This window comes from Streptomyces sp. NPDC020489, from assembly GCF_044386545.1.
Taxonomy (GTDB): Bacteria; Actinomycetota; Actinomycetes; order Streptomycetales; family Streptomycetaceae; genus Streptomyces.
This window is the reverse complement of the sequence record NZ_JBIRUZ010000005.1, coordinates 568442-622699: the sequence shown is the minus strand read 5'-3', so window position 1 is coordinate 622699 and position 54258 is coordinate 568442. Positions and strand designations below refer to the sequence as shown.

The following is a 54258-nucleotide window of genomic DNA, read 5'->3' as shown; positions in this document are numbered from 1 at the left end:
GCGTGCCGTACGCCGAGTCGGTCGGCGCGATCCGGGACCTGCTGGACGAGGGGAAGATCCGGCTGGCGGGCATCTCCAACGCGAACCCGGAGCAGATCAGGCAGGCGCGGGACATCCTCGGCGGCCGGCTGGCCTCCGTGCAGAACCAGTTCTCCCCGGCCTTCCGTTCCAGCGAGCCGGAGCTGCGGCTGTGCGACGAGCTCGGCATCGCGTTCCTGCCCTGGAGCCCGCTCGGCGGCATCTCCCGGGCCCGCGAACTGGGCTCCGCCTACGCGCCGTTCGCCCGGATCGCCGAAGGCCACGGGGTGAGCCCGCAGCGGGTGTGTCTGGCCTGGATGCTCGCCAAGTCGCCGGTGGTCGTGCCGATCCCGGGCGCCAGCCGCCCGGAGACGATCCTGGACTCGGTGGCCGCGGCCGAACTGACCCTCACGGCCGCGGAGATCGCCGAACTGGATGCGGTGTAGTCCGGCTCGACGGCGGAGACCGCGTCTGCCCCACACCATGTGACCCGGCACCCCGGAAGGAACCGCCGTTCATGGCCTCGCCGTTGGAGAGACCGCTCGACCACCGTTACCGGGGCGAGCATCCCGTCCGCACGCTCGGCTACCTCTTCCGCGCCGACCGCAACCGCCTCGCCGGTGCGGTCGGCGTCTTCGCGGTCAAGCACAGCCCCGTGTGGCTCCTGCCGCTGATCACCGCGACCATCATCGACACCGTCGTCCAGCACCGGCCGATCTCCGAACTCTGGCTCAGCACCGGGATCATCCTGTTCATCCTGCTGGTCAACTACCCCCTGCACCTGCTCTACGTACGCCTGTTGTACGGCAGCGTGCGCCGCATGGGCACCTCCCTGCGCTCCGCGCTGTGCACCCGGATGCAGCAGCTGTCCATCGGCTACCACTCCCGTGTCAGCGCCGGCGTGCTCCAGGCGAAGGTGGTCCGGGACGTGGAGACCGTGGAGCAGATGGTGCAGCAGACCGCCGAGACCGGGCTCGGCGCGGGCACCGTGCTCATCGGCGGACTCGTCATCATCGGCATCCGCACACCGGAGTTCCTGCCGGTCTTCCTGGTCGTCGTGCCCGCCGCCGCGCTCGTCGTCGCCCGCCTGCGGGCCCGGCTGCGCACCCACAACGAGCACTTCCGGCACGAGGTGGAGACGCTGTCGTCCCGCGTGACCGAGATGACCCGCCTCATCCCGGTCACCCGCGCCCACGGCCTGGAGGGCAAGGCGCTGCGCCGCATGGACGGCACCCTGCACCGGCTGCTCACCTCCGGCATGCGCCTGGACCTCGTCAACGGCCGCTTCGGTTCGCTGGCCTGGGTGGTGCTCAACGTCGTCGGCGTGCTCGTCCTCGCGGGCGCCGCGCTGGTGTCGTACTACGACGTCTGGGGCGTCACCGCGGGCGACGTCGTGATGCTCAGTGCCTTCCTGACCACGCTCACCAACTCCACGACCACCCTGGCGGGCCTCGCTCCCGTCATCACCAAGGGGCTGGAGTCGGTCCGTTCGGTCGGCGAGGTCCTCCAGGAGCCCGAACTGGAGGACAACGAGGGCAAGTCCGAGGTCGCCGAGGTGCGCGGCGCCGTCGCCTTCGAGCAGGTGGGGCACGCGTACGGGGCCGGTGAGCGGCCCGCCGTGCACGACTTCACGCTGTCGGTGCGACCGGGGGAGACCATCGCCCTGGTCGGCGCGTCCGGCGCGGGCAAGTCCACCGTCCTCAACCTCGTGATCGGCTTCATCCGGCCGACCTCGGGCCGACTGCTCCTCGACGGCACCGACATGAACACCCTGGACCTGCGCACCTACCGGCGGTTCGTGTCGGTCGTGCCGCAGGAGTCGATCCTCTTCGACGGCACGATCCGCGAGAACGTCGCCTACGGCATGGAGGACGAGGCCGACGAGGAGGCGGTGCGCGCGGCGCTGCGGGACGCCAACGCGCTGGAGTTCGTGGACCGGCTCCCGCAGCGCCTGGACACCCTGGTGGGCGAGCGCGGGGCCCGGCTGTCCGGCGGGCAGCGCCAGCGTCTCGCCATCGCCCGCGCCCTGATCAGGAACCCCAGGGTGCTGGTGCTGGACGAGGCGACCTCGGCCCTGGACACCCGTTCCGAGGCGCTGGTCCAGCAGGCGCTGGCCCGGCTGCTGGCGGGGCGTACCACGTTCGTGGTGGCGCACCGGCTGTCCACCGTGCGGGGCGCCGACCGGATCGTGGTGCTGGGCGACGGCCGCATCCAGGAGATCGGCACCCACGAGGAACTCCTGCGCCGGGGCGGGGCGTACACCGCCCTGCACGCGGGCCAGGTCGCCTGAGGGCTGCCGTCCCTCAGGCGGCGCTGCTGCGCGGAACCCGGCGCGAACAGGCCACGTCGTGCTGCGTCCCGCAGCTCGTCCACCAGGGCTCACAGCACGCGGCGTCCAGCTCGGCGCGCACGACGGCGTCGGTGGCGCCGGGCCCGGTGCCGCGCAGTCGCGGTCCGGCCGCCGGCTCGCGGGGCTCGGTCTCGCGGACGAGGGCGATCAGCGGGACCAGGCTCGCTACGGCGAAGAGACACGCCGCCCACCAGGGGCCGTGGCTCACCTCGACGACCGTGGTCAGGGCGAGACCGGCGCTGGTGGTGACGTAGAGCGCGCAGAGCAGGCGCTGGGGGCAGTTCATGGGCGTACACCGTTCGTGCGTTCATGCGTCCGTGCTGAGGGGCTGCCCCCTGTTCAACTGTTCACGCCCGCCGGGGAAGCGGTTCGGTTCCATAGTTGCCGGAACGTCACTCCTGCGGGTCTGGCCCCAAGCGGATTCGAGCGTCAGTCGGGTCCGCGCCGAAAGGATTCCGTCAATCGTGAGCCGGAGAGCGGCAGACGTGATTGGTCTCGCATCGCCCGGGCATACGCAGCGAAAATCGAGAGAGGGGCTCTTCGTGCTCGTTCCGGATCCGAAGGTCGTCAGAGAGCTGTTGACGCGGTACGCATCGCTGCGGATCGCCGACGCGGAGCGGGGCAACCCGGTGACGACAAGGGAGTTGGAGGACGTCAGCTACACGCTGTGCGTCATGATGGGCACCACCTGTGTCCACGAGGCCGTCGCGAAGGCGGACGCTCTGCTCGTCGGTGTCGGCCGGGCGGCGGACCTGTCGGAGGAACCTGCCGGGCGCGGCGGTCTGCTGGCGGTGTGAGGTTCGTCGGCACCGGCCCGCGGGCTCAGACGCGGGCCGCCCGGGCGTCCGGGCTCCCGTGGAAGGCCGCGCGGTAGGCCTGCGGACCGGTGCCGACGACCTTGCGGAACCGCTCGCGGAACGCGGTCGGTGAACCGAACCCCGCCTGTCGCGCGATGCGCTCGATCGGGTGGTCGCTGCTCTCCAGCAGGTACTGGGCGCGCCGCACCCGCGCCCGCAGCAGCCACTGGAGCGGTGTGGTGCCGGTCTGCTCGCGGAAGCGCCGGCTGAAGGTCCGCTCGCTCATGCCCGACCGGGCCGCCATCGCGCCGAGGGTGATCTCCCGGGAGAGGTTGTCCTCCATCCACTCGAGGACTGGTTCGAGTGTCGAGCCGCGCGGCACCGGTGGGTGGTCGTGGACGATGAACTGGGCCTGGCCGCCCTCGCGTTCCAGGGGCATGACGGACATCCGGGCGGCGTCCGCGGCGACCGCGGACCCGAAGTCGCGGCGGATCATGTGCAGACACATGTCGAGGCCGGCGGCGGCGCCCGCCGAGGTGAGGATCCGGCCGTTGTCGACGTAGAGGACGTCCGGTTCGACCCGTACCTCCGGGAAGCGGCGTGCCAGCTCCTTCGCGGCCACCCAGTGGGTGGTGGCGCGCAGCCCGTCCAGCAGCCCGGCCTCGGCCAGGACGAAGGCACCCGCGCACACCGAGGCGATCCGGGTACCCGCCGCTGCCGCCCGCCGCAGCGCCTCCAGCACGGGCGCGGGTGTCGGCCCGGCCTCCGGCGAACAGCCCGGCACGATCACCGTGTCGGCGTCCGCGAGCGCCTCGAGGCCGTGCTCCACGCGCAGCGAGAAGCCGCAGTCGGCCCGGACCTCGGGCGCCGCGGCGCACAGCCGGATCCGGTAGGGGCGGCGTCCGTCGGGCAGCCGCGTCCAGTCGAAGACCTGCATCGGTGCCGCCATGTCGAACGGCACCACCTGGTCGAGCGCCATGATCGCCACGGTGTGCATGACCGCCACGATAGGCGGGTTCCCGCCAGTGCCACCAGCTGGGTCCGAGGCAAGAACCCACTGGTCGTGGGCGTTGGCGGGAATCCGTTGGAAGCTGTCGTTTCAGCCTCTGTGCCCGCCGGTGCGAAGATCCCTAGCGTGGCGTCCGAACCCCTTCGAACGATCCTGGACGCCCCCTCATGACCAAGTTCCTGCTGTCCCTGCACGTCCTGGCCGCCATCGTCGCCGTCGGCCCCGTGACGGTCGCGGCCAGCATGTTCCCGCCCGCCGTGCGTCGAGCGGACCCCTCCTCCCCGGCGGCTTCGGGGACCGTCGCCCTGCTCCACCGCATCTGCCGGATCTACGCCCGCCTCGGCCTGGCGGTGCCGGTCCTCGGCGTCGCCACCGCCGCCGCGATGGGCGTCCTGGGCGACGGCTGGCTCGTCGTCTCCATGACCCTGACCGCCGTGGCCGCGGGTTTTCTGGTCGCGTTCGTCCTGCCGCGTCAGGAGGAACTCCTCGACGCGCTGGACGGCGGGCAGCCGGTCGAGCGCGGGCAGACCGTCCAACTCGCCATGTTCGCCGGTGTTTTCAACCTGCTGTGGGCCACGGTCACCGTTCTCATGATCGTCCGCCCCGGCTCCACGACCGGAGCCTGAGTCAAGCCGAACGGTGGAATTCACCCCGCAGGGTGCAGTGGCGCCTAGACTCGGCAGCTGCGCCCATACCTGTGGGCCGTCACACGAAAGGCACGTTGACGGGTGTTCCAGGATTCCCCCATCTATGACCGACTCATCGCGGAGCGCGGCGACGTACCCACTCAGGTTCGCAGGGAGGCCGAGCGAGTCAGCAGGGAACTGGAGTTCGTCATGCAGCCCCTCCACTCCATGGGCCGCACCCACCTGGGCGACCTGCCACCCGCCCCGCCCGCCCCGCAGTGGCAGCGGGCGGCCCTGCCCGGCCCCGGACAGCTGTGACCCTCAAGGCACCGCGGTGTCCCTGCCGTTGACCCGCCCGGCGGGGCCCGGCTCGGGACGGGCCAGCCATGCGGCGACGGTGCGGGCGATCGGCTGACCCGTCTCCACCTCGACGAAGCCGAACTGCCCCGACTGGTTGCACTCCAGGAACCACCACGTCCCGTCGGCGTCCTCGGCGAAGTCGAAGGCGCCATAGGCCAGTTCCGCGTCCCGGAGATAGGCGCGCACCGCGTCGGCGACGCGCGGCGGCACGTCGGCGGGCACCCACGGGGTGGCGGGAGAGGCGAACCGCACATCCACGTCGTCGTCCTCCGTGGCGGCCTTGCGCGCGGCCAGCATCCGCTCACCCACCACGGTCAGCCGTATGTCCGCCCGCTTGGCGACCCGCCGCTGGAGCAGGGTGGGGCCGAAGGCGACGGCGGAGAAGTCCGTGTCCGGCGCGACCCTGCTGGTGGGCACCGCTCGCGGCGGGTCCTGCGGATGCGCCCCGGAGACCGGTTTGACCACCAGGTCCGGATAGCGCTCGGAGAACTCACGGGCGGCCTGCGGGAAGGTCGTGATCAGCGTGGCCGGCACGGGCAGCCCGCAGCGCTGGGCGAGCCGCAGCTGCCAGGGCTTGTGCCGGGCCCGTGCCGCCGCGTCGGGATGGTTCATCCAGCGTGCCCCCGAGCCGCGGAGCACGCCGTACAGCGCCTGTGACGACTCCTCGGTCAGCCAGGCGGAGGGTGCGGCGGCCCGGGCGCCGGGGGCGCCGGGCCGCCGCACCCAGACCGACCGCAGCCCGCTGATGCTCACCAGCCGGCCTCCCGACGACAGATGGCCGCGGAACGAGCCGTGCACGTACTCGGCCGACAGCGACACCCCCTCCGTGAGGTCGGCCGGGTCGAGCCGGACCACCGGAGTTCCCGTCGCGTTGAGATGGACCACCACCATGTCGGCGGTGACGTCCTCTTCACAGGTCAGGATCAACACGGTCATGTGCGTCCGCCCGTGTTCAGTCGTCGAAGTGCGTCTTCGACCCCGCCGTGGAGGTCGTGGTCCCCAGTTCCCTCAGCAGCGCCTGGTCGTGGGCGGCGATCCGCCCGTCGGAGAGCACGTTCAACTGCCGCCCGGAGTCGTAGACATACGGTGCGGTGCCCTCCGACTGTGCTGCCGGACGTGCGTAGTTGAGCGCGAACGGTTGCATCGTCTCTCCCTCGTGGGTCCTGCGCCGATCCAGCGATGGTCACCTTGCGCCGTCGCCCGGTCCACCGACTTCCGTCGGCTTCCTGAGACTTATACGAATCGAACGGGTGATTGGTTTCCTTACGCTGCGTAGTCATCTGCGGTTCACGGTCCGCACAACGGAGGAGACGTGGGTGAACTCACACAGGTTCACTGCGGGAGCTCTTGCGCATGGTCCGCAACGCCAGGAGCAGGACGCCGATGTCGTCGAGGTAGACGGGATCGGGCACCAGGTCGGTCGGCAGGAAGAAGTACGCGAGGGCACCCCAGAAGACCCAGCGCGGTCCGGTCGGGAGTCCGGCCAGCCGCAGTCCGCGCCGGGCTCTGACCAGGCGTACGAACACCGCGACGGCGACGGCCAGGACGGCCGCCGCGACGAGTGCGGCCACGGCGATCCACTGGGTGCTGATGTTCACCGGCCCTCCTTGCCTGCGGGTGCCGCGAAGTGGGCACAGAGTCGGATTCCCCTTCGGGGCCCCGATATGGCTCACGGCGGCCGAACCGGTGTGCTCGATCACCAGCGAGGAGGACGGGGCGAGGGCGCCGAGCGGCGTCATACCCCTGGCCCACCCGAGTGGCACGGCCCCGCGAGGCCGCCTACTAATGGTCACCGTAACGTCGCGTGTCGCGCGTCGGGGGCGCATCAGCGGCGACCGCACCCCATCCTTTGGAGCCCCGCATGACCACTAGTCCGTCAACCCCGCAGTCGAACGAACCCGCCATACCCGCCACGGAGAACACCGGCTCCCTGAGCCAGTGGCCCGTCGTCGCGAACGCGAGCGGTCCGGCGTACGGCGATCCGGTGGACGGCCTCGTGCGTGCCGCCGTGGCCGACCGGCCGCTGGAAGAGGTGGCCCAGCTCATCACACTTCTCGAACAGTCCCCGCTGTACGCGCGGGCCACGGTCGACGCGCTCCGCGCGGTCGGCGCCAACCGTTCCGTGGACGACGTCACCCGGCTGGTCGTCCTGCTCACCCGCCCGCCCAGAGACGCGGCGAGCGCCGACGAGGCGATCCGCGCCGCCGTCGAGACCCGCCCCGTCGAGGACGTGACCCGGCTGATGGCCCTGCTGCAACAGGCGCCGCTGGAGCCCCGCTGCGGGCAGGAGGCGCTCAGGGCGGCCGCCACCGGCCGGCCCGTCGAGGAACTCGTGGAGTTGATCGGCCGTCTGGCGGATGAGCGCCACGACTCCCACCCGCCCCAGGCGGCGGAGCCGTCCACACCCGCGGACGCCCCCAACCCGGGGCTGCCGCCGATCCCGACGGAACTGCCCGGCCTGGTGCGTGCCCGCTCGGCCGGACCGCCGGCCTGGCCCGCGAGGCTCACCGCTTTGGCCCTGCTCGTATGCGCCGTCGCCCACTTCCCGGTGTACCAGGAAGGTGTGTCCCTGCCCCGCTTCGGCCTCGTCCTCGGCCTGTCCGGCCTGTGTCTGCTGCTGGGAGCGCTGGTGGCGGCGCGTCCCGTGGCGCTGGTGCTGTTCTCGGCGGTCGTGCTGCCCGCGGCCCTGGCCGGGGCACAGCTGTACGGGAGCCGCTCCGCCGTGGGTGAGCTGTCGGCCGCCCTGGACCTGTCGCTCGCACCGTCCTGGGCGGCCGGACTCGCCGCCGGCTTCGCCGCCCTCGCGGCACTGACCGCGCTGGTCGTCCGTCTGGCCGCACCCGCACCGAGGCGGAACGTCCCGAACCGGCTGCTGGCCGAGTAGCGGGGGCGGGCGCCTCGTGGGGCGGTGCGGCGGACTGCCATCCGCCGCAGCGCACCGAGGCGGAGCGTCCTGAACGGCTGCTGGCCGCGTAGCCGGGGCGGGCGCCTCGTAGGGCGGTGGGCGGACTGCCTTCCGTCGCGGCGCTCGACCGACGTGCAAGCCGTCGACCGGGTCCTGGGAGCCTGAGCGCTCCGAGGGCCCGGCCGACGTTCAGCCCGTGCCGTCCTGGTCCCGTGCGGGCCGGCGGGGCTTGAGGCGTTCGAGGGTGCGGGTCAGCTGCTGGAGCGGCGAGCCCGGCGGTTCGGCGGGCGCTCGGGGTGGCGGCTCGACGCCGGCCTCGCGGTAGGCGGCCAGCGCCTCGTTGGCGCGCTCGGCAGCCTCCCGGTACAGGTCCCGGGACTTGGTCATCGCCTCCAGCGCCTCGGCGTACATGGCGACCAGCTCGCGCTGGCGCACGAGTTCCTCCTCGGCGGTCAACAGGCGCCACTGCTTGCGCAGGGCGGCGATCGCGTCCTCGGCGCCCTCCGGCAGCGGCCTTGGCAGCCCCGCGAACCGGGTCACCGCGTCGACCAGCTCCGTGGGCCGGGTGCCGTCCAGGAAGACGCTGCGGACGGAGAACTCGTCGCCGGTGTGCCCGGGCGGCAGCGGGGGCAGTACGACCGCGCCGCCGCGCGGGACCTCGACGTCGAACTCCTTCAGCGCCCAGTTGACGGCCCGGAACTGGTGCGGGGCGGCCCGGTGCTCCACCACGCGGTGCCGCAGGCCCGGCGGGAGATGTCCGGTCAGGGAGCGGCGGCCGCGCTCGTCGGGGGTCATGGCCTCGTGGACGACGAGATGGACGGCCCAGGAGTCGCGTACGCAGTCCCGGAGCAGCCGCCGCAGGTCCTTGTCGTCCTCGGGCAGCCGGTTGACCTCCCGGAAGCGCAGGTCGGCGACGGTGTCGTGGTCCCAGCCCGCGTCCGGGTCGAGGGGCCAGAACATGCCGACGGGGCTGGCCCAGTCCTCCTGCCAGGGCTGCTCCGCCTCGGCGACCAGGACCCAGCGCGCGCCGGGTCGCGGGGTCTCGCCGGGGCGGGGGGCCTCCTCGGGCCGGAGCGTCAACCGGGCCCGCACGGTCACCTCGCCGTCGACCCGCCAGCGGGCCTCGAAGGCCTGCTCCTCCTTCAGTTCCAGGAAGTCGTCGACGACCGCGCCGTCCTTGAGCTGCTGGAGGTTCACGCGCAGGACGTCCGCGGCGGCGGGTCCGGCATGGCGGCCGCGGGCCGGCCACACGGTGACGGGCAGGGTGGCGGGGGAGGAGGTCTGCATGAGTCCATCTGTGGGCGGGGGAGCGTGCGCCTCCCAGTATCGTCACGGCACTTTTGACGGGCTCGGGCGGGGGTGGGCCCGAACCTCGCGCCGGAGCGCGCCCGGGTGATCCGCGCACCCGGGGTGTGCACGATCCACTCCGCCAGGCCACCGTTCACCCGTGTCCGGCGTGGGCCCCGTCCACCACAATGACTCGGACGAACGGGGCCCGCCCGCCATCCGCATTGGGGCGGGCCCCGTTCGCCCGGCCCGACGGCCAGGGCCCCACCCCCGCCTTCACGGCACGCACCGCACACCTCGCGTGTGTGTCGCCCTCGCGTAATATATCGGCAGCCGATATATATTGGTCGCATGGCATCGAGGAACATGACACAGGCGGCGTTCTTCGTCCTGACCGCCTTGGCCGACGAGCCCCGACACGGCTACGGCATCCTGCGGGAGGTCGAGGACCTCTCCGACGGCGCGGTGCACCTGCGCGTCGGCACGCTCTACGGCGTGCTCGACCGGCTCACCGCGGACGGCCTGATCGTGCTGGACCGCGAGGAGGTCCAGCAGGGCCGGCTGCGGCGCTACTACCGCCTCACCGACGAGGGCATGCGGGCCCTCGACGCCGAGGCGGAGCGGATGGCCGCGGGCGCCAGCGCCGCCAGGCAGCGCATCGCCGAGGGGCGCAAGGCCACCGGCGCCCCGCCCGTCACCGGACCGGGACTCGCGGGAGGCCTCGCATGACGACCCTGCTCGAAGCGCGCTATCGCACGGTGCTGCGGCTGCTCCCCGCCTACTACCGCAGGGACCGGGAGGAGGAGATGGTCGAGGTCTATCTGTGGGACGTCGACCGCGACACCCAGGACCAGAGCAGGCCCACCCTCGGCGAGGTGGCCAGCATCGCCGTCCTCGCCGTGCGGACCAGGCTGGCGACCACCGGCGCACCCCGGCGCTATGTCCTGCTCGGCTCGGCGGTCCGGCACTTCGCGCTGTACGCCGTACTGCTCCAGGCGGCCGCCGTCGTCTCCGACGAGATCCTGCGGGTGACCTGGTCGGCCACCCGCGGCGCGCGTGAATGGGACCTGTTCCTGGCGGGCTTCACCGGTCCCGACCCGCTGTCGGCCGTCGTGGCGATCGCCGGCTGGGTCCTGCCGCTGCTGTGGACGGTCGCGTTCTTCGCCCTGATCCATGACCGTCGGCGCCTCGCCCGGACCGCCGTTGTGCTGGCCGCCCTTCCCACGCTGTGGCCGCTCGTCGGCCCGCTGGTGAGCGAATGGTCGGTGTCGGACCCGTGGTTCGCCACCGCCATCGCGCTGTTCGCCTGGCTGCCCGCCCTCGCCGTGTGCGCCGCGTACCACCGCGACGCCCCGCGAGCCACCCTGCCCGGCGACGCCCCCGGCCTCGCCTTCCTGGCCTGCTGCGTCGTCACGGGCGCCTCCCTGGCCGTCGTGCCCGCCATGGCCGACATCGCCTGGGCGCCCGCGACCTGCTTCGTCCTCGCGGTCCTGGGCTGGCTGCTGCTGCGTACCCGCCGCGCGGTACCGGGCGCCGGGAGCAGTGCCCTGGCCCTGGCCGTACTGGGCCTGTTGATCCTCGCGGTGCGGGTGGCGGCACTCTTCCCGTGGCTCGGCCTCCCCCTGCCCGCCGTGTTCCTCGCCGGAGCACTCGCCCAGGTCGCCGCGCTCACGCTCCTGGTCGTGGTGCTGGCGGTGGTGGCCAGGCGCGACCTCGCCCCCCGCTGACCGGGGCGCGCCGCCCGCTCAGTGGTGGGACGTGCGTGACCGGGTCAGTGCGGATACGCCCGCGGGGGCCGCTGGCGGGGCAGTTCGTCGCGGAACTCCGCGATCACGGAACTGATCTGGCGCATCAGCGCGGTGTTCTCGAGGCGGTCGAGGTACAGGTTGTGGCGGGCAAGGGTGGGGGCGTCGACGCAGAAGTAGAGAGCCATGAGCGGGTTGACGAACAGTTCGCTGTTCCGGGTGCGTTCGGTGAACCGGACGTCGCCGAAGTCGCCGCGTACGGCGGCGGCGACGGAGCCGTTGACGATGCTCGGGTGTCCGGGCGTGGACTCCTGCGCGTGTGCCACCGCGTCGAGGTACAGCGCGCCCTCCCGGCTCTCGCGCGGCAGGGAGAACGCGCCGAGATAGCCGCCGTCGCGGTCCAGCGCGGCCAGGTTCTCCAGGACCAGGGCGTGGTTGACGCCGTGATAGGCGTCCACCCCGAAGCCGAGGCAGGCCACGAGCCGTTCGGGTATCGCGTCGAGCCCCGCCACCGCCGCCAGGCTCGCCATGTCCTCCTCCGGTGTGCCCAGCCCGTGTTCGTCGCCGCGCAGGAGGATGTCGGTGCCGCCGTCCACCAGCACGATCGCGTCCACCGGCCCGAGGTGGTCGAGCAGGGTGCGGTAGGCCTCCCGCAGCGGCTGGACGCCGGAGCGCGGGAAGGCGTACACCGTCGAGGGCAGGCCCTGGCGGTCCAGCCACCGGGAGAGGGTCAGTTCGGGGAAGTAGTCCCCGCGGGCCGCGGTGTCGGGGCGGACGGCCGCGACGTCCCGGTCGAGCCACACCTCCGTGGCGAGGCCGTACAGGTCCGCGAACGACAGGTTGGCCAGGTGCACCTCCTTCCCGGCCGACCGCAGCGCGAGGGCCAGGGGAAGGCCCGCGTAGATGTCGAAACCGCCGCCCGCGCCGGCGACGAGCACCCGTCGCGCGTCGCGCAGACGGGTGAAGAGGGCAGGCTCATGGAGGGAGAACACCGCAGGACGCTAACAGGGCGCCCGTCCGTCCGGCGATCTTTTCGCCCACGGGCTTGAGGGAGCGCTCCCATGCGGGCAGGATGCTGCGGTGACCTCGCCAGCCGTGATCCGCCCGTACCGTCCCGAGGACCGAGCCGCCCTCGAGGACATCTGCATCCGCACCGCGCACAACGGCCAGGACAGCCGCCCCGTCTACGCGGACCCCGCCATCCTTCCGATCATCTTCGCGACGCCCTACGTCGAGCTGGAGCCGGAGCTCGCGTTCGTGCTGGACGACGGGCGCGGACAGGCGGTCGGCTACATCCTCGGCACCGCCGACACGCCTCGCTTCGTCGACGCCTTCCGCGCCAAGTGGCTCCCGTCGGTCGCCGACCGCTACCCGGAGCCCAGCGGCCCGCCGGCCACCCCCGACGAGGCGATGATCCCGCTGCTGCACCACCCCGAGCGCATGCTCGTCCCCGAACTCGCCGCCTACCCGGCCCACTTGCACATCGACCTCCTCCCCGAGTGGCAAGGTCGGGGCCATGGTCGCGAGTTGATGCGGACCTTCCTGCGCGCCCTCGCCGAGCGCGGGGTCCCGGCCGTGCACCTGGTCATGGCGGTGGCCAACACCCCCGCCCGGGCCTTCTACGACCGCCTCGGATTCCAGGAGATTCCCGTACCCGACCCCGGCCCTGTCGCATGCCTCGGGCGGACGACAGGAGCGCTCGACGAGCTGTAGGACCCGTGGTGGCGCACCCCTCGCGCTGAAACGCGAAGACCGCCTTGCTGAAGTTCGACGACCGTCGTAGTTTGATGTCTGTCGTACTTTTCTGCGCGAGGGGGATGCGTGATGACCAGGACCGTGCGGTTCCACGAGGTCGGCGGACCGGAGGTGCTGCGCCTGGAGGACGTGGCGGTGGGCGAGCCCGGCCCCGGCCAACTGCTGCTCCGGGTCGACGCGATCGGCCTCAACCGGGCCGAAGTGCTGTTCCGCAGCGGGCAGTACATCGAAGCCGTCAAGGAGTTCCCCGCCCGGCTCGGGACCGAGGCCGCGGGCGTCGTCGAGGCCGTCGGCCCGGACGTGACCGGCTTCGAGGTCGGCCAACAGGTCAGCGTGGTCCCCGCGTTCAGCATGAACGACCACGGCGTCTACGCCGAGCGCGCGATCGTGCCCGCCGCGGCCGTCGTGCACCGCCCCGAGGGGCTGGACGCGGTCACCGGCGCCGCGGTGTGGATGCCGTACGTGACGGCCTACGGCGCGCTCGTCGAGGTCGGCGGGATGCGCGCCGGGGACACGGTCGTTCTCACGGCGGCCTCCAGCAGCGTCGGTCTGGCCGCCATCCAGGTCGCCCGCAGCGTCGGCGCGGTCCCCCTCGCCACGACTCGGACCCCTGCCAAGCGGGAGGCGTTGCTGAAGGCCGGCGCGGCCGCGGTGATCGTCACCGGCGAGGAGGACGTCGTCGCCCGGGTGAGCGAGCTGACGGCGGGCCGCGGCGCGCAGTTCGTGTTCGACGCCGTCGCCGGACCCGGCGTGCTGGACCTCGCCCGGGTGGTCGCGCCCGGGGGCACGCTGTTCCTGTACGGCGCGCTCAGCGGGCAGCCGACGCCCTACCCGGGGTTCGAACTGGGCATGCCCGCGCTGAACATGCGGACCTACACCCTCCACGAGACGACCAGGGACCCCGAACGGCTGCGCCGCGCCGAGGCGTTCGTCGCCGCCGGTCTCGGCACGGGGGTCCTCGCGCCCGTGGTGGACCGTGTCTTCCCGTTCGAGGAGATCGTCGAGGCCCACCGGTACCTGGAGTCGGGCGCACAGGTCGGGAAGATCGTCGTCACCGTCGGGCACTGAGACGCGGAACGGGGCCGAGGGAAGACGCCCTCGGCCCCGTCACGTCGTCACGGGCACGTCGTCCGCCGGTCGCCTACGCGCCGCTCGCCTTGAGCATGTCCTCGCGCTCGACGAGCTTCACGCGCTCGCGGCCCTGCGGCTCACCCAGGGCCTTCTCGGCGGCGTCCAGCTTGTACCAGCCCTCCCACGTGGTGAAACGCAGCTCGCGCTCGGCGAGGAACGCCTCCACCGCTTCCGGCTCGGGCGAGGCCGGCGTCTGGAGACGGCTGTGGGCGAAGTCGTCCAGCAGGTTCGCCACGGTCTCGTTGGCGTCGCCCTTGGTGTGGCCGATGAGGCCGACCGGGCCGCGCCGGATCCAGCCGGTGACGTACACCGACTGAAGGTGCTCGCCGCTCTCCTGGAGGACCCGGCCGCCCGCGTCCGGCACGGTGCCCGAGTCGATGTCCCAGGGCAGCTTGGGGAGTTTGTCGGAGAGGTAGCCGACCGCGCGGTAGACCGCGTCGACGTCCCAGTCGGTGAACCGGCCGGTGCCCTTGACGTTGCCGGTGCCGTCCAGTTCGGTGCGCTCGGTGCGCAGGCCGACGACCTTGCCGTCCTCGCCGAGGATCTCCACCGGCGACTCGAAGAAGTGCAGGAACAACTTGTGCGGGCGGTCGCCGATGTCGCGGATGGCCCAGTTCTCCAGGGTCTTGGCGACCATGTCGACCTGCTTGTTGCCCCGGCGCTCGGCGATCGAGCCCTCGTCGTAGTCGATGTCCTCGGGGTTGACGATGACCTCGATGGTGGGGGAGTGGTCCAGCTCGCGCAGTTCCATCGGGCTGAACTTCGCCTGCGCCGGGCCGCGTCGGCCGAAGACGTGGATCTCGACGGCCTTGTTCTTCTTCAGGCCCTCGTAGACGTTCGGCGGGATCTCCGTCGGCAGCAGCTCGTCCGCGGTCTTGGCGAGGATGCGGGAGATGTCGAGCGCCACGTTGCCCACGCCGAGGACGGCGACCTTCTCCGCCTCCAGCGGCCAGGTGCGCGGGACGTCCGGGTGGCCGTCGTACCAGGAGGCGAAGTCGGCGGCGCCGTAGGAGCCGTCGAGTTCGACACCGGGGATCTTCAGCTCGCGGTCGGCCATGGCGCCCGTCGAGAAGATCACGCCGTCGTAGAAGGCGCGCAGGTCGTCCAGGTTGATGTCGGTGCCGTAGTCGACGTTGCCGAAGAGGCGGACCTGGGGCTTGTCGAGGACCTGGTGGAGGGCCTTGATGATGCCCTTGATGCGGGGGTGGTCGGGAGCGACGCCGTACCGGATCAGCCCGAACGGGGCGGGCATCCGCTCGAAGATGTCGATGGACACACCGGGCTCGGTGGCCACGTCGGACTTGAGCAGAGCGTCGGCGGCGTAGATGCCGGCCGGGCCGGCGCCGACGATGGCTACCCGCAGGGGGCGGGGCATGATCAGGTTCCCTTCGAGAGGCGACAAGCGATCTCGTCGGGAAGCCTAAACTAAGGCAAGCCTAAGCTGGTACGCGGGTCCGATCTATGAGCTCATAAGGCTACTTTATGACCCGGGCAGGCTCTGCGAGCACTCTCTCATGCCGGACGGGAACTCGTTCGCGGCCATCGGCCAACAGCTGTCGACCATGCCCGTACTCCGAGGGAACCGCATGCAATCGACAGGCGATCCGTGCGTCGAAGACCGCCCCGACGTCGTCCCCCGCGACGACGTCCCGTCCGACGCCTCGGTCGTCGAGCGGTCGTGGGAGGAGCCCGATGCCTTCGAGATCCTCTTCCGCCGGTACGCCGACGACATCCACCGCTATGTGGCACGGCGGCTCGGCGCCGAGGTCGCCGACGATCTGATGGCCGAGACGTTCGTCGTCGCGTTCCAGCAGCGCCGCCGCTACGACCTGTCGCGGCCGCGGGCGCGCCCGTGGCTCTACGGGATCGCCACCAACCTCGTCGGCCAGCACCGGCGGTCCGAGGCACGGCGGTTGAGGGCGTTCTCGCGCGTCGCCTCCACGGGCGGTGATGACGGCGAGGCGCTCGCCGACCGGGTCGTGGCACGCGTCGGTGCCGAGCACACCCGTGCCCAACTGGCCGGTGCCCTGGCGAAGTTGCCCGCGCGGTACCGGGACGTGTTGCTGGTGATCGCCTGGGGCGATCTGGACTACGCCGAGGCCGCGGAGGCCCTCGGCATCCCCGTGGGCACGGTGCGCTCACGGCTCAACCGGGCGCGGACCAGGCTGCGCGCCGCACTGGGCGGGGTGGACCCCACCGCCCTTCACGAGCAGAACGAGGAGACCGATCGTGGATGACCTCACCGTGGTGCGCGAGTTCGAGGCCGACGTGGCCCCGCTCACCGACGACGCCCGGACCGCCGCCCGCGCCCGGCTGCGGCGCGCCATCGTCCGGGACGGCCGCCCGGGCGCGCTGTCGCGGCGCCTGATGATCAGGGTCGCGGTGGCCGGGACCGCCACGGCGGCGGTCGCCGGTGGCGTGGTCGTCACCGGCCGGCACGGCGATGGCGGAGGCACGGACGCTCCGCGGATCGCGACGCTGAGCGCGGCCGAGCTGCTGCACAAGGCCGCGGCGCGATCCCGTGCCGACAGCGCCGGGACGCCGGTTCCGCGCGACGACCAGTACGTGTACACCAAGATGTTCGTCGCCCGGACCTATGTGAACGGCGGCAGGCGCAGGACCTGGACGGACGAGAGCTGGATGTCCGTGGACGGTTCCAAGCCCTCCAGGCGCCAGGAGTACGGCAAGGTCCACCGCGATCCGCCGCTCGGCAGGCACGAGGTCAGGTGGCCGCCGACCGAGTACGCCAAGCTGGCTGAGTGGCCGACGGACCCGGACAGGCTCCTGGACACGCTGCGCATGGGCCTGGGCCCCGGCGGCAGGTCGGCGGAGGCGACGGTGGGGTCGGACGAGGTCCACGTGGCGCCGATGGGCCAGGACAAGATCGACAGGATGGCGTTCGTCAACGCCGTCCAGCTCTTCGTGGTCCCGCGGATCATGCCGCCCGGGCTGGAGGCGGCCACCTTCGAGGCGGTCGCCCGGATCCCCGGCATCCGGATCGATCGCGAGGCGGTGGACGGCCTCGGCCGCAAGGCGGTGGCCGTCTCCTACCCGGAGTTCGACTTCGCGTTCCTCTTCGACGCGACCGACTACACCTATCTGGGGCTGCGGTTGAAGGGGAGCACCGCGGACCTGGTCGACGGCAAGTTCAAGCATCGCGACCGGTACCACGAACTGCGTGCCCGGGAGCGGTTGGGCGTCGTGGACCGCATCGGTCAGCGCCCGTGACCGGGACCGCGGTGCCCGGGGGCGGTCAGCCGATGTGGTAGCTGTCCCCGTACACCTTCCAGTCCAGCGGCGGGTTGAGGTCGAGGTTGCCCGCGCGCAGGAAGACCCGCTGGGCGGTGTCGACGCGGCTGGTGTCGCTGTGGGCCTCCTCCTGTTTCATGGCCCACACCCGCGCGTCCAGGAAGGCGTGCAGCCAGGTGACCTCGTCGCCGCCCTGGGCCGGGGGCCGGGCCCGGTTCAGGGCGCGCCCGCGGATGTTGCGGAAGCTGGTCGGGTCGCTGCCGTCGCCGTGCATGACGATGGCGTCGTAGTAGGCGAACTGGCCGAGGACCCGCACCCCGTCCGCCTTGCCCTGCCGTACGGCCGGGCCGAAGTAGACGCGGTCGCGCTCGTCGTTCTGGGCCTGCTGGAAGGCCGGGTCCTGGGCGGCCCGGCGCCAGTCCCGGGGGAAGTTCGGGTCGAGGCCGGAGTGGGAGTCGGTGCCGTCGACCCGGCGCAGTGCGGGGAGGTAGGGGGCGAGGACGTTGCCGGGTCGGCGGGCGGTGTACAGCTCGACGAGGTCGAGCATGTCGCCGGTGCCTGAGCAGAAGCCGATGATGCCGGCGGTGTAGCCGCGACCGTCGCCGATGTCCTCGATGTACCTGTACTGGGCCTTCCAGTCGAGCGAGGAGTTCTCCGCGCTCGACACCAGCTGCATGGCGATCTCCTTCTTCGCCGGGTCGTCGAGTCCGACCGCGTTGGTGCGGGCGGTGGCGGAGGCGGGGGTGAGCAGGGGGGCGGTGACGGCGGACGCGCCGAGCAGGCCGAGCAGGGCGCGGCGGGACATGTGTTTCACGGCGGCTCCAAAAGGAGGTGGGGGGTGGGGAGTTGGCCGTACGCGAACTGATAGGAAGGTTTACTATCAGAGCCGCGACACAATGAGAACCCGTTGCGTCAAAGGTTCGTACCTATGAACAAGCAGCCGCTGCTACGGCAGCGGCTGCTCCGCCCAGATGACCTTGCCCTCCGGCGTGTACCGCGTCCCCCAGCGCTCGGCGAGCTGCGCCACCAGGAACAGACCGCGGCCGCCCTCATCCGTCATCGCCGCGTAACGCAGATGGGGCGAGGTGCTGCTGCCGTCGAACACCTCGCAGATCAGGCTGCGATCGCGCAGCACCCGCACGCGGATGGGCTCACCGCCGTAGCGGATCGCGTTGGTCACCAGCTCGCTCAGCACCAGCTCGGTGGTGAACTCCAGTTCCTCCAGCCCCCACAGGGCCAGCTGCCGCGAGACGTCGGCACGGACCCGCCCCACGGCCGCCGGGTCCGAGGGCACCTCCCACTCGGCGACCTGGTCGGCGCCGAGCGCCCGGGTGCGGGCCACGATCAGCGCGATGTCGTCGGTCGCCCGCGAGGTGAGCCGTGCGTCGAGCACCGCCCGGCAGGTGTCCTCCGGCGAGTCGCCGGCCCGTGCCAGCGCGGTCCGCAACAGCTCCAGCCCGACGTCGATGTCCCGCTCCCGGTCCTCGACCAGCCCGTCCGTGTACAGCACGAGACGGCTGCCCTCGGCCAGGTCGAGATCGGCCGTCTCGAACGGCAGACCACCCAGTCCCAGCGGGGGACCGGCGGGCACGTCGGGGAACTCCACCGTGCCGTCGGGGCGGATCACGGCCGGCGGCGGATGGCCCGCACGGGCGACCGTGCAGCGCCGGGTGACGGGGTCGTACACGGCGTACAGACACGTCGCGCCGGTCACCGGGGCGCTGTCGCCGTCCGGCGTCTCGTCCTGGTCGATCCGGCCGACCAACTCGTCCAGCAGCGCGAGGAGTTCGTCGGGCGGCAGGTCGAGCGCGGCGAAGTTGTGGACCGCCGTGCGCAGCCGGCCCATCGTGGCCGCCGCGTACAGGCCGTGCCCGACGACGTCACCGACGACGAGCGCCACCCGGGCACCTGACAGCGGCAGCACGTCGAACCAGTCGCCGCCCACCCCGGCCTGCGCGGGCAGATAGCGGTAGGCGATGTCCAGGGCGTTCTGCTCCGGCAGGTTGCGCGGCAGCAGGCTGCGCTGGAGCGTCACCGCCATGGTGTGCTCGCGGGTGTAGCGGCGGGCGTTGTCGATGGACACCGCGGCCCGGGCCACCAGCTCCTCCGCCAGGGCGAGTTCGTCGGCGTCGAACGGCTGCGGCTTCTCGGAGCGCCAGAAGTTGACCACACCCAGCACCAGCGCTCCGGCCCGCAGCGGCACCGCGATCAGCGAGTGGATGCCGAACTCCAGGATCTGCGCGGTGCGTTCGAGGTCCTGGGCGCGCCAGCCCGGGGCCTCGGCCAGCCGCGCCTCGAGGACCGCCTGGCCGGAGTGCAGCGAACGGAACTGCGGGGAGGACGCGACGAGCCGCATCCGCTCGCCCACCGCGTACAGCGGCGCGTCCTTGCGGATGCCGCCGAACGCCGTACGCCGCAGATCGGTGCCCGCCTCCGGCTGGCCGCCGCTGAGCACCGCGTCGAACAGGTCGACGGTGACGAAGTCCGCGAACCGCGGCACGGCCAGCTCCGCCAACTCCTCGGCCGTGCGCGTCACGTCCAGGCTGGTGCCGATGCCCACACCGGCGTCGTACAGCATGTTCAGGCGTTCCCGCGCCGTCTCCGCGCGGCCGGACAGGGCGCGCAGCTCGGTCGAGTCGCGCAGCGTCGCCACGCTGCCGGCCGGGCCGCCCTCCAGGTCCGTCAGGCGCTGGTTGACGGCCAGCAGCCGGTCGCCCACCAGATGCACCTCGTCCGTGGCGACCCGGCCGGAGGCCAGCAGGTCCGCGGCGTCCGCCGGCAGGCCGAGCTCCAGGACGTGCCGGCCCTCGGCGTCGGCGGGCAGATGCAGCAGCCGTTGCGCCTCGTCGTTGGCGAGCAGCAGCCGGCCCTCGCCGCTGACGATGATCACGCCCTCGCGGACGGCGTGCAGCACGGCGTCGTGGTGTTCGTACATCCGGGTCATCTCGTGCGGACCCAGGCCGTGCGTCTGGCGCCGCAGCCGTCTGCTGACCAGTGCCGTGCCCGCCGTGGCCAGGGCGAGGCCGCCGGCGGCCGCGGCCAGCAGGAGCGGCATCTGCTCGTCGGCGGTGCCGCCCACGTGCTCCGTGGTGATGCCGGCCGACACCAGCCCCACGACCTTCCCGTCGGCCCCCCTGATCGGCACGACGGCCTGCACCAGCCGGCCGATGGTCCCGTCGATCTCCTCCGTCACCACCTGCCCCGCCAGCGCGGGAGCCAGCGTGCCGACGAACTTCTTGCCGATCCGGTCCGGCTTGGGATGCGTGTAGCGGATCCCGTCGGTGCCGAGGACCACGATGAAGTCCACCCCGGTCGCCTTGCGCGCCGCCTCGGCCCGGGGCTGGAGGACGGCCGTGGGATCGGGGGCGCTCAGCGCCTCACGGGTGCCCGGCGCGTTGGCGAACGCCTCGGCGACGGCGACCGAGCGGTTGCGGGCCTCGGTCGTGCTGTCGTGCCGCACCTGGAGCACCAGCGCCACCACCGCGGCGACGACCAGCAGCAGCACGATCACGACCTGCGAGAGGAAGACCTGCCCGGCGACACTGCGCCAGCCCAAGGTCGACCGCACCTCGGCGACCCGCCCGCGCCGCGCCCGGCCTGCGTCACGCTGCGAGAGTCGGGCCATGTGCCATGTCTACACTGCACGGCCGCGTGAGGCGAGAGGCGTCACACACTGTGATACGTCGGACACGTCACCTCAGCGCTGTCTACGGCGCGTGGCGAGCAACAGGGCGATGTCGTCCGGCCGGTCGGCGGCGTGCCGGGCCGCCGCCGTGAGCCAGTCGGCCACACCCGCCAGCCGGGCCCTGGGGGCGCCGGCCCGGGCGAGGGCGACACGCAGCGCGCTGATCCCGTCGTCGATGTCCACCCCGGGCCGCTCGACCAGCCCGTCGGTGTACAGCGCGAGGACCGCGCCGGGCTCGATCCGGACCGTCGTGACCGGGTAGCGGGCGCCCGGGTCCACGCCGAGCACCACGCCGCCGGGCACGTCGAGCACACGGGTGCTGCCGTCGGCGTTGCGCAGCAGCGGCGGGGGGTGCCCGGCGCGGGCCACCCGGGCGAGCCCGGTGACCGGGTCCAGACGGATGTAGCAGCAGCTGGCGAACTGGCCGGGATCGAGGTCGATGAGGAGATGGTTGGTGCCGCTCATCACCTCGTCGGGAGGGTGGTCGCCCAACGCGAACGCCCTGACGGCGCTGCGCAGCTGGCCCATCGTCGCGGCGGCCTGCACACCGTGCCCCTGCACGTCTCCGATGACCAGCGCCAGACCGTCGCCCGCCTCGACGACGTCGTACCAGTCCCCGCCCACCTCCATTCCCTGGGTGCCGGGCAGATAGCGGCCCGCGGTCTCCACCAGCGGATGCTGGGTCAGCCGCCGGGGCAGCAGCGCCTGTTGCAGACCACGGGCGAGCGCGGCCTCGCTCTCGTAGCGCTGCGCCTTCGCCATCGCGTGGGCGATCAGTCCGGCCAGCGCGGTGAGCACCGACCGCTCCTCGCCGCTGAACGGGCGGGGGCGGTCGAAGCCGAGGATGCAGGAGCCGACCGGCCGACCGGAGGCGATCAGCGGCAGGAAGGCACGGGCCCCCTCCGCCGCGTCCAGCGGGATCCCCGGGTAGGCGTCGGTCAGCTGCTGCATCGAGTCGAAGAACAGGGGCCGGCCGGTGGTGAGGGTCTCGACGCCCGGGAGATGCTCGTCCAGCCCCACACCGTCGAACGGGGCGAGGAAGCCCGGTGGGAAACCGGACTCCCACGCCAGGTACAGATGGCGGTCCTGGAGCAGGTAGATCGCCAGCCGGCGCCCGCCGAACACGGGCAGCAGCTCCTTCATCACCACCGCGGACACCTGCCGCGCGGTGACCGCCTCCGTCAGCGCGATCGCCAGGACGATCGGCCGGTACAGCGGTGCCAGCGACGACGTACCGGCCCCGTCGGCTGCCGGGTCCGCCGTCGGCTCCGGCACCCGGCTGGTCGGCTGCACCGTGCAGGTCAGCACGTCCGGGCCGGGATAGACCGACAGCGCGAGCCAGTCGCCCTCGTAGGCGGGGTCCAGGTCGGGCGGCCGCCGCACATGCAGATGCACCGGGTCGGGGGAGAGCAGGGCGCCGCGCAGGTGGTCCTCGACGTCGGGCTGGTTCAGCCAGGGCACGACCTCCCACAGCGGGCGGCCCAGGAGGACGTCCCGCGGCCGGTGCAGCAGCTGGGCCGCCCGCGGATTGGCGTAGGCGACCAGCCCGAGCCGGTCCAGGCAGAACACGCCCTCCGGCAGCAGGTCGGCGGCGGCGTCGGCCGCGGAGCCGGGACCGGGGTCGAGCACGAAACCCCTCACGGGCCGCGCGCCCGACCCGGCCGGGGAGGCCTCCGGGGTCCAGAACTCCATGAGCCGCAGCCCCCCGTCCGCGACCCGCACGTACAGCGGCAGCGACGGCGTGCTCGCGGCGGCCTCCCGCAGCGCGGTCAGCACGCGCTGCGCGTCGCCGGGGGCCACGGCCCGCGCCAGCGCCTCCACGGTGCCGTCGAACTGCGCGGGCGCCACGCCCAGCAGGGCGTGCAGATGCGCGTCCGCCGTCACCACGCCGGTCGCCGGGTCCCAGGCGAAACGGCCGAGCCGTCCCGTCGACGGGTGCGCGGCGGGCGGTCGCACGCACAGGGGCTCGGTGTCCCACACGACCGGGCCGGCGTCCCGCAGCTCCTCCAGGCGCCGGGCCAGCGCGGCGGCCACCCCCGCGACTCGCTCCCGCTCGGCCAGCACCTCGTCGGCGTCCGCGGCGGCCGGGCGCAGCACGATCAGCACCCCGAAGGTCGTGGACTCGCCTACGACCGGCACGTAGAGCGACCCGAACTGGAACGGCAGTCCGGCCGCGAACTGGGGGTAGCAGCGCATCGTCTCGGTCGCGTTCGGCAGCACGACCTGCCGTCCGAGGCGGTAGGCGTCGGCGACCGGGAAGGGACGGTCGGCGTGCAGGCGCCACCAGGGCCGGAACAACGGCCCCGGGAGTCCGGCCAGGACGGCGAGGCGGAGCATGCCGGAGGTGCTCGAACGCAGGTAGATGCCACCGGCGTGACCCCCGGCGGCGCTGATCGCCTCCGTCGAGGCGTCGATCAGCAGCGCGGCCAGCCGTCCCGGCGCCCGGTGCGTGTCCTCGCCGCTCCCAGTCATCGGCCTGCCTCGTCCTCACGCCGCCCCACAGGCGACACAGCAAGAATGCGCCACGAGGGGTGGGCGGCGCATCCGGGTGGACGGGGGTGTGGTGTGCTCCCGCCCTCGCGCGACCCGCGTCTTGCGCGCCCCGCCTCTTGCGCGCCCCCGCCCTCGCGCGCCGCCCCCAGCCCCTCTGTCCGCCCTCACCTCAGCCGCGCCACCCCTGCATCCCCTCGTACGCGGCCATCACCACCTCCAGACCGCGATGGTCGGCGCCCGGCTCGCGCATCTGGTTCGTCACGTAGGCCACCGTCATGCGGGCCGCCGGGTCGATCATCACGAGAGACCCGCCCCATCCGCCCCACCCGTAGGTGGTTCCGAAGCGGCCGTAGCCCAGGCCCCAGCTCACCGGCATGCCCAGGACGCGGTCCTCGCCGCTGTACTGCTCCTCCCAGGCCCGCGCGCACCCGGCGGGGGACAGCAGGCGCACCCCGCCCACCGTTCCGGCGCAGGCCGTCACCGACTGGACGAGGGCGACGGAGCGGGCGTTGCCGAAGCCGCTCGCGGCGGGGATCTGCGCGCGGCGCCAGGCGACACCGTTGCCGTCCCGGACGCGGATCGCGGTCGTGGCGGAGGGCGCCTGGTCCTGGTCGGCCGCTCCGGCGACGTAGTCCTCGTCCCGGCCGGGCGGGGGAACCGCGAGGGCGACACGGTGGTCGTACTCGGCGGGCAGCCCCACATGGAAGTCGGCGCCGAGCGGTCCGGCCACCTCCTCGGCGAAGAACGCACCGGGCGGTCGGCCCGTGATCCGGCGCAGGACCTCCCCGACGAGGAAGCCCTGGGTGAGGGAGTGGTAGCCCGCCGCCGTCCCCGGCTCCCACTGCGGCGGCAGCGCGGCCAGCCGAGCCGTGACCGCCGGCCAGTCGTACAGCTCCTCGACCGGCCCGTCGAAGTCCGGCAGACCGGCGGTGTGGGACAGCAGGTGCCGTACGAGCACCTTGTCCTTGCCCGCCGCGGCGAACTCCGGCCAGTACCGGGCGACCGGCGCGTCCAGGTCGAGGTCGCCGCGGTCCGCGAGGAGCAGGGCGGACAGTGCCGTCATGGTCTTGGTCACCGACCAGACGTTGGTGACGGTGTCGCGCTCCCACGCGGTGGTGCGGCCCGTGTCCGTGAAGCCGCCCCACACGTCGACCACCGGCTCGCCGTCCAGGAAGACCGCCGCCGAACCGCCGACGTCCCCCGCGTCCAGGAAGCCGGCCAGCGCGTTCGGCACGGCGGTGAACAGATCGTCGTACGAACCCCGGATGTCTGCCATGCGCGGAATCTAGCCCCGCGGGAAGGGGCGCGGGCAACCGGATTTACGCGGGCCGGAGCGGTGAGGCACGGCGGGGCCCCAGGGCTCATATCGTGGGAAGTGATGCGATACCGGCAGTGAGGCGGCAGAGCCATGACAGATCCGGAGATCGACTACGCGGCGGTGTTCCAGGCGCTGCCGGGCATGGTGGCGCTGCTGACCCCGGAGCTGGTCTACGCGGACGTCAACGAGCAGTTCGTCCGCATGTCCGGCCGCAGCCGTGAGCAGCTCGTCGGCCACTACCTGTTCGACGTCTTCCCGGACAACCCCGACGACCCCGCCGCCACCGGCATGCGCAACCTGGCCGCCTCCCTCCAACGGGTCCTCGCCACGGGCGAGCGCGACACCATGGCCGTGCAGCGCTACGACGTGCAGTCCCTGGAGCGGCCGGGCCGCTGGGAGGAGCACTACTGGAGCCCGGTCAACGCCGCGGTGCCCGGTCCCGACGGCGAGGTCGCCCTCGTGGTGCACCGGGTGGAGGAGGTCACCGAGTTCATCCGCGACCGCGGCGGCCCCATCGGCACCCGGGCCCGGGCGCTGGAGGCCGAACTGTACCTGCGCGCGCGGGAGTTGCAGGAGGTCAACGAGCGTCTGAGACGGGCCCACGCCCGCGAGCGGGAGGTCGCGCTGGCGCTCCAGGAGGCGATGCTGCCCACCCCGCGCCTCAAGGGACCCCACCGCGCCGCCGTCCGCTACCGGCCCGCGATCGGGGCGCTGAACGTGTGTGGCGACTGGTACGACCTCGTCGACCTGGTCGACGGCGACTGCATCGGCGTCGCGGTCGGCGACGTCGTCGGCCACGGGCTGGCGGCGGCCTGCGCGATGGGCCAGCTGCGCAGCGCGCTGAGCGCCGCGTCGCGGGTGGCCGACGGTCCGGCGCAGGCCCTGGACGTCCTGGGCCGGTACGCGCGCGTGGTCGCGGGCGCGGAGTCCGCCACGGTGGTCATCACCTTCATCGACTTCGCCGCCCGCACCATCACCTACAGCAGCGCCGGTCACCTCCCGCCCGCCCTGGTCCACCCGGACGGCACGGTCGAGTTCCTCGACGGCGCGACGGACCCGCCGCTGGACGCCAGCCCCGACCCCGTCCCCCGGCCGCAGGCGACGACCGCCTTCACCGACGGCGCCACCCTCGTGCTCTACACCGACGGCCTGGTGGAACGCCGCGGCGAGGACATCGAGTCGGGCCTCGAACGCCTCGCGGACTCCCTCGCCCGGCACCGCGACCACGATCCGGAGACCTTGGTCGACGCGGTCCTGGGGGAGCTGCTGCCGCCGGCGGGGGCGACGGACGACACGGCTCTGATCGTCGTACGACTGTGAGGGGGCCGGGAGCCGGGAGCCGGTCGGGTGGCGGGGTGGCGGGCTTGAGGGCCCCGGGGTTGAGGGGCCGCCGTCTTGGGGCCCCGCCGCCTTGGGGCCCCGCGGTCTTGGGGCCCCGCGGCCTTGAGGCTCCGCGACCTTGTGGCCCCCCGAGCCGCCCCGCTCCGGTTCGCCGTCGGGTCAGTCGGGCGGCAGTGCGCGCCTGCCGAGCAGGGCGGGTGTGGCGAGGAGCAGGAGGCCGGCCGCGGTGAGGGCGGCGCGGGGCGTGGTGAGGGTGGCGAGCAGGCCCCACAGGGCGGTCAGGGCGGCGATGGTGAGTTTGCTGCTGATGGACCAGGCGGACAGGGTGCGGGCGAGACGGTCGGTCGGGGTGTGTTCGAGCCGGAGGGTGGCCAGCACCGGGTTGAAGACGCCGATGCAGGTGATGAGCCCGAGTTCGATCACCATCACGAGCAGCAGCCCGGGGACGCCGGGGCCGATGAAGGCCAGGCCGAGCGGCCAGCAGGCGCGCAGGGTCCCGGCGGTGACCAGGACCTTGTGCGGTCCGTACCGGGCGACGAGCCGCCGCGAGAGGCGGGAGCCGATCAGGCCGCCGACGCACGGCACGGCGAAGGCGAGGCTGAACTGCCAGGGCGCGAAGTGCAGCGGGCCCAGCATCAGGACGGAGAGCAGGGGGGCGCCCACCATGATGAGGCCGTTGACGAGGAGGGCGTTGAGGAACAGCGGTCGCAGTACCGGGTGGGTGAGGATGAAGCGCCAGCCGTCGAGCAGGTCGCGGGCCTTGAGACGGGTGCCGGGGTCGGGGCGTGCCGGGCGACTCTCCTGGTGGCCGCCCATGGCGCGGATCCCCACCGCCGACAGCAGGTAGCTGACGGCGTCGGCGGCGATGGTCACCACGGGGCCGAACAGGCCGATGGCGGCGCCGCCGAGGGGCGGTCCGACCATGGTGGTGGTCCACATCGTGGCCTCGAACCGCGCGTTCGCGACCAATAGATCGCGGTGGGGCAGCAGGCCCTTGAGGCAGGCGCCGGACGCGGAGGTGAAGGTGATGTCGGCTGCGGCGACGAGCACCGACACAACCAGGAGTTGTACGAAGCTCAGTCGGTCGAACGCGTACGCCACCGGGACGCTGAGCAGCAGGGCGAACCGGGCCAGGTCCATGGCCATCATCACCGGCCGTTTGCGGCGGAACTCCACCCACGGGCCGAGCGGGACCGCCACCACCGCCCCGACCGCGAGCCCGGCGGCCGCCAGGGCCGACACCTCCGCCGGACCGGCATGCAGGACCAGGACCGCGACGAGCGGGAAGGCGTTGAGGGCCAGCGCGGTGCCGAGCGCGCTCACCGAGTACGCCGCCCACAACCACCCGAAGGACCGTCCCATGCCGCCGCCTCTCTCGTGAACCCCCGGACATCCAAGCGGTCGACGGATCCGCAGATCAAACAACCCCGGGTGGATCGGCCACAACGGGTGGTTGTGTCTCTAGGATGGCGGCCATGGACCTCGACGCCGTGCGGACGTTCGTGACGGCCGCGGAGACGGGGCGGCTCCAGGACGCCGCCACGGCCCTGTCGGTCACCCAGCAGGCGGTCTCCAAGCGGGTCGCCGCGCTGGAACGGGAACTCGCCGTACGGCTGTTCACGCGCACCGCGCGCGGAGTGCGGCTCACCATCGACGGGCAGGCGTTCCTGCCCCACGCCCGGGCACTCCTCGACGCCGCGGAACGCGCGCTGGCCTCCGTGCGCCCCGGCTCCCGCGCCCTGCGCGTGGACGTGATCGGCCGCCGCCTCGGTCCCGCCGCCCTGCTGCGCGACTTCCACCGGGCCCATCCCGAGGTCGAACTCGACGTGGTCACCCTGTTCGACGCCGAGGAGGCGCTGGCCGCCGTGCGCCACGGGACGATCGACGCGTCCTTCCGCGCCGTCACCGTCCCCGCCCGGCAGCTGCCCGACGGCATCACGGCGGCCCGGGTGCACGACGAGCCCGTCCAGCTGCTGACGGGACCGCGCCACGCCCTGGCCACGGCCCGCGAGGTCACCCCCGCGCGGCTCGCCGGGTACCGGATCTGGATGCCGGGTCTCGTCGCCGGTACCGAATGGGCGGCGTACTACGACGAACTCGCCACCGCCTTCGGCCTCACCATCGAGGCGACGGGCCCCGACTTCGGCATCGACCCGCTCCTGGACACGATCGCCGACTCCCCGCACCTGGCCACGCTGGTCGGCGAACAGACCCGCATGGTCTGGCCCGCCGACCAGGACCTGCGCCGCATCGCGCTGCGCGACCCGACCCCCGTCTACCCGCACTCACTGCTGTGGCGGTCCGACAATCCCCACCCCGCCCTCAGGGCACTGCGCGGGCATCTCGACGCCGCGCGGCGCGGCCCCGTCGGAGCGGGGAGCTGGACGCCGCACTGGGCGTGGTGAGAGGACCGGTGCCGTCAGAGAGCGGCCCCCGGCCGGGCGTCGATCTCGGCGATCAGGGCCTCGACCCGGGTCCTGATCTCGTCCCGGATCGGGCGGACGGCCTCGACGCCCTTGCCCGCGGGGTCCTCCAGGGCCCAGTCCAGGTACGTCCTGCCGGGGAAGACGGGGCAGGCGTCGCCGCAGCCCATGGTGATGACGTAGTCGGACGCCTGGACGGCCTCGGGGGTGAGGATCCTCGGCTCGGCCGCGGAGATGTCGACGCCGACCTCGCGCATGGCCTCGACCGCCGCCGGGTTGACCCGGTCGCCCGGGACGGAGCCGGCGGAGCGGACCTCGATCCGGTCGCCGGCGAGATGGCGGAGGAAGCCCGCGGCCATCTGGGAGCGGCCGGCGTTGTGGACGCAGACGAACAGCACGGAGGCGAGCGGGTCGGCAGGCATGAGGGGGTCCCTTGGGGCGAGGTGGGTGTCGGCGCGGAGTGATGTGAAAGTATCAGTCCATGCTGACGTCAGTCGACACTGATCTGATGCGGGTGCTGGCCGACCCGCTGCGCCTGCGGATCGTCACCCTGCTCGCGCGGGAGACGCTCTGCACCACGCACCTGATCGAGGAGACCGGGGCGAGACAGACCAACCTCTCCAACCATCTGAAGGTGCTGAGGGAGGCGGGTGTGGTGGAGACGGAACCGTGCGGCCGCTTCACGTACTACCGGCTCAGGCCGGAGGTCATCGCCCTGCTCGCGGGGCAGTTCGCCGAACTGGCCCAGACCGCGCGCGCCACCGCCGCGGACAACGTCAAGCGGTCCTGTCCCTGATCCGTGAGACCTCTCGGAGGAGTCCCGTTGACCGTCACCGATGCGTCGCGCGTCCCGCGGCCGGACCTGCCCGCCATCCCCCGGCCTGCACCCCTGACCGCCCGTGCGACGGCCGAACTGGTCGGCACCGCGGCACTGGTCGCCGTGGTGGTCGGCTCCGGCGTCCAGGCGACCGAACTGACCCGGGACGTCGGTGTCCAGCTCCTCGCCAACTCCCTGGCCACCGTCTTCGGCCTGGGTGTCCTGATCCTGCTGTTCGGCCCGGTGTCCGGGGCCCACTTCAACCCGGTGGTCACCCTGGCCGAGTGGTGGACGGCACGACGGGACGGCGGCGGCCTCTCGGCGCGCGAGGTCGCGGTGTACGTCACCGCCCAGGCGATCGGCGCGATCGCGGGCGCGGTGCTGGCGGACGCGATGTTCGGCGAGCCGTTGGTGCGCTGGTCCACCCACGAACGCTCGGCCGGCCACCTGCTGCTGGGCGAGGTGGTGGCCACCGCCGGCCTGATCCTGCTGATCTTCGGCCTCGCCCGCACCGACCGCCTCCGCCTCGCACCGGTCGCGGTGGCCTCGTACATCGGCGCGGCCTACTGGTTCACCTCGTCGACGTCCTTCGCCAACCCCGCGGTGACCCTCGGCCGCGCCTTCACCGACACGTTCGCGGGCATCGCGCCGGGCTCGGTGCCGGGGTTCGTCGGCGCCCAGCTCCTCGGAGCGATGGCCGGACTGGCACTGGCCGCCGTCGTCTTCGGCCGTGGCCGCGCCGCCCGGTAGCCGCCCTCAGTCGCCCACGAACACCAGACGGCTGCCGGGAGTCGTGGCACAGGCCTCCAGGAACGCGGCCAGTTCCCGGACCGCCGCGGTCTGGGCCGCGCCCGTGCAGCGGCTCAGCAGGCCGGGGATCTCGCGCAGCGCCGCCTCGGCCACCTGCTCGTTGAAGACGGTGTCGTTGTAGGGGTCGACCGTCCAGAGCTTGCCCGAGGTGTTGCGGGGCAGCCCGGAGAGCAGCCCGGCCAGCACCTCTCCGTGCTCGTGGGACGCGTGGACAAGGGTCGGCTCGCGGCGCCGACCGGATCGGCGCGGGGGCCCGCTGTGCAGCTCAAGGTCTATCCCCATGGGGCGATTCTCCCGGCCGCCGCCAGTGCGTAATTCAGGGGCGCGCACGGCCGATGGGTGGCAGGCTGCCGTCGGTCCGGTCCGAGGCGCGGGCCGGACGTGGTGGCCGGAGTGTGGGGGACGGGTGCGGGTCGCGGAACATGCGGTCTGGGAGCGGGACTTCCCGGTCAGGTACCTGCTGGTCCAGGAGGACCTGGACGGCGAGGAGTCGTACTGGGGGCGGTGCGCCGGTGTCGAGGGGCTGTTCGTCGACCAGCCGCCGCCGGCGCGTGAGGTTCTGACGCTGCGGGGCTGCGCTCCCGAGGGCCCGCTGCGGGAGGCCCTGGCGCCGGACGGCGCGGCCACGGCACTGCTCGGCGACCTGTGCGTCGAGGTCTGGGACGGGGAACAGCCGCTCCAGTGGTGGACGCTCGTGGACGCCGTCGTCCTGGCACAGCGGCCGAACCGGCAGGACCCGGCCCTCGTGGACGTCGTCGTGGGCGCGGGCGTGGAGGCGGAGACCGCGTGGAACCACACCCTGCCGGACCGGCCCGCGTTCAGGGTGCTCGCCGGAACCACGGTGTCCGCGGCCCCCGCCGGCCAATGCCTGGACGTGGAGGGGCTGTTCGTCTCGGCGGCGGCCGGAGGCCGGTCCCCCTGCACCTCGTCGGCTGCGAGCCCGCCGACCCGCTGCGCGCCGTGCTGGGCCGACGGCGGAAGGACGACCGTGACCGGGTGCAGCTGTGGGCGCTGGACCGCGACGGCCGGGTGATGTACCGGCACACGGTGGTGCTGCGCATGGAGAAGGCCCGCCCCTCCGTCCTCGGCGCCGACCTGCTCGACATCACCCTCACCGACGGCGGCGACCAGCGTCCCCTCCTCGCCCGTCCGGTCTGGGAGACCTGGTACCGCGGAGTCCCGACGACCCCCAACCAATGGGCCCCGCTCGGCACCGAGGCCCGGCGCGAGTGGCTCGACCTCACCGCCACCGGTCTGCGCGACCGACCTGCCGACCGCACGGGCGGTGTCCACCACCTCGACGGCACGTTCGTCACCGACCAGCCCGGCCTGCACTGCGCGATGGCCGAGGCGCTGGTGGGGCCCGGCAACTACTTCGGACGGGAGTGGCAGGCCTTCAAGGACTGCCTCGGCGGCGGCTTCGGCATCGCCACCCCCTTCACCCTGGTCTGGCACGACTCCCACATCGCCCGCCGCGCGTTCGAGGACGACATCTCGGACGAGGGGCTCACCTACTTCGAGGAGATCGTCCACCTCCTGGAACGCTGCGGCGTCACCGTCGAACTGCGCTAGGCGTGTCGGTCGGCCCGCGGCGTCGTGCGCGCGGGGTGGGGGCGCCCAGCCGCCGAGTGCGGTGTGGCGGCGGTGGTAGGTGTGCGGGACGTGTGCCCGTCAGATCGTGATGACCAGCTTGCCTCGCGGATGGCCCCGCTCCAGGTGCCGTACCGCGTCGGCCGCCTCGGCCAGGGGGTACGCACGGTCGACGACGGGGGCGATCGCGCCGGACTCGACGAGCGTCTTCAGGGTGAGCAGGTCCCGGTGCCGGGTGGTCGCGAACAGCGGTCGGATGCGCTGGCCCACGAAGGCGGAGAGCACCAGAGCGCGGACCCACCGGTCCAGTCCGCCGAGCACGGGTCCGGCGTCCTCGCCGCCCACGAGGACGGCGGTCCCGCGGGGCGCGAGAACGCGGCGCAGTCGGGACAAGGAGCGGTTTCCGGCGGCGTCGAGGACGACGTCGTAGCGCACCGGGCGGGCGGTGATGTCCTCCCGCGTGTAGTCGATCGCGTGGGCCGCGCCGAGCGAGCAGACCAACTCGACCCCGGTGGGGCCGCACACGCCGGTGACCTCGGCGCCGTAGTGCGCCGCGAGCTGGACGGCGTACGTCCCCACCCCTCCCGACGCGCCGATGACCAGCACCCTCTGCCCGGGGCGCGGGCGCGCCACGTCGAGGCACTGGAGGGCGGTGACGCCGGAGACGGGCAGGGCGGCGGCCTGCTCGAAGGTGAGGCTCGCGGGCTTCGGGGCCAGTTGTTCGGCCTTGCCGCACGCGTACTCGGCGAAGGAGCCGTCGCACTGGCCGAACACCTCGTCGCCGGGCTTGAAGCCGGTCACCTCAGCTCCCACCGCCGCGACCCGTCCGGCGGCGTCCCAGCCGCGCACGGTGTGGGCGGGCCGACGTAATCCGAGCTGCGGGCTGAGCCGCGCGATGTAGGGCCGTCCGGTCATCAGATGCCAGACGCTCGGGTCGACCCCGGCGGCCCGCACCTCGACGAGGACCTCGTCGCCGCGCGGGACCGGAGGGTCGATGTCCCGCAGGCGCAGGGTGTCGGTGGAGCCGTAGGCGTGCTGGACGATGGCCTTCACAGGGGCCCTCCTTGACCGCCGGATGGTCGCGATTCCCTCGGATCGTCGCGGGGAACCGTGTCCTCGGCCAGTGTTCGGGGGTGGAGTGGGCCAGGAGTCGAGGCGCGGGCGGACGCGATGCGCAGGCATTCCGGTCGGGCCGTCCAGGTGGGGGAGGGGCGGTCGCGGTGCGGGGGCTCGACCTGGCTCGTCAGGGACGTCTTGGGCTGGCCCCCGCGTCACGAAGTGCCGTGGCCGCGGGAGCCGTTGGGGCGGAGCTACCCGCCGCTGCGCACTACCGCTGCGCGCTGCCGCGTCGGCGTACGGCGAAGGCGATCGCTCCGGCGGCCAGCAGCGCCGCCGCCGCGATGCCGATCCACGCGCCCGTGGACATGCCGCTGTCGTCGTCCTGCTCGTCGTCCTGCTCGCTGTCCGCGGCCTGCGGGGCGGCGGAGTCGCCGCTCTGCGTGGCGGTCGGCGTCGGGGTCGGGCTCTGTGACGGGCTGGGGGTGGGGCTGACGGTCGTCGCGCCCGGTGCGGCCGGCTCGAGTTCGAGGACCGGGGCCTCGTTCCCATGGCCGTGTCCGTGCCCGTCGTCCGACTCGCCCAGCTCGATCCAGCGGTCGACCTTGCCGTCGCCGTAGGTCTGGAGCGTCTTGAACGCCAGCTCCTTCGCGTCGGGCAGCTGCCGTACGACGACGGAGTGTTCGGCGTCCGCGCCGGTCTTCAGGGCCGGGCCCTTGACGGTGTAGCCGTCGTTCGTGGCGGCGAACTTCCAGCCGTCCGGGCCGTCTTCGTACGTCACGTCGGACGGGCTGATGCCCTTGGGCAGGATCACCCGGAGCTGGGTGATGCCGGCGGTGGCGGACTCCGACTCGGCGGTGAAGGTGAGTTGGACGTTCTCGGCGAGGGCTTGTGCGGTGTCGGCCTCGACCTCGACATGCGCGATGGCCGGAACGGCGGTGAGCAGGACGGCGGTTGCCGCGGCCGCCGTTGCGACGGCGAGGCGGTTGAGGGTGCGGGACATGGGTGTCTCCAGGCAGGGGGTGCCGGGGCAGCTGTCACGAGCTTCCCGGGGGATGCCGGGGCGGCCGTCACGAGCCTCGCGGCAAGTGGCCGGGGCAGGGCGTAACGGACGTCCGGGCGTGGTCAGTTGACGAGGGCTAGCCGGGAGAGGGGAGGGCCGCGCCGTGTCACCGCATGGGCGAGTACCAGGCCGACGACCTTCGCGCGACCGGCGTCCATCGGCACACGGACCGGCGCTGCGAGCCGTACGGGCGTCCATGGTCGCGTGAACAGCTCGCGCGCGGCGGCGACATGGGCGCGCGCCGTGTCGAGCACGACGTCGGCCAGGTCACGGACGAGCGTCCAGCAGGCGGCGTCGGCGCGGTGCAGCACCACGGCGACGAGCGCGGCCGCCAGCGCGTGGGTCGCGGTCATGGCGAGCGAGTCGTAGGAGTGGGTGGAGGCGCCGCCCCGCAGCTGTCGGCCGTGGTGATGGGCGGGCGGTCGCACGTGGGCGCCCAGCGTCAGCCACAGGTGCAGTCCGGACTGGCCCGCGACGCTGCAGACCACGACCGTGCCGACGTGGCGGGGGCGACGTGCACCCACCAGTCCCAGGGCGAAGAGCCCGGCGGCCACCGCCGACCCCTGTCTCCAGGGCACGGCACCCACGGCGGCCAGATGGTGGGCGCTCACCCCCAGCACCGCGCCGACGACGGCGAACACCGCGGCCCGCAGGACGGGCAGGGGCGCTGAGCGGTCGGTGGGGGGCCGGTGCATGACCTGCTCATCTTGGGCCATGGGGCGCCTGGTGCGCAGGTCGGTCGGGGAAAGTGGCGCACGGCGCGGCGGGGGACCGCGCCGGTGCAGCGCGGGGCGCCACCGGTGAGTTCATCCGGTGGCGCCCCTGGGCGGGTTCAGGACAGGCGGTGCACGCGCTGGGTGGTGAGCTCGTAACGGGCGCCGACCACGGCCAGTTCACCGGTGGCGACCTTCGCGGCGAGGTCCGGTTCCGCCGCTATCCGGGAGCGGATGGCCCGGACGTTGGCGTCGATGGTGGCGTCGACGCGGGCCGCGCCCTCCTTGGTGCGGTCGATGTTGGGGCGTATCTGGTCGGCCAGGTACTGGATGTGGGCCGGCAGCTCGGCGCCGGAGGCGTCGGTCTCGACGGCCGCCTTCACGGCGCCGCAGGACTGGTGTCCGAGGACCACCACCAGCGGGATGGCGAGTTCGAGCACCCCGTAGGCGACACTGCCGAGCACCGCCTCGTCCAGTACCTCGCCCCCGCTGCGCACGGTCATCAGGTCGCCGAGGCCCTGGTCGAAGACGAGCTCCGGGGGGACCCGGGAGTCGATGCAGCCGAGGACGAGGGCGAAGGGGTGCTGAGCCGTCGTCAGGCTCTGGCGCACGGCCGGTGACTCGTCCGGGTGCCGCTCCCGGAAGGTGCGCCAGCGCAGGTTGCCCGCCGCCAGTTCGCGCAGGGCCTCGTCCGGGGTGCCGGGGCGAGGACGGCCCGCGGCGGGGGCCGCGGAGGCGGGGCTGGAGCCGAGGGAGAGGCCGGCGCCGATGGCCGCGGCACCGGTGAGCCCGGCGCGCAGCAGTGTGCGGCGCCCGGCTCTGTCGGAGGTGTCTTGAGAGTTCACGGGGACGAACGTATGACCGAGTCCGACGAGGGGGACTCTCGTTGCCGAACCATGGTGAAGTGAGGTGCAAACCTTGCGAGTTGATGAACGGTTCTTGGTCTTCTCCAGTCCGTTCCTTGATCGACCTTGCACGACCGGTCGCTCGGTTGTCTCCCGGTCTCGTCGTGAAATCTGAAATGGCGTGATTTCCCGTCCGGTCGGCCTCGACGACATCCAGGTCCGCACCCCCGGCGCGGTGAATCAGGCGATGTCATGGCGGACTTGTGGAGTTTTTGTCCGGCCTTGAACGGGGGTTGCGGTGGCAACTTCCGTAAAGTAATCAGGTGAATCATGAAATTGTTCAGCCGTGACACCTCGGTCCGTCGCGTGGAGCGCACCGACACGCCCCAGCGCTCCACGACGTCACCGGCCGCCGGTACCGCGCTCCTGCCGGACCCGGCGCTGGCGCCCCTGACCGGCGAATGGGTCATCGACCCCGCCCACAGCAGGATCGGGTTCTCGGTCCGGCACGCGATGGTGACCACGGTCCGCGGATCCTTCGCGGAGTACCAGAGCCGGCTGTACTTCGACGGCCGCGATCCCTCCCGTTCGCAGGCGGAGATCGTGCTGTCGACGGGCAGCGTCGACACCGGCGTGGAACAACGCGACGCTCACCTCGTGGGCCGGGACTTCCTCGACGCCCGGAACTACCCGCGGATGCGCTTCACGAGCACCGCCGTGGAGATGCTCGGCAACGATGTCTACCGGATGACCGGCGACCTCACCATCAAGGCCGTCACCCGCCCCGTGGTCCTGGACCTGACGTACATCGGCCATGTCACCGACCCCTTCGGCTACCAGCGGGCGGGCTTCGACGGCACCACCACGATCAACCGCTGCGAATGGGGTCTGGCCTACAACTCCAGACTGGCCGAGGGCGGCGCCATGGTGAGCGAGAAGGTCCGCCTCCAGCTCGACATCGCGGCGATCCGTACGGCACCCATCGGCTGACGCGCCGCGGCCACCTGGGTCGAAGGGCGGCGCGCGGACGACTGCCGGCCGCGTACGCCGGGCCCCGCGTGCCGTCTCCTCCGCAGGCAGCACGGCGTCCTCCTCCTTGAGGAGGACAGCGGCGCCGCGGCTCGTGCAGCGTCACCAACGCGAAGTGGCAGCACCCGCACGATGCCCCGGCACCCCCCGAACGGACAGGCTGGTGATCCACCCCGAACCAGACCTGGAGATCCGTTTCTCGTGGCTACCTTCCTGTACCGGACGGGCCGTACCGCCTTTCGAAGGCGCTGGCTCGTGGCGCTGCTGTGGGCCCTGCTCCTCGGCGCCGTCGGTCTCGGCGCCGCCAAGGCACCCGCCGCCTCCGACGACGGCACGTCGTTCATGCCGGGCATCGAGGCGCAGCGGGCGTTCGACCTGATCGGGGAGCGCTTTCCCGGCTCGGACGCCGACGGCGCGAACGCCCGGGTGGTGTTCGTCGCCCCCGACGGGGACAAGGTGACCGCGGGCCGCCACCGCGCCGCCATCGACACCTTCGTGGCGCGGGCGGCCCACGCGCCTGAGGTCGCGCGCGCCGCGAGTCCGTTCACCGCCGGCGCGGTGAGCAAGGACGGCTCCACCGCCTACGCCACGGTGGACTACAAGGTGCAGGCCGCGGATCTCACCGACGCCGACAAGGCGGCGCTGGAGAAGGCCGTCAGTGCCGCCCGCGGCTCAGGACTCACCGTCGAGGTCGGCGGCACAGCGCTGGCCACCCAGCCCGCGGCGGGCGGCGCCGCCGAGGGCATCGGGATCGCCCTCGCGGCCGTCGTCCTGCTCATCACCTTCGGGTCCCTGGCGGCGGCCGGGCTGCCGCTGCTGACCGCCGTCGTCGGTGTCGGCGTCAGCATGGCCGCCATCCTGGCCCTCGGCAGCACCTTCGGTCTCTCCCTGACCACCGGCACGCTCGCCACGATGCTCGGCCTCGCCGTCGGGATCGACTACGCCCTCTTCGTGGTCTCCCGCTACCGCGAGGAGCGGGAGCGCGGGCACGACCCCGCCGAGGCGGCGGGCCTCGCCGTCGGCACGGCCGGCTCCGCCGTGGTGTTCGCCGGACTCACGGTCGTCATCGCGCTGGCCGGGCTGACCGTGGTCGGCGTGCCGATGCTGGCCAAGATGGGGCTGTGTGCCGCGGGCGCCGTCGTCGTCGCCGTACTGGTCGCGCTCACCCTGGTCCCCGCGCTGCTGGGGATGTGGCCCGAGGCCGTACTGTCCCGCCGTACGCGCAAGAAGGGCCCCACGAGCGAAGCGGCCGACAACGCCGGCTCGCGGTGGGCGCGGTTCGTGCTGCGGCGCCCGGTGGCCGTGCTGGTGACGGGGGTCCTGGGCCTCGGAGTGCTGGCACTGCCCGCCGCACAGTTGGAGCTGGGGATGCCCGGCGCCGAGTCCAAGCCCGTCTCGTCGACGGAGCGGCGTGCCTACGACGCGCTCGCGGACGGTTTCGGCGCGGGCTTCAACGGGCCGCTGACGATCGTGGTGGACGTCCGGGGCGTCGCGGAGCGCGAGGCGGCCGTGCGCGGGGTCGCTGAGTCGATCGGCACGACCCGCGGCGTGGTGACCGTCTCCCCGGCCCGGTTCAACCCGGCCGGTGACACCGCACTGCTGTCGGCGGTGCCGGCCACGGGTCCCAGCGACGAGCGGACCAAGGACCTCGTCCAGGCGATCCGCGCGGAACGCCCCGGCCTGGAGCGGACCACCGGCGCCACCTTCGAGGTCACGGGCAGCACCGCGATGAACATCGACGTCGCGCAGGCGCTGAAGGACGCGCTCGTGCCCTACCTGACCGTCATCGTCGTGCTGGCCCTGATCCTGCTGCTCGTGGTCTTCCGGTCCGTGCTCGTGCCCGTCAAGGCGGCGCTGGGGTTCCTGCTGTCGGTCCTGGCCTCGCTCGGCGCGGTGGTGGCGGTCTTCCAGTGGGGCTGGGGCGCGCACCTGCTCGGCGTGGAGCAGTCCGGCCCGATCATGAGCCTGATGCCGATCTTCCTGGTCGGCATCGTGTTCGGCCTGGCCATGGACTACGAGGTGTTCCTGGTTTCACGGATGCGGGAGGCCCACGTGCACGGGGAGCGGCCCGGCGAGGCGGTCGTCAGCGGCTTCCGGCACAGTGCCCGGGTGGTCGTCGCCGCGGCGGTGATCATGATGGCGGTGTTCTCCGGGTTCATCAGCGCCCAGGAGGCGATGATCAAGACCATCGGCTTCGGGCTCGCCGTGGCGGTGCTGTTCGACGCCTTCGTCGTCCGCATGGCGCTGGTCCCGGCGGTGCTGGCCCTGCTCGGGGACAAGGCCTGGCGGCTGCCCGCCCGCCTCGACCGGCTGCTGCCCCGCGTCGACGTCGAGGGCACGGGACTCGCGGCACCCTCGGTGCCGGAGGCCGGGGAGGCGCTGACCAGGGAACCCGCCCGTACCTGACGGTGTCGTCGTACGAGGGGGCGCGGCGCCGGGCACACCACGGCGCCGCGACCCGCGGTGTGTGAGCATGACTTTCCTCGGACTCGGACCCATTCCCGGAGCGTGATGAGCAACAGCTGGCAGCGGCGGGCGGCGACCCGTCCCCAAGCCGTCGAGGCCACCAAGCTGGCACTGCTGGTCGCCGTCACCGTCGCCGGTGTCCTCCTGACCCGGTCGGCGATGTCCGAGGCGCCGCCTCTGTGGCCCGGCCTCGCGCTCGCCGCCGTCGCCTGCGCCGCCCTGCCCTGGCGCCGCGGGCACCCGCTGCCCGTCCTCGCCACGACCACGCTGTGCGCCATGGCCCAGGGCGCCCTCGGCTATCTCCTGACCGCCGGACTGCTCGGTCCGCTGCTGCTCGCGCAGTACTCCACCAGCGCGCGGCTCCCCCGCCGCACCGGCTGGAACAGCGCGCTGACGGCAGCCGCCGGTCTGGTCGTCGTCGGACTGCTCGTCCCCTCCCTGCACGACTCACCCATCCTCGGGATCGTCAACCCGGTGGCCATCGTGCTGCTGTCGGCGGCCCTCGGCGCCTACGTCCGGGTCCGTCGCCAGTACGCCGTCGCCCGCGCCGAGCACGCCGTGCGCGAGCGCGAGGAGGAGGCCCGGCACCGGGTGATCCAGGAACGCATGCGCATCGCACGGGAGTTGCACGACGTGGTCGCCCATCACCTGACCCTGGCCGATGCCCAGGCCGGCACCGCGGCCCACCTCGCCCGCACCCACCCGGACCAGGCCCTGGAGATCATCGCCGCCCTGCCGGACGCCACCGCCGCCGCACTGCGCGAACTCAAGGCCACCGTAGGGCTGTTGCGTCAGGACAACGACACCTCCGAGCTCACCCCCGCGCCGGGACTGGAGCAGCTGCCCGACCTGGTCGACGCCTGCTCGCTGACCGGCCTGGAGGTGACGGTCGCCGTCGAGGGGGAGCGGCGCGCGCTGCCGCCCGTGCTCGATCTGACGGCCTACCGGATCGTCCAGGAGGCCCTCACCAACGTCACCAAGCACGCCGCGACCCGCACCGCCCAGGTCCGGCTCGCCTACACCCCCCACCACCTGACCCTGACCGTCGCCAACGCCGCGGCGCCGCACGGCCCGTCGGCCTCCCCGGCGCCCGGAGGCGGCTTCGGGCTGCTCGGCATGCGCGAGCGTGCCGCGGCCGTGGGCGGCACCCTCCATGCCGGCCGCCGTCCGCACGGCGGCTTCGAGGTCGCCTGCACCCTGCCGCTGCACAGCGACGCCCCTCTGCCGCCCGACCCCCACGAGAGCCCCGCGCCATGACCATCCGTGTTCTGCTCGCCGACGACCAGGCCCTGCTCCGGGCCACCTTCCGTATCCTCATCGAGTCCGCCGAGGACCTGACCGTCGTGGCGGAGGCCGCTGACGGCCGGGAAGCCGTCGAGCTGGCCGCCGAGCACCGGCCCGACGTGGTCCTCATGGACATCCGGATGCCGAACCTCGACGGGGTGGCCGCCACCGCGGCCATCTCCGCACGGCCGGAGCTGGCGGGCACCCACATCCTCATCCTGACCACGTTCGAGAACGACGAGAACGTCGCCAAGGCGCTGCGCGCCGGTGCCGGCGGCTTTCTCGGCAAGGGCGTCCGGCCCGAGGAACTGCTGGCGAGCATCCGCACGGTGGCGGCCGGCGACTCCCTTCTGTCGCCCGCCGCGACCCGGGCCCTGATCACCCGCTTTCTCGCCACCCCCGACACCGACGGCTTCCTCGCCCTCCCCGAGGCCGTCAAGGCCCTGACCGACCGCGAGCGAGAGGTGACCGCGCTGGCAGCCCACGGCAGGTCCAACGCCGAGATCGCCGAGCAGCTGGTGCTGAGCCCGCTGACGGTCCGCAGCCACATCCAGCGGGCCATGACGAAAGTGAACGCCCGTGACCGCGCCCAACTCGTCGTCGTCGCCTACCAGAGCGGTCTGGTGAAGCCGCGTCCCATGGGGTGAGTCGGCGACTTGGGCGCCCGAGGGGCGTGTGCGGCCCCTTGTGTGGTCCCGTGTATGCGACCCCGTCCGTGCGGCCGGTGTCAGTGCCAGCCGAAGCGGCGGTCCACCACGGCGGAGAACTCCTCCAGCGTCAGCACCGCGTCCCCGTTCTGGTCGGCGGCGTCGAACAGCGCGGAGGAGGCGTCGGCGTCCCCCAGGCCCCAGAACGGCAGCGCCCCCGACGCGGCGAGGGTGGGCCCCTTCGTCCGCAGGGCGCTGATGACCTCCATCCGGGTCAGCGTCCCGTTCCGGTCCAGGTCCAGGGCTTCGAACAGGATCCGGGCCTTGTCGCTCATGGGGCAGTCCTCATTCTCTCCACCGGAGGGTGGGCTGACGGACGGGCAGCTCACCGTCAGCTCACGGAGGGGCTGCTGACCGTCAGCTCACCGGAAGGTCAGCTCACCGGAGGGTCAGGGCCCTCCTTCCACTCCCTCGTCATCACGCCTCCGTACCGGCTCCCGGTTCCCCGGCGCGGCGAGGGCGGTGCGCGTCTCCAGCGCGTGCAGGACCGCCACCATGTCCTCCCCGCCGTGGCCCTGGTCCACCGTCTCGCCGAAGAGGGTGTGGCAGACGTCCAGGAGCGGGGAGGCGATGTCGGCCTTGCGGGCCGCCTCGGCGATGAGCAGGTTGTTCTTGAGCACGTCCGCGGCGGCCGCCTGGGCGCCGAAGTCACGGGCCAGCAGCTTGGGCGCCTTCATCCGGGACACGGCACTGGCCATCGGGCCCGCGTCCAGGACGTCCCGGAGCAGCCCCTGGTCGAGTCCGTGCCGGTCCGCGAAGTGGAACGCCTCGGTGAGGCCGGTGACCTGGGTGATCAGGAACAGGTTCACCGAGAACTTCATCAGCAGCGCGCCGGGCACGGCACCGCACGCGAACGTCTGCCGGCACAGGGGTGCCAGCACCGGCCGTACCGTCGCCACGGCGTCCTCGTCGCCCGCCAGCATGCCCACCAGCTCGCCGCGCTCGGCGGGGGCGCGGGAGCCGGAGACGGGTGCCTCCACATAGCGGCCGCCCGCGGCCCGGATGTCGTCCTCCAGAGCGCTGGAGTACTCGGCGGAGGTCGTCCCCATGTGGACCACGACCTGTCCGGCGACCCGCGCGGCGAAGTCCGGGGTGCCGCGTCCGAGGACCGCGTCCATGGCGGCCTCGTCGGCCAGCATCAGGATCACGGTCCCGGCCCGCTCGAAGACCTCGGCCGCGCTCGCCGCGACCTCCGCCCCCGCGGCGCGCAGCGGTTCACAGCGGCCGGGCGTGCGGTTCCACACGATGAGCGGGGTCCCGGCGCGGACGAGGTTGAGCGCCATGGGCCGGCCCATGAGCCCCAGGCCGATGAATCCGACGTACACGATGTGCCGCCTCTCCGGCTCACCTCGCAGCCGAGCCGCCCGTACCGGTTATGACAGGCGTCATAGTAGCCGTCGTTATGACAGCGGTCATAGGGTGGTGTCGCACCGCTCGACGAACGGGAGACCGAGGAATGTCCGAACGAGGGCCGCGCGAGCGGATGGTCTTCAGCGCGGCCCAGCTCATCCGCCGCGACGGGGTCTCCGCCACCGGTATGCGGGATGTCGCCGCACATGCCGGAGCGCCGCGCGGATCGCTCCAGCACTACTTCCCGGGCGGCAAGGAGCAGCTGGTCAACGAGGCGGTCGGCTGGGCGGGCCGGTACGCGGGCAAGCGCGTGGCCCGCTTCCTCGCCGCACTCGAGAAACCGACGCCCAGCGGACTGTTCGCCGCGATGGTGCGGCAGTGGACCGACGAGTACGAGACCAGCGGCTTCGACGGCGGATGCCCGGTGGCCGCCGCCGTCGTCGACTGCGCGGAGTCCACCGCCTCCACGAGGGAAGCCGCCTCGGCCGCGTTCGCCGCCTGGCGGGAGCCGGTGGCGCGGGCCCTGGCCGACATGGGCGTACCCGAGGGGCGGACCGCCGCACTCGCCACGCTGATGATCAGCACCTTGGAGGGTGCCCTCCTGATGGCCCGAGCCGAGCGGGACGTCCGCCCCCTGACGACCGTGGCACGGGAACTCGGCCCCCTTCTCGACGCGGCGGCGAGGACCGACTGAACGGCGGGCCACGGAGGTGCCACGCCGGTTGCCGGAGCGGACGACGCGCCACGGTCACCGCCCGCGCCGCCAACGCCACCGCGAGGCTCGAACTGCCCGGCGCGTCCGGCCGGTTCGGCGCTGCGCGGTGCAGGCCGCCCCAGAAGACCCGGTTCGGCAGGGGCACTTCGGCGCACCCGGGCGGCTCGGGCGCGTCACCGACTTCGGTGCGGACCCGGTCGCATCAGGTCCAGGTCAGCGCCCCAGTCGTCCAGCACCGCCCCGAGCCCGGCCTGCCGGGCCGCCGCCTCGACGCGGGCGAACAGACTCCGCTGTGCCGGCACGTCGCCGGTGCGGCAGATGTCGTCCACGGCCCGCAGAAGCGGGCCGGTGTCCCAGCCGGGCAGGGGGTACCGGGCCAATTCCCACTCCAGGTACCTATTGTAGGGACGGGGGCGGCGATCCAGGGCGAAGAGGATTTCCAGCAGGAACCGCACGCTGTCGGCGGCGTCGAGACGGGCGGCGAGAGCGTGTCCGTCGCGGGCGTTCTTGACCGACCGGTAGAGGGAGTTGGCGTAGGCGTCGAGGTGGCCCGCGGCCTCCCGGACCGCCTCCTCGGCGTCCAGGTGGGCCGCGGCGGCCAGGATGCGGGGGATGACTCCGGCCGATCGGTCCAGCACGGTCCGGGCACGGGCGAGGGCATAGCGCTCGAACCCGTGCAGGGCGGTGGCGCGGAACTCCGCGAGCGGGAGGACGACGAGGTCGAGCTCGGCGCTGCGATGGCCGTGGAAGCGGGCCAGCTCCGTGCGCGCGGTGTCGGCGAGGACGACGTACAGGTCGTGGTCGGAGTGCCCGGTGACCATGTCCTGGTGCGCTCGCGAGCCCTTGAGGACCAGGCCGACGACGGCGGGGTCGGCGGTGGCGCGGGCGACGAAGGCGTCGTACGTGAGCGGTGGGCGTGCGGTCATCGGCGGTCCCTCTTCCGGTGGCTGACGGCATGGCAGCGACGGGCGGCCCGTGCAGGGGGCGCCCGTGTCGTCCGCGGCGGCACGAGGCCACCGCTCGGAAGATCAACGCACAGCCGGACGATAGGCCCTGACCGGCCCCGGCCGCACCGGAATTCGCCTCCACGCAACGGAGCGGAGTGGTATCGATCCGAACGAGCACTCGTATGTCACCGACAAGTGGGGGGTGGCCTACCGCTCATGGAGATTTCAGGCGTCATCAGTGCGATCGTGATCGGCATCGTGATCGGTGTGCTCGGCCGGCTCGTCATACCCGGCCGTCAGCGCATCGGTGTCCTGTGGACGATCGTGATCGGCATCGTCGCCGCGTTCATAGGAACCGGCATCGCCGCTGGCCTCGACGTCGCCGACACCGACGGCGTCGACTGGGTCGAGTGGCTCATCCAGATCGCTCTCGCCGCAATCGGCGTGGTGGCGATCAGCAAGGTGAAACCGCGCCGTTGACGGCGCAGGGCGAAGGGCCGCACCCGTCCGGGGTGCGGCCCTTCGCCGTGACGGCGATCGAGGGCCCGACGCCGATCTGCCCGGTGCCGGTGCCGGTGCCGGTTCTGGTCCCGGTGTCCGCGGAGGGGCGCGGGTGAGGCCGGTGAACTCGCCGCCGGTGCAGGGGCATGAGCGCGACCTCGGCGGCGGTGGCGGTCCGTCGGTCCTTGGGGGCGACTGGTGTCCTACGACCACGGTCGCGACCTCCGCCGTGACCTGCCGCCCTGCGACCGCGATCACCGTCCCGACGGCGACCGGGCCGGCGGTCACGCGCTGCACGCCGTGCACGGGCAGTTCCGCTGGTACGGGGACCCAGTTGCCGAGATCCGTCGCCCCCGGGGACGCCACTCGGGCCCGCCCTGGTGACCCCCTGCTCCACGTCCCCGCGGCGCCGTCAAGCGCGGTCGCTTCCGTCGAGCCGAGGGTCGACGTGGATCTTCGGGCCCGGGCCCGCGCTGGACGGGCGCTGTCCGGCGAGTACCGGGCCGACCTCGTCGAGTCCCACGGTCGCGGCGACGAGCGGGGCGGGGTCCACCGTCCGCTCGGCGTAGGCCCGGATCGTCGCGTCCAGGCCGGGGGAGGCAGAGAGGATGCCGACCGCCGTGACGTCCTTGAGCAGGAGTGTGCGGTGGTCGAGCCGAGCGGGTTCGCCGGCCAGGCCGATGTACACGACGCGGCCGGCCGGTTCGACCAACTCCAGGGCCCTGTTGGGCAGATGGGGCGCGGTAGAGGCGTCCACGACCGAGTCGAACGGCAGGTCCGGCAGCGTGTCCTCGGTCCAGGTGTGCGCGAACCCCAGGCCGCGGGCGAAGGCGAGGGAGGTCTCGGTGACGCCCATCAGGTGCACCTCGGCACCGGCGGCCCGCAGGAACATCGCGACCAGCAGCCCGATCGTCCCCGGGCCCAGCACCAGGGCGCGGTCGCCGGGCCCCGGTGCGGCGGCCCGCGCCGCGCGCAGGGCGTTACCGCCCGGCTCCACCAGCGCCCCGAGCACGGCGTCGACGGAGTCCGGAAGGGTGTGCAACGAGGAGGCGGGTACGGCGAGTTGCTCAGCCAGTGCCCCGGCCCGGCCCCCGCGGATGCCGACCTCCTGCCGCTTCTCGCAGACATGTCCGCGCCCTCGCAGACAGCGGCGGCAGCTGCCGCAGCCGAGCATGGTGTCTCCCATGACCCGCCGTCCGAGCAGGCCGGGGTCCGCGCCGGCGCCGACGGCGGCAACCCGCCCGGCCCACTCGTGGCCCAGCCGCATCGGGTAGGCGGAGTGCCCCTGGTGGAGGTAGGCCATCTCACCGGTGAAGAACTCCACGTCGGTGCCGCACACCCCGACCCGCTCGACGTCGACGACGACCTCGCCGGGACCGGCCATCGGCGCCGGGAGCTCCTGGACCTCGTACGTGCCGGGGCCGGTCAGGACGAACGCGCGCATGAGGTGCACGGGCTGTCTCCAAGGGGGCGGCGTGTCGGCTGCTCGGTGGCGGGGGAGTCGGGAAACACCAGCAGGGCAAGGCAGTTGACGCCGGCCTCGTCCTGCTGGTCATCGACGCCGTACCCCCGCTCCCGCGTCGCGGCGAGTTGACGGGCGCCGCACACAGCCGCCTGTCGGCCTGTCGGCCCGTCGTGCGTCTGCGTAGGCTTCATCGCGTTCCGAACAGTAGACCGCCGTACCGACTGGTGGAAGGGGCCCTGGGTGAGCCTCCGCAGCGCGCAGTGGTACGAGGGTCAGGACCGCAACGCCTACATCCACCGCGCCTGGATGCGCCGGGGCGTGCCCGGTGACGCCTTCACCGGGCGGCCGCAGATCGCCATCGCCAACACCGCCTCCGATCTGACCCCCTGCAACGCCCACCTCGACGAGGTCGCCGCCTCCGTCCGCAACGGCGTCTACGAGGCGGGCGGCATCCCGCTGGACCTGCCCGTGGTGTCGCTCGGCGGGACCAACGTACGGCCCACCGCGATGCTCTGGCGCAACATGGCCGCGATGGCCACCGAGGAGATGCTGCGCGCCAACCCCCTTGACGGCGTGGTCCTGTTGGGCGGCTGCGACAAGACGATCCCGTCGCTGCTGATGGCCGCGGCCTCGGTGGATCTGCCCGCGGTCGTCGTGCCCGGCGGGCCCATGCTCAACGGCACGTTCCGGGGCGGCCTGCTGGGCTGTGGCACCGGGGTGTGGCAGTTGTCGGAGGAGGTCCGGGCGGGCACCCTCTCGCAGGAGGAGTTCACCCGCTCCGAGTCCTCGATGATCCGCAGCCGCGGCCACTGCAACACCATGGGCACGGCGTCGACGATGGCCCTGGTCGCCGAGGCGCTGGGCACGGTGATCCCAGGGGTCGCGGGCACCCCGGCCCCGGACAGCCGGCTCCTCGAGGCCGCGCACCGCACCGGGCGGCTCGCGGTGGACCTGGTCGCCGCCGACCGGCGGCCGGGGACCTTCCTGACCAAGGCCTCCTTCCACAACGCGATCGTCGCGCTGGCCGCCGTCGGCGGCTCGACCAACGCGGTCGTCCATCTCCTGGCGATCGCGGGCCGGTTGGGCATCGAGTTGTCCCTGGACGACTTCGACCGAATCGGCTCCCGCGTGCCCGTTCTCGTCGACCTCCAGCCCGCGGGCCGCTTCCTCATGGAGGACTTCCATCGTGCCGGCGGTCTCCTCGCCGTCCTGCGCGAGGTCCGCGACCTGCTCGACCCCGAGGCGCTGACGGTGACCGGCACCCCCTTGGTCGACCACCTCGACGGCGCCGCCGTCTGGGACACCGACGTCATCCGCGGCCGGGCCGAGCCGCTCGTCGCCGAGGGCGGGATAGCCGTCCTGCGCGGCAACCTCGCCCCCGACGGCGCCCTCGTCAAGCCCGCCGCGGCCTCCCCGCACCTGCTGCGGCACCGCGGCCGCGCCGTCGTCTTCGACTCCGTCGAGGACTTCCGTGCCCGCGTCGACGACCCCGACCTCGACGTGGACGCCGACTCCGTCCTCGTCCTGCGCGGCTGTGGCCCCAAGGGCTACCCGGGCATGCCCGAGGTTTCCAACATGCCGCTTCCAAGGAAGCTGCTCGAACAGGGGGTGCGCGACATGGTCCGGATCTGCGACGGCCGGATGAGCGGTACGGCGTACGGCACGGTCGTCCTGCACGTGGCCCCCGAAGCCGCCGCCGGCGGTCCCCTGGGGCGGATGCGCACGGGCGACCTCGTCATCCTGGACGTCGAGGCGCGCCGGATCGACGTCGATGTACCGGACGACGAACTCGCGCGCCGCGAGCCCGCCCAGGCCATGCTCGACGGCCTGGCCGCCCCGCGCCGCGGCTGGGAGCGGCTCTACGCCGACCGCGTGCTCCAGGCCGACACCGGAGCCGACCTCGACTTCCTGCTCGGCTCCAGCGGTTCCGACGTCAGCCGCGAGTCGCACTGAGCGCCGCCGCCCTGCTCATGACCGCTGATCACGCGTGAGGCGGCGGGGGCGCAACCCTCGGCGGGGTGCGGCGGCCTCGGTCCGGTGGCCCGTCACAACCCGACGCCCCCGGGCGGGGACTGCGCGCGGAAGGTACGGCGATAGGTGTCCGGGGGCACGCCGACCGTGCGGTGGAAGTGCCGGCGCAGGGTCGTGGCGGTGCCCATGCCGGTGGCCGTCGCGACGGCGTCGACGCCGGCGTCGGTGGTCTCCAGCAACTCCTGGGCGCGGCGGATGCGTTGGGTGAGCAGCCAGCGCAGCGGGGTGGTGCCGGTCGCCGCCTTGAAGTGCCGGGCGAGGTGACGTGAGCTGATCCCCGCCCGGCGGGCCAGGTCCTCCACGGTCAGCGGCTGGTCCAGGCGGTCCAGCGCCCACGGCAGCAGCGCGCCGAGGGGGTGGTCGTCGCGGTCCGGTACCGGGGCGGCGACGAACTGGGCCTGGCCGCCCGCCCGGTGGGGCGGCACCACCAGGCGCCGGGCCACGGCGTTGGCGACGGCCGATCCGTGGTCCAGGCGGACCAGATGCAGACACAGATCCATCGCGGCGGCCTTCCCGGCGGAGGTGAGCACGGTGCCGTTGTCGACGTAGAGCACGTCCGGATCGACCTCGACCCGTGGGTGGCGGGCCGCCAGCACCTCGGTGTGCGCCCAGTGCGTGGTGGCCCGCCGACCGTCCAGCAGTCCGGCCGCGGCCAGCACGAACGCGCCCGTGCACAGGGAGGCCACCCGGGCTCCCGCCTGGTGGGCCGCGCGCACCGCCTCGACCAGTGCGGCGGGCGGTTCCACGTCGACGTCCGCCCAGCCCGGGACGATCACCGTGTCCGCGCGCCGCAGCGCGTCCAGCTCCTCGTCGGGCTCCAGCCGGAACCGGCCCACGCGCACGGCGCCGGAGCCGCACAGGGTGACGTCGTACCAGGGGACGGTGACGCCGACCGGGGCTGCCTCGAACACCTCGTAGGCCATGGAGAGTTCGAAGTGCAGCATTCCGTCGGTGAGGGCGAGCGCGACCGTGGGCATGTCCGAAAGTGTACGGGTCTCGTCGTTTCAGACACTCACCGGTGGGGCCCCGACCTCGACAGGATGGGCCCAGTCGATCAGCGGCAGGTCAGCGAGCTGATCAGTGAGGACAGGGGGAGATCCGATGGGTTCCGGACAGACGGTGACGGTGTACGGCGCGTACGGGCACACCGGGCGCTTTGTCGTGGCGCACCTTCGGGAGCGCGGGTTCGTCCCGGTGGCGTCCGGCCGCGACGCGGGCAAGCTGCGGGAGCTGGCCGCCGACTTCCCAGGCCTCGAGGTCCGGCCGGCCGCGGTCGACGACACGGGCGCGCTGGACGACGCCCTGGCCGGCGCGGACGCCGTGATCAACGCCGCCGGGCCCTTCGCTACCACCGCCGCCCCGGTCATCGAGGCGGCGCTGCGCGCCGGGATCCCGTACGTGGACGTGACGGCCGAGATCGAGGCCAACGTCGACACCTTCACCGCTTTCGCGGAGCGCGCCCGAGCGGCGGGCGCGGTGATCGTCCCCGCGATGGCCTTCTACGGCGGACTCGGCGACCTCCTGGCCACCGCCGCGATGGGGGACTGGGCGGCGGCCGACGAAGCGCACATCGCCTACGGGCTGAGCGGTTGGCACCCCACCGCCGGGACCCGCGCCGCGGGCGAGGTCTCTCACGGCCGACGGGGCGGACGGCGCGTCCAGCACACCGGGGGCCGGCTGGAGTACCACGACGAGCCGCCGAGGGTCCTGAAGTGGCACTTCCCGGAGCCGATGGGCATCAGGGACGTCATGGCGGAGTTCACCATGGCCGACGTCGTCACCATCCCCAGCCACCTGGCCGTCCCCGAGGTCAGCACCCACATGGCGGTGGAGGCGGCCCGGGAACTCGCCGCGCCGGACACCCCGGCACCGGCCGCCGCCGACGACCAAGGACGCTCCGACCAGACGTTCGTCGTCGACGCCGTCGTACGTTCCGGCGGCACCGAACGGCGGGCCGTGGCCCGCGGCCGGGACATCTACGCCGTCACCGCACCCCTCGCGGTCGAGGCGGTCCACCGCATCCTCACCGGCCGGACCAGGACGGTCGGGGTCGCCTCCGCGGGCGAGATCTTCGACGCGGCCGACTTCCTGCACGCCCTGTCCGACCATCTGTCGGTCGAACTGCACCAGTAGCGACAGGGCGGACCGGCCCGCTCCCCGCAGACGTCCTCCACGGTCCGCTCGCCCGCCGTCGGCCTCCACCCGCTGGCGGCGCATCCGAGAGAACACGGTCACCGGCGCACCACGGCACGGGCCGTCCGTCGGCGTGGCCACCTGCACGGGTCGGCTCAACAGGCCCTGCGCGGAGCGGAGTCGACCGAGACCCGTGCCGGACGCGGCCCCAGGCGGTAGTGACCGCTCAGGGCAGCACCTTCACCTGCACCTCCGCGATCCGCCCCTGCTCGTCGAAGCCCACCTCCACCGCGTTGCCGCCGCCGAGGTCCGCCACGATCCGGTCCTCCTCGACGTGCTGGGTCACTCCGTGGTGGTCGAAGTAGCCGCCGACGACATGCCGGGCCGAGTACCCGACCAGCCCCGCACCGGTGAGCAGGGTGCGCGGCAGGGTGACCGGGTCCGGGCCGGGGCGCGGGACGCGGTTGTCGTCGGGCAGGAAGTAGACCTGGGTGGCCGGGCCGGCCGGGACGCCGATGTATCCGGGGGCCTCGGCGACGCCCATGCCCGTGAAGGCGAGCATCTCGGCCGCCCGGCGTGGATCGTCGAACCCGGCCAACGGCACGATCTCCTCGGCGAGTTCGGTGATCCCGTGCACGCGCCCGTACCGTCGGACGGCGCCGCCCAGCGCCACCACCTCGGTGCCTCGCAGACCCGGGTTGGCCCAGCCCCACATCCAGGACTGCTGCTCCATGTCGTACGTGCCCAGCACCGCCACCCGCAGCTCCAGATCCCCCTGCCGGTAGGTGCAGGAGGGCAGGTCGGCGCTCCAGGGCCCCTCGGGCAGGAACGCGCCCAGCGCCTCCAGCTGGGCCGCTCCCCAGGCGGCATGCCGTTCGGTCTCCAGGAGGAACGCGTCGCTGAAATGGCTCACCATGTCCCCGACCCTATGAGGCCCGCGCGATCACAGCTCGGGCAGGGTGGGTCGGCCGAGCCTGTCACCGCAACGGGGTCTTGCCCCCACGCACGGGATCTCGCACGCTCGACACGCTGCCTCGTTTGCTTTCGTTCCCTGCGTTCCCTGCGTTCCCTGCGTTCCCTGCGTTCCCTGCGTTCCTGCGTCGAGGAGGCCCCGTGCCCGCTGAAGCCGACATCCTGGCGCCGCCGCGCCGAGTGGTCGAACAGGTCGCCCGTTGGGACGCGTTCGTCGAAGCAGAGGTACCAGCGAAGGAAGACGGCGCCAACCTCCTCGTCGCCACCTGGAACCTGCGCGCCTTCTCCGACCTCACCAAGGCCTGGACCACCCCGCAAGACGCCTCCCCGAAGCGGAACTTCACCGACCTCCACCTCATCGCCTCGGTGATCCGCAGGTTCGACGTGGTCGCGGTGCAGGAGGTGCGCGGCAATCTGCGCGCCCTGCGCCACATGCTGAAAGTCCTCGGCGAGGACTGGGCGTTCGTCCTCACGGATGTGACGCGCGGCGGGGCGGGCAACGGCGAGCGGCTGGCGTTCCTGTTCGACACGCGCCGGGTGAAGCCGTCGGGTCTGGCCTGCGAGCTGGTGGTGCCCATCGAGGAGGAGGCGGGCGTGCCCGAGGGCGCGTTGCGGCGCCAGTTCGCGCGTACGCCCTACGCGGTCAGCTTCTTCTCCCAGGGGCAGACGTTCATCCTGGTCACCCTGCACGTCCTGTTCGGCGACCGGGCCGCGGACCGGGTGCCGGAACTGCGGGCGATCGCACAGTGGTTGGCGAGCTGGGCGGAGCGGGAGTTCGGCTGGGACCACAACCTCGTCGCGCTGGGCGACTTCAACATCGACCGCGCCGGGGACCCGCTGTTCCAGGCCTTCACCTCCACCGGTCTGGTTCCCGCGCCGTTCCTGGACGGTCTGCCGCGCACGATCTTCGACGACCCGGGCGCCGAGCACTTCTACGACCAGATCGCCTGGTTCACCAAGGGGCAGCAGCGCCGGCCGGTCCTGACGCTGGAGGCCAGGACCGGAGGTCACCTCGACTTCGTGTCCGAGCTGCGGGGCGATCGGACGCTCAACGAGCTGTCCTGGCACCTCTCGGACCACTACCCGCTGTGGGTGGAGTTCGGGATCCCGGCGCCCTGACCTGCACAAGTACGCCTTCAACAACCTATTTACGCAGCCAGAAGCCCGACCGCTCCAGCCACAGGGACAGCAGGCCGGCGTCCCCGAACACCTCCAGTGGGGGGTCGGCCGGGGTGCGGCGGCCGTAGAGCAGCAGGACGAGGTCGGTGAGCGGGGCCCGTACCGCCACCGCGGCCTTCGCGTGGGTGTGGCTCCAGGTGACGGGTACGCCGGTGAGGTCCACCAGCCACTCGGCGTGGGGCGCGTCGGTGGCGTGCAGATGGAGCGTGCGGCCGGGCCCGGTCAGGGGCGGGGCCTCGGGGCCGGCGGCCTCCAGGACCCGGGGCAGCGCGCCGAACCCCATCCACTCGTCCAGGGCGTCCCGGGCCAGTTCCTCGCGTACGGCGAAGGGGGCGCCCGTGACCTGGGCGGCGTCGGCGGCGTGCAGGGTCGTCTCGTGGGTCATGCGCCGGGCCCAGAACCCCGCGGCACCGCTCGGCGCGACGGTCCACACCGGTGCCTCGGGACCGGCCTCGCGCAGGGCGCCGACCAGCTCCGCGGACCCCTCGGCGAGCCAGGCGTCCAGGTCGGCGGCGGACTCGGGGCCGGGCGAGAAGACGTCGTCGACCATGTCGTGGGGGACGGGTCCGGTGGCCCGGGTGGCGACGATCCGTGCCGCCCACCGGTGGGTCCCGCCGACGTGCCGGGCGAGCTGGGTCAGGCTCCAGCCGGGGCAGCTCGGCACGGCGGTCGCCGCCGGCCCCGCCTCGGCGGTCCTGACGGCGGTGCGCAACTCCTCGGTACGGATGGCGATTTCGGTGCAGTACGTGTCATGCGTGACATCACTCACCGGGCCACCGTAAGCCGGACCCGGCCGCCGCTCAACGCGGAGGGGACCCGCGCGTCGACGGGAAGGCCGCCCGCCGACCCCGCGCCCGGTGTGTCCGGGGGCACGCCCCGCCGGGGGACGGGGTCCGACCGGCGGACCCTAGTGCCAGTCGCTGATCCGGACGTCGTCGGGAGCCGGCCTGCCGCGGCCGGTCTCGACGTACTCCTTCAGGCTCATCAGGAAGATCGCCCACTTCGTGCTGCAGTGGTGCATGAACTCCACCGGTTCGCGCCAGCCTTCGTGCCTGAACAGGACGATGGTGTAGTCGTCGTGTCGGCTGAGCTGCCAGTCGATCTCGGTGCCGATCCACTCCGCGGGGCCGTCCGTGACGCGCCACCGCACATGACCGGCGGGGTCGAGGGCGAGGATCTCCATGTCGAAGCCGCCGATGTCACCGAAGCGGAACGCCAGACGGCCGCCGACCTCGCTCTTGCCGGTGGTGTCGGTGGTCCACCAGCCGGCGACGCCCTCGGGTGTCGCCAGCGCCCGGTAGACCTCGTCCAGCGGCGCGACGGCGCCGACGCGATGCAGGATGTCGACCATCTTCATGCTCCTTCCGTGGTGGTGCGGCTTCGTTCGATGGCTTCCGCGAGGTGCTTGATACGACGGAGCCGGGCGTCCCAGGTCGCCCCGACCGCGGCCAGTTGCCGGGCCGCGCGGGCGAGTTGGTCCTCGTCGATCCGGTAGCGCCGCTCCCGTCCGACGGGCTCGGCGTGGACCAGTCCGACACGGTCGAGGACGGCGAGGTGCTTCGCCACGGCCTGCCGGGTCACGGGCAGGCTCGCGCTGAGCGAGGTGGCGGTCCCGGGCCCGGAGGCGAGGAGCAGGTCGATCATCGTGCGCCGGGTCGGGTCGCCGATCGCGGACCACAGATCGTCGTCGAGCGGCGTGCTCACCGGGCCGACGCCAACCGTGCGCCATAGGTGCCCAGGCGGGGGATGTAGTGGTCCCACGCGCTCGCGTGCTCGCGGTACCGCTCCTCCAGCACCGCGGCCTCCCACCCCATCTCCCGGAACCCGGTCTCGGTCATCCGCACCAGGGTCCCCGTCGGGGTCGGTACGAGATCGAAGGTGACCAGCAGCGAGTCCCCGTCGCGTTCGGCGCCGGTGTGGCACCACCGGAAGGAGAACCGCTTCGGCGGGTCGACCTCGATCACGGTGAGCGCGACGGTCATGGTCTCGCCCGTCGACTCGTCCCGCCAGAAGAGTTCCCCGGGCGCCCCTTCCGCGGACTCGAACCGGGCGTCGTCCGGCCACCACTCCCGCATGTGCTCCGGCCGGCTGAC

At 72.9% G+C, this 54258-nt stretch carries 56 protein-coding genes (2 of these 56 only partly in view); 27 read left to right on the top strand and 29 right to left on the bottom strand.

Annotated elements, in window-relative coordinates; genetic code table 11:
- Positions 1 to 464, top strand: partial view of an aldo/keto reductase gene (locus tag ACH41F_RS16775; protein WP_391230707.1) — the 3' portion only. 394 nt of this gene lie to the left of the window's left edge; the window shows 464 of its 858 coding nt (coding positions 395-858); the start codon falls outside the window, past its left edge; the stop codon is at positions 462 to 464.
- A 71-nt stretch (positions 465 to 535) separates the two neighbouring features.
- A complete protein-coding gene (locus tag ACH41F_RS16770; protein ID WP_398836247.1) occupies positions 536 to 2308 on the top strand; it encodes an ABC transporter ATP-binding protein in 1773 nt (590 codons plus the stop codon).
- Between the two features lie 13 nt (positions 2309 to 2321).
- On the opposite strand, the gene ACH41F_RS16765 is transcribed toward ACH41F_RS16770, so the two are convergent.
- Positions 2322 to 2654 carry a hypothetical protein gene (locus tag ACH41F_RS16765; RefSeq protein WP_391230709.1) on the bottom strand — a complete coding sequence of 111 codons (333 nt, stop codon included), beginning with the start codon at positions 2652 to 2654 and terminating at the stop codon, positions 2322 to 2324.
- Positions 2655 to 2910: 256 nt separating this feature from the next.
- On the opposite strand from ACH41F_RS16765, the gene ACH41F_RS16760 reads away from it, so the two are divergent.
- The gene (locus ACH41F_RS16760; RefSeq protein ID WP_391230710.1) at positions 2911 to 3165 is read left to right on the top strand and encodes a DUF5133 domain-containing protein; all 255 of its coding nucleotides are present in this window, start codon (positions 2911 to 2913) and stop codon (positions 3163 to 3165) included.
- Positions 3166 to 3190: 25 nt separating this feature from the next.
- Here the strand turns inward: ACH41F_RS16760 and ACH41F_RS16755 are convergent, their stop codons facing one another.
- Positions 3191 to 4162, bottom strand: coding sequence for a GlxA family transcriptional regulator (locus ACH41F_RS16755; protein WP_398836244.1), 972 nt, complete (start codon positions 4160 to 4162; stop codon positions 3191 to 3193).
- Between the two features lie 179 nt (positions 4163 to 4341).
- Here ACH41F_RS16755 and ACH41F_RS16750 point away from each other — a divergent pair, with 179 nt between their 5' ends.
- A complete protein-coding gene (locus ACH41F_RS16750; protein WP_398836241.1) occupies positions 4342 to 4800 on the top strand; it encodes a DUF2269 family protein in 459 nt (152 codons plus the stop codon).
- 102 nt (positions 4801 to 4902) lie between these two features.
- A complete protein-coding gene (locus ACH41F_RS16745) occupies positions 4903 to 5118 on the top strand; it encodes a hypothetical protein (RefSeq protein ID WP_391230713.1) in 216 nt (71 codons plus the stop codon).
- 3 nt (positions 5119 to 5121) lie between these two features.
- On the opposite strand, the gene tgmB is transcribed toward ACH41F_RS16745, so the two are convergent.
- From tgmB to ACH41F_RS16730, 3 genes are all read right to left on the bottom strand, one after another.
- Positions 5122 to 6096 (bottom strand): ATP-grasp ribosomal peptide maturase, encoded by a 975-nt coding sequence (gene tgmB, locus ACH41F_RS16740; protein ID WP_391230715.1) that lies wholly within the window; start codon positions 6094 to 6096, stop codon positions 5122 to 5124.
- Between the two features lie 16 nt (positions 6097 to 6112).
- Entirely contained in the window at positions 6113 to 6304 is a 192-nt protein-coding gene (gene tgmA, locus ACH41F_RS16735; RefSeq protein ID WP_391230716.1) for a putative ATP-grasp-modified RiPP, read from the bottom strand.
- Positions 6305 to 6482: 178 nt separating this feature from the next.
- Complete coding sequence (locus tag ACH41F_RS16730; protein WP_391230718.1) at positions 6483 to 6758, bottom strand: DUF1232 domain-containing protein; 276 nt, start codon at positions 6756 to 6758, stop codon at positions 6483 to 6485.
- Positions 6759 to 7021: 263 nt separating this feature from the next.
- Between ACH41F_RS16730 and ACH41F_RS16725 the strand changes: the two genes are divergently transcribed.
- The gene (locus ACH41F_RS16725) at positions 7022 to 8044 is read left to right on the top strand and encodes a hypothetical protein (RefSeq protein WP_391230719.1); all 1023 of its coding nucleotides are present in this window, start codon (positions 7022 to 7024) and stop codon (positions 8042 to 8044) included.
- A 210-nt stretch (positions 8045 to 8254) separates the two neighbouring features.
- Here ACH41F_RS16725 and ACH41F_RS16720 read toward each other — a convergent pair whose 3' ends face one another.
- A complete protein-coding gene (locus ACH41F_RS16720; protein ID WP_398836237.1) occupies positions 8255 to 9352 on the bottom strand; it encodes a hypothetical protein in 1098 nt (365 codons plus the stop codon).
- Positions 9353 to 9718: 366 nt separating this feature from the next.
- Between ACH41F_RS16720 and ACH41F_RS16715 the strand changes: the two genes are divergently transcribed.
- Positions 9719 to 10081 carry a helix-turn-helix transcriptional regulator gene (locus ACH41F_RS16715; protein WP_391231520.1) on the top strand — a complete coding sequence of 121 codons (363 nt, stop codon included), beginning with the start codon at positions 9719 to 9721 and terminating at the stop codon, positions 10079 to 10081.
- Positions 10078 to 11079: a hypothetical protein gene (locus ACH41F_RS16710; RefSeq protein WP_398836235.1), complete on the top strand. Its 1002-nt coding sequence runs from the start codon at positions 10078 to 10080 to the stop codon at positions 11077 to 11079. Before ACH41F_RS16715 ends, ACH41F_RS16710 begins: the two co-directional genes overlap by 4 nt.
- 44 nt (positions 11080 to 11123) lie before the next feature.
- Here ACH41F_RS16710 and ACH41F_RS16705 read toward each other — a convergent pair whose 3' ends face one another.
- Positions 11124 to 12089, bottom strand: a complete 966-nt coding sequence (locus tag ACH41F_RS16705) for a DUF1152 domain-containing protein (protein ID WP_391230723.1) — start codon at positions 12087 to 12089, stop codon at positions 11124 to 11126.
- 88 nt (positions 12090 to 12177) lie between these two features.
- On the opposite strand from ACH41F_RS16705, the gene ACH41F_RS16700 reads away from it, so the two are divergent.
- Entirely contained in the window at positions 12178 to 12810 is a 633-nt protein-coding gene (locus tag ACH41F_RS16700; protein ID WP_398836233.1) for a GNAT family N-acetyltransferase, read from the top strand.
- A 111-nt stretch (positions 12811 to 12921) separates the two neighbouring features.
- On the top strand, positions 12922 to 13920 hold the full coding sequence (locus tag ACH41F_RS16695) for a zinc-dependent alcohol dehydrogenase family protein (RefSeq protein WP_398836230.1): 999 nt from the start codon (positions 12922 to 12924) through the stop codon (positions 13918 to 13920).
- Between the two features lie 73 nt (positions 13921 to 13993).
- Here the strand turns inward: ACH41F_RS16695 and ACH41F_RS16690 are convergent, their stop codons facing one another.
- Entirely contained in the window at positions 13994 to 15358 is a 1365-nt protein-coding gene (locus tag ACH41F_RS16690; RefSeq protein ID WP_391230727.1) for an FAD-dependent oxidoreductase, read from the bottom strand.
- 211 nt (positions 15359 to 15569) lie between these two features.
- Between ACH41F_RS16690 and ACH41F_RS16685 the strand changes: the two genes are divergently transcribed.
- Both ACH41F_RS16685 and ACH41F_RS16680 read left to right on the top strand, forming a co-directional pair.
- Positions 15570 to 16220: an RNA polymerase sigma factor gene (locus ACH41F_RS16685; RefSeq protein ID WP_398836227.1), complete on the top strand. Its 651-nt coding sequence runs from the start codon at positions 15570 to 15572 to the stop codon at positions 16218 to 16220.
- Positions 16213 to 17211, top strand: coding sequence for a CU044_5270 family protein (locus tag ACH41F_RS16680; protein WP_398836224.1), 999 nt, complete (start codon positions 16213 to 16215; stop codon positions 17209 to 17211). Before ACH41F_RS16685 ends, ACH41F_RS16680 begins: the two co-directional genes overlap by 8 nt.
- Positions 17212 to 17236: 25 nt before the next feature.
- Here the strand turns inward: ACH41F_RS16680 and ACH41F_RS16675 are convergent, their stop codons facing one another.
- From ACH41F_RS16675 to ACH41F_RS16660, 4 genes are all read right to left on the bottom strand, one after another.
- A complete protein-coding gene (locus ACH41F_RS16675) occupies positions 17237 to 18037 on the bottom strand; it encodes a chitosanase (protein ID WP_391231521.1) in 801 nt (266 codons plus the stop codon).
- A 141-nt stretch (positions 18038 to 18178) separates the two neighbouring features.
- A complete protein-coding gene (locus ACH41F_RS16670; protein ID WP_391230730.1) occupies positions 18179 to 20857 on the bottom strand; it encodes a SpoIIE family protein phosphatase in 2679 nt (892 codons plus the stop codon).
- A 72-nt stretch (positions 20858 to 20929) separates the two neighbouring features.
- A complete protein-coding gene (locus ACH41F_RS16665; protein WP_398836221.1) occupies positions 20930 to 23389 on the bottom strand; it encodes a SpoIIE family protein phosphatase in 2460 nt (819 codons plus the stop codon).
- A gap of 190 nt (positions 23390 to 23579) precedes the next feature.
- Entirely contained in the window at positions 23580 to 24686 is a 1107-nt protein-coding gene (locus ACH41F_RS16660; protein ID WP_398836219.1) for a serine hydrolase domain-containing protein, read from the bottom strand.
- A 132-nt stretch (positions 24687 to 24818) separates the two neighbouring features.
- Between ACH41F_RS16660 and ACH41F_RS16655 the strand changes: the two genes are divergently transcribed.
- Entirely contained in the window at positions 24819 to 26048 is a 1230-nt protein-coding gene (locus ACH41F_RS16655; protein WP_398836216.1) for a PP2C family protein-serine/threonine phosphatase, read from the top strand.
- 180 nt (positions 26049 to 26228) lie between these two features.
- Here the strand turns inward: ACH41F_RS16655 and ACH41F_RS16650 are convergent, their stop codons facing one another.
- The gene (locus ACH41F_RS16650; protein ID WP_398836213.1) at positions 26229 to 27431 is read right to left on the bottom strand and encodes an MFS transporter; all 1203 of its coding nucleotides are present in this window, start codon (positions 27429 to 27431) and stop codon (positions 26229 to 26231) included.
- A 113-nt stretch (positions 27432 to 27544) separates the two neighbouring features.
- Here ACH41F_RS16650 and ACH41F_RS16645 point away from each other — a divergent pair, with 113 nt between their 5' ends.
- On the top strand, positions 27545 to 28474 hold the full coding sequence (locus ACH41F_RS16645; protein WP_398836210.1) for a LysR family transcriptional regulator: 930 nt from the start codon (positions 27545 to 27547) through the stop codon (positions 28472 to 28474).
- 14 nt (positions 28475 to 28488) lie between these two features.
- Here the strand turns inward: ACH41F_RS16645 and ACH41F_RS16640 are convergent, their stop codons facing one another.
- Positions 28489 to 28914: an arsenate reductase ArsC gene (locus ACH41F_RS16640; RefSeq protein ID WP_398836207.1), complete on the bottom strand. Its 426-nt coding sequence runs from the start codon at positions 28912 to 28914 to the stop codon at positions 28489 to 28491.
- Positions 28915 to 28973: 59 nt separating this feature from the next.
- Between ACH41F_RS16640 and ACH41F_RS16635 the strand changes: the two genes are divergently transcribed.
- On the top strand, positions 28974 to 29288 hold the full coding sequence (locus ACH41F_RS16635) for a metalloregulator ArsR/SmtB family transcription factor (RefSeq protein WP_391230737.1): 315 nt from the start codon (positions 28974 to 28976) through the stop codon (positions 29286 to 29288).
- 27 nt (positions 29289 to 29315) lie between these two features.
- On the top strand, positions 29316 to 30059 hold the full coding sequence (locus ACH41F_RS16630; protein ID WP_398836204.1) for an aquaporin: 744 nt from the start codon (positions 29316 to 29318) through the stop codon (positions 30057 to 30059).
- A 6-nt stretch (positions 30060 to 30065) separates the two neighbouring features.
- On the opposite strand, the gene ACH41F_RS16625 is transcribed toward ACH41F_RS16630, so the two are convergent.
- Positions 30066 to 30401, bottom strand: coding sequence for a hypothetical protein (locus ACH41F_RS16625; protein ID WP_398836201.1), 336 nt, complete (start codon positions 30399 to 30401; stop codon positions 30066 to 30068).
- 124 nt (positions 30402 to 30525) lie between these two features.
- Between ACH41F_RS16625 and ACH41F_RS16620 the strand changes: the two genes are divergently transcribed.
- Both ACH41F_RS16620 and ACH41F_RS16615 read left to right on the top strand, forming a co-directional pair.
- Positions 30526 to 31152 (top strand): hypothetical protein, encoded by a 627-nt coding sequence (locus ACH41F_RS16620; protein ID WP_398836199.1) that lies wholly within the window; start codon positions 30526 to 30528, stop codon positions 31150 to 31152.
- Positions 31116 to 31691 carry a barstar family protein gene (locus ACH41F_RS16615; protein WP_398836196.1) on the top strand — a complete coding sequence of 192 codons (576 nt, stop codon included), beginning with the start codon at positions 31116 to 31118 and terminating at the stop codon, positions 31689 to 31691. The genes ACH41F_RS16620 and ACH41F_RS16615 overlap by 37 nt, the downstream gene beginning before the upstream one ends.
- Before the next feature lie 99 nt (positions 31692 to 31790).
- On the opposite strand, the gene ACH41F_RS16610 is transcribed toward ACH41F_RS16615, so the two are convergent.
- From ACH41F_RS16610 to ACH41F_RS16595, 4 genes are all read right to left on the bottom strand, one after another.
- The gene (locus tag ACH41F_RS16610) at positions 31791 to 32762 is read right to left on the bottom strand and encodes a zinc-binding dehydrogenase (RefSeq protein WP_391230741.1); all 972 of its coding nucleotides are present in this window, start codon (positions 32760 to 32762) and stop codon (positions 31791 to 31793) included.
- Positions 32763 to 33036: 274 nt separating this feature from the next.
- Positions 33037 to 33768, bottom strand: a complete 732-nt coding sequence (locus ACH41F_RS16605) for a DUF1775 domain-containing protein (RefSeq protein ID WP_391230742.1) — start codon at positions 33766 to 33768, stop codon at positions 33037 to 33039.
- A 122-nt stretch (positions 33769 to 33890) separates the two neighbouring features.
- The gene (locus ACH41F_RS16600; protein ID WP_398836192.1) at positions 33891 to 34523 is read right to left on the bottom strand and encodes a hypothetical protein; all 633 of its coding nucleotides are present in this window, start codon (positions 34521 to 34523) and stop codon (positions 33891 to 33893) included.
- 137 nt (positions 34524 to 34660) lie between these two features.
- Positions 34661 to 35386 (bottom strand): carbonic anhydrase, encoded by a 726-nt coding sequence (locus tag ACH41F_RS16595; protein ID WP_398836189.1) that lies wholly within the window; start codon positions 35384 to 35386, stop codon positions 34661 to 34663.
- Between the two features lie 330 nt (positions 35387 to 35716).
- Here ACH41F_RS16595 and ACH41F_RS16590 point away from each other — a divergent pair, with 330 nt between their 5' ends.
- From ACH41F_RS16590 to ACH41F_RS16575, 4 genes are all read left to right on the top strand, one after another.
- Positions 35717 to 36376, top strand: a complete 660-nt coding sequence (locus ACH41F_RS16590; protein WP_391230745.1) for a YceI family protein — start codon at positions 35717 to 35719, stop codon at positions 36374 to 36376.
- Positions 36377 to 36616: 240 nt separating this feature from the next.
- Positions 36617 to 38821, top strand: coding sequence for an MMPL family transporter (locus ACH41F_RS16585; protein WP_398836186.1), 2205 nt, complete (start codon positions 36617 to 36619; stop codon positions 38819 to 38821).
- A gap of 105 nt (positions 38822 to 38926) precedes the next feature.
- On the top strand, positions 38927 to 40138 hold the full coding sequence (locus ACH41F_RS16580) for a histidine kinase (RefSeq protein WP_391230748.1): 1212 nt from the start codon (positions 38927 to 38929) through the stop codon (positions 40136 to 40138).
- On the top strand, positions 40135 to 40812 hold the full coding sequence (locus ACH41F_RS16575; protein WP_391230749.1) for a response regulator: 678 nt from the start codon (positions 40135 to 40137) through the stop codon (positions 40810 to 40812). Before ACH41F_RS16580 ends, ACH41F_RS16575 begins: the two co-directional genes overlap by 4 nt.
- An 80-nt stretch (positions 40813 to 40892) precedes the next feature.
- Here ACH41F_RS16575 and ACH41F_RS16570 read toward each other — a convergent pair whose 3' ends face one another.
- Both ACH41F_RS16570 and ACH41F_RS16565 read right to left on the bottom strand, forming a co-directional pair.
- Positions 40893 to 41147 (bottom strand): EF-hand domain-containing protein, encoded by a 255-nt coding sequence (locus ACH41F_RS16570; RefSeq protein WP_391230750.1) that lies wholly within the window; start codon positions 41145 to 41147, stop codon positions 40893 to 40895.
- A gap of 114 nt (positions 41148 to 41261) precedes the next feature.
- A complete protein-coding gene (locus ACH41F_RS16565; RefSeq protein ID WP_391230751.1) occupies positions 41262 to 42197 on the bottom strand; it encodes an NAD(P)-binding domain-containing protein in 936 nt (311 codons plus the stop codon).
- A 131-nt stretch (positions 42198 to 42328) separates the two neighbouring features.
- On the opposite strand from ACH41F_RS16565, the gene ACH41F_RS16560 reads away from it, so the two are divergent.
- A complete protein-coding gene (locus tag ACH41F_RS16560) occupies positions 42329 to 42916 on the top strand; it encodes a TetR family transcriptional regulator C-terminal domain-containing protein (RefSeq protein WP_391230752.1) in 588 nt (195 codons plus the stop codon).
- Positions 42917 to 43110: 194 nt separating this feature from the next.
- Here ACH41F_RS16560 and ACH41F_RS16555 read toward each other — a convergent pair whose 3' ends face one another.
- Complete coding sequence (locus ACH41F_RS16555) at positions 43111 to 43863, bottom strand: hypothetical protein (RefSeq protein ID WP_391230753.1); 753 nt, start codon at positions 43861 to 43863, stop codon at positions 43111 to 43113.
- A gap of 237 nt (positions 43864 to 44100) precedes the next feature.
- Here ACH41F_RS16555 and ACH41F_RS16550 point away from each other — a divergent pair, with 237 nt between their 5' ends.
- Positions 44101 to 44364, top strand: a complete 264-nt coding sequence (locus ACH41F_RS16550) for a GlsB/YeaQ/YmgE family stress response membrane protein (RefSeq protein ID WP_398836181.1) — start codon at positions 44101 to 44103, stop codon at positions 44362 to 44364.
- Between the two features lie 433 nt (positions 44365 to 44797).
- Here ACH41F_RS16550 and ACH41F_RS16545 read toward each other — a convergent pair whose 3' ends face one another.
- Positions 44798 to 45829: an alcohol dehydrogenase catalytic domain-containing protein gene (locus ACH41F_RS16545; RefSeq protein WP_391231523.1), complete on the bottom strand. Its 1032-nt coding sequence runs from the start codon at positions 45827 to 45829 to the stop codon at positions 44798 to 44800.
- A 261-nt stretch (positions 45830 to 46090) separates the two neighbouring features.
- Between ACH41F_RS16545 and ACH41F_RS16540 the strand changes: the two genes are divergently transcribed.
- Positions 46091 to 47803 (top strand): dihydroxy-acid dehydratase, encoded by a 1713-nt coding sequence (locus ACH41F_RS16540; RefSeq protein ID WP_398836178.1) that lies wholly within the window; start codon positions 46091 to 46093, stop codon positions 47801 to 47803.
- Positions 47804 to 47895: 92 nt separating this feature from the next.
- Here ACH41F_RS16540 and ACH41F_RS16535 read toward each other — a convergent pair whose 3' ends face one another.
- Complete coding sequence (locus tag ACH41F_RS16535) at positions 47896 to 48858, bottom strand: helix-turn-helix domain-containing protein (protein ID WP_391230756.1); 963 nt, start codon at positions 48856 to 48858, stop codon at positions 47896 to 47898.
- Between the two features lie 124 nt (positions 48859 to 48982).
- On the opposite strand from ACH41F_RS16535, the gene ACH41F_RS16530 reads away from it, so the two are divergent.
- Positions 48983 to 50014 (top strand): saccharopine dehydrogenase family protein, encoded by a 1032-nt coding sequence (locus tag ACH41F_RS16530; RefSeq protein ID WP_398836176.1) that lies wholly within the window; start codon positions 48983 to 48985, stop codon positions 50012 to 50014.
- A gap of 226 nt (positions 50015 to 50240) precedes the next feature.
- Here ACH41F_RS16530 and ACH41F_RS16525 read toward each other — a convergent pair whose 3' ends face one another.
- Positions 50241 to 50930 (bottom strand): DUF6882 domain-containing protein, encoded by a 690-nt coding sequence (locus ACH41F_RS16525; protein ID WP_398836174.1) that lies wholly within the window; start codon positions 50928 to 50930, stop codon positions 50241 to 50243.
- A 197-nt stretch (positions 50931 to 51127) separates the two neighbouring features.
- Here ACH41F_RS16525 and ACH41F_RS16520 point away from each other — a divergent pair, with 197 nt between their 5' ends.
- On the top strand, positions 51128 to 52105 hold the full coding sequence (locus ACH41F_RS16520; protein WP_391230759.1) for an endonuclease/exonuclease/phosphatase family protein: 978 nt from the start codon (positions 51128 to 51130) through the stop codon (positions 52103 to 52105).
- A 25-nt stretch (positions 52106 to 52130) separates the two neighbouring features.
- On the opposite strand, the gene ACH41F_RS16515 is transcribed toward ACH41F_RS16520, so the two are convergent.
- From ACH41F_RS16515 to ACH41F_RS16500, 4 genes are all read right to left on the bottom strand, one after another.
- Entirely contained in the window at positions 52131 to 52934 is an 804-nt protein-coding gene (locus ACH41F_RS16515) for a maleylpyruvate isomerase family mycothiol-dependent enzyme (protein WP_398836171.1), read from the bottom strand.
- Positions 52935 to 53072: 138 nt separating this feature from the next.
- Positions 53073 to 53516, bottom strand: a complete 444-nt coding sequence (locus ACH41F_RS16510) for an SRPBCC domain-containing protein (RefSeq protein ID WP_391230761.1) — start codon at positions 53514 to 53516, stop codon at positions 53073 to 53075.
- A 2-nt stretch (positions 53517 to 53518) separates the two neighbouring features.
- Entirely contained in the window at positions 53519 to 53869 is a 351-nt protein-coding gene (locus tag ACH41F_RS16505) for an ArsR/SmtB family transcription factor (protein ID WP_398836169.1), read from the bottom strand.
- Positions 53866 to 54258, bottom strand: partial view of an SRPBCC domain-containing protein gene (locus tag ACH41F_RS16500; protein ID WP_398836167.1) — the 3' portion only. Its footprint extends 66 nt past the window's final position; only the last 393 of its 459 coding nucleotides appear in the window; its start codon lies beyond the right edge, outside the window; it ends in the stop codon at positions 53866 to 53868. The genes ACH41F_RS16505 and ACH41F_RS16500 overlap by 4 nt, the downstream gene beginning before the upstream one ends.

Excerpts from the sequence above, each read along its gene's own strand:
- ACH41F_RS16770 (WP_398836247.1), top strand. The coding sequence starts at position 536 with ATGGCCTCGCCGTTGGAGAGACCGCTCGACCACCGTTACCGGGGCGAG.
- ACH41F_RS16765 (WP_391230709.1), bottom strand. The coding sequence starts at position 2,654 with ATGAACTGCCCCCAGCGCCTGCTCTGCGCGCTCTACGTCACCACCAGC.
- ACH41F_RS16755 (WP_398836244.1), bottom strand. The coding sequence starts at position 4,162 with ATGCACACCGTGGCGATCATGGCGCTCGACCAGGTGGTGCCGTTCGAC.
- ACH41F_RS16750 (WP_398836241.1), top strand. The coding sequence starts at position 4,342 with ATGACCAAGTTCCTGCTGTCCCTGCACGTCCTGGCCGCCATCGTCGCC.
- tgmB (WP_391230715.1), bottom strand. The coding sequence starts at position 6,096 with ATGACCGTGTTGATCCTGACCTGTGAAGAGGACGTCACCGCCGACATG.
- tgmA (WP_391230716.1), bottom strand. The coding sequence starts at position 6,304 with ATGCAACCGTTCGCGCTCAACTACGCACGTCCGGCAGCACAGTCGGAG.
- ACH41F_RS16725 (WP_391230719.1), top strand. The coding sequence starts at position 7,022 with ATGACCACTAGTCCGTCAACCCCGCAGTCGAACGAACCCGCCATACCC.
- ACH41F_RS16720 (WP_398836237.1), bottom strand. The coding sequence starts at position 9,352 with ATGCAGACCTCCTCCCCCGCCACCCTGCCCGTCACCGTGTGGCCGGCC.
- ACH41F_RS16715 (WP_391231520.1), top strand. The coding sequence starts at position 9,719 with ATGACACAGGCGGCGTTCTTCGTCCTGACCGCCTTGGCCGACGAGCCC.
- ACH41F_RS16710 (WP_398836235.1), top strand. The coding sequence starts at position 10,078 with ATGACGACCCTGCTCGAAGCGCGCTATCGCACGGTGCTGCGGCTGCTC.
- ACH41F_RS16695 (WP_398836230.1), top strand. The coding sequence starts at position 12,922 with ATGACCAGGACCGTGCGGTTCCACGAGGTCGGCGGACCGGAGGTGCTG.
- ACH41F_RS16690 (WP_391230727.1), bottom strand. The coding sequence starts at position 15,358 with ATGCCCCGCCCCCTGCGGGTAGCCATCGTCGGCGCCGGCCCGGCCGGC.
- ACH41F_RS16685 (WP_398836227.1), top strand. The coding sequence starts at position 15,570 with ATGCAATCGACAGGCGATCCGTGCGTCGAAGACCGCCCCGACGTCGTC.
- ACH41F_RS16675 (WP_391231521.1), bottom strand. The coding sequence starts at position 18,037 with ATGTCCCGCCGCGCCCTGCTCGGCCTGCTCGGCGCGTCCGCCGTCACC.
- ACH41F_RS16670 (WP_391230730.1), bottom strand. The coding sequence starts at position 20,857 with ATGGCCCGACTCTCGCAGCGTGACGCAGGCCGGGCGCGGCGCGGGCGG.
- ACH41F_RS16665 (WP_398836221.1), bottom strand. The coding sequence starts at position 23,389 with ATGACTGGGAGCGGCGAGGACACGCACCGGGCGCCGGGACGGCTGGCC.
- ACH41F_RS16660 (WP_398836219.1), bottom strand. The coding sequence starts at position 24,686 with ATGGCAGACATCCGGGGTTCGTACGACGATCTGTTCACCGCCGTGCCG.
- ACH41F_RS16655 (WP_398836216.1), top strand. The coding sequence starts at position 24,819 with ATGACAGATCCGGAGATCGACTACGCGGCGGTGTTCCAGGCGCTGCCG.
- ACH41F_RS16650 (WP_398836213.1), bottom strand. The coding sequence starts at position 27,431 with ATGGGACGGTCCTTCGGGTGGTTGTGGGCGGCGTACTCGGTGAGCGCG.
- ACH41F_RS16645 (WP_398836210.1), top strand. The coding sequence starts at position 27,545 with ATGGACCTCGACGCCGTGCGGACGTTCGTGACGGCCGCGGAGACGGGG.
- ACH41F_RS16640 (WP_398836207.1), bottom strand. The coding sequence starts at position 28,914 with ATGCCTGCCGACCCGCTCGCCTCCGTGCTGTTCGTCTGCGTCCACAAC.
- ACH41F_RS16635 (WP_391230737.1), top strand. The coding sequence starts at position 28,974 with ATGCTGACGTCAGTCGACACTGATCTGATGCGGGTGCTGGCCGACCCG.
- ACH41F_RS16625 (WP_398836201.1), bottom strand. The coding sequence starts at position 30,401 with ATGGGGATAGACCTTGAGCTGCACAGCGGGCCCCCGCGCCGATCCGGT.
- ACH41F_RS16605 (WP_391230742.1), bottom strand. The coding sequence starts at position 33,768 with ATGTCCCGCACCCTCAACCGCCTCGCCGTCGCAACGGCGGCCGCGGCA.
- ACH41F_RS16600 (WP_398836192.1), bottom strand. The coding sequence starts at position 34,523 with ATGCACCGGCCCCCCACCGACCGCTCAGCGCCCCTGCCCGTCCTGCGG.
- ACH41F_RS16590 (WP_391230745.1), top strand. The coding sequence starts at position 35,717 with ATGAAATTGTTCAGCCGTGACACCTCGGTCCGTCGCGTGGAGCGCACC.
- ACH41F_RS16580 (WP_391230748.1), top strand. The coding sequence starts at position 38,927 with ATGAGCAACAGCTGGCAGCGGCGGGCGGCGACCCGTCCCCAAGCCGTC.
- ACH41F_RS16575 (WP_391230749.1), top strand. The coding sequence starts at position 40,135 with ATGACCATCCGTGTTCTGCTCGCCGACGACCAGGCCCTGCTCCGGGCC.
- ACH41F_RS16570 (WP_391230750.1), bottom strand. The coding sequence starts at position 41,147 with ATGAGCGACAAGGCCCGGATCCTGTTCGAAGCCCTGGACCTGGACCGG.
- ACH41F_RS16560 (WP_391230752.1), top strand. The coding sequence starts at position 42,329 with ATGTCCGAACGAGGGCCGCGCGAGCGGATGGTCTTCAGCGCGGCCCAG.
- ACH41F_RS16555 (WP_391230753.1), bottom strand. The coding sequence starts at position 43,863 with ATGACCGCACGCCCACCGCTCACGTACGACGCCTTCGTCGCCCGCGCC.
- ACH41F_RS16550 (WP_398836181.1), top strand. The coding sequence starts at position 44,101 with ATGGAGATTTCAGGCGTCATCAGTGCGATCGTGATCGGCATCGTGATC.
- ACH41F_RS16545 (WP_391231523.1), bottom strand. The coding sequence starts at position 45,829 with ATGCGCGCGTTCGTCCTGACCGGCCCCGGCACGTACGAGGTCCAGGAG.
- ACH41F_RS16535 (WP_391230756.1), bottom strand. The coding sequence starts at position 48,858 with ATGCCCACGGTCGCGCTCGCCCTCACCGACGGAATGCTGCACTTCGAA.
- ACH41F_RS16530 (WP_398836176.1), top strand. The coding sequence starts at position 48,983 with ATGGGTTCCGGACAGACGGTGACGGTGTACGGCGCGTACGGGCACACC.
- ACH41F_RS16525 (WP_398836174.1), bottom strand. The coding sequence starts at position 50,930 with ATGGTGAGCCATTTCAGCGACGCGTTCCTCCTGGAGACCGAACGGCAT.
- ACH41F_RS16510 (WP_391230761.1), bottom strand. The coding sequence starts at position 53,516 with ATGGTCGACATCCTGCATCGCGTCGGCGCCGTCGCGCCGCTGGACGAG.